The organism is Bradyrhizobium sp. IC4060 (assembly GCF_020193715.1).
In the GTDB taxonomy this organism is placed as follows: domain Bacteria; phylum Pseudomonadota; class Alphaproteobacteria; order Rhizobiales; family Xanthobacteraceae; genus Bradyrhizobium; species Bradyrhizobium yuanmingense.
Window position 1 is genome coordinate 171,185 of record NZ_JADYVJ010000004.1, and the last position, 56,658, is coordinate 227,842.

Sequence of the window (56,658 nt, forward strand, 5' to 3'; positions counted from 1 at the left end):
GCAGCATCGCGATCGCCTCGCGCAAGCCGTAGAGCAGATTGGTCGCGGGCGTATAGGGGAAGAAACCCTTGGCGTTGGGCTTGAGCATCTCCTCCCAGTCGAAATAGGAGCGCGGCATCTTGTTGGTTCTGGATGCTGCCAGCGCCTTGTCCGAGATCGCGTTGAAGCCGAGGCCGGGCGGCAGCATGAAACCCTTCTGCGAGCAGCTGACGCTGACATCGACCTTCCACTCGTCGTGGCGATAGTCGATCGAGCCGAGCGAGGAGATGGTGTCGACCATCAAGAGTGCCGGATGCGAGGCGCGGTCGATCGCGGCGCGGATCTCGGCGATGCGGCTGGTCGCGCCGGTCGAGGTCTCGTTGTGCACGACCATCACCGCCTTGATGGTGCGCGCGGCGTCTTCGGAGAGCCTGGCCTCGATCACCGTGGGATCGGCGCCGCGGCGCCAGTCACCCGGGACGAAATCGACCTCGATGCCGAAGCGGGCGGCCATCTGCCGCCACATCGTGGCGAAGTGACCGGTTTCGACCATCAGCACCTTGTCGCCCGGCGACAGCGTGTTGACGATCGCGGCTTCCCAGGCGCCGGTCCCCGACGAGGGGAAGATCACGATCGGCCCCCTGGTCTGGAAGATCTTCTGGCTGCCTTCGAGCACGGTGCGGCCGAGCTCGCCGAATTCGGCGCTGCGGTGGTCGATGACAGGCATGTCCATCGCGCGCAGGACACGCTCGGGAACCGGGCTCGGGCCCGGAATCTGCAGGAAATGGCGTCCCTGAGGCATGCAAAGCTCCCTTTCGGCAGGTTATGGCCGGTTCTGCCGGCTATTTTGCATTCATTTTTTGTCCCTTCAATCGAAATCTGGTATTCGATTGCGGACATCGACGCGACCAATCGGGCAAACTACCGTGCTGCAAATGAAATCCACGATTCCCGACACCGGGGTTCCGATCACCCCGTCCGCCGGCAATGGCGAGCGCCAGGAAAACCGTCACGAGGCCTCGTTGCATGGCGAGATCCTGCTGCGGCTGCGCGATTACGTGGTCGAGGGCAATATTCCTGAGGGCGCGCGCGTTCCCGAGCGGCAGCTCTGCGAGATGCTTGGCATCTCCCGCACGCCGTTGCGCGAGGCGCTCAAGGTGCTCGCCGCCGAGGGCCTGATCGAGCTACTGCCAAACCGCGGCGCACGGGTGCGCCAGCTCAGCCAGCGCGACCTCGAAGAACTGTTCGACGTCATGGCAGGCCTGGAAAGCCTAGCCGGGCGCCTCGCCTGCGAAGCCATAACGGATGCGGAAATCACGGCGATCGAGCAGCTGCACTACGAGATGTACGGCCATTACCTGCATCGCGACATGCACGGCTATTTCCAGGCCAACCAGCGCATCCACGAGAGCATCGTCGATGCCGCGCGCAACGATACGCTGAAGATTGCCTACGCCAATTTCGCCGGCCGGATCCGACGCGTCCGCTACTCCGCCAATTTCGCCCGCAAGCGGCAGCGCTGGGCGGAAGCCATGCGCGAGCACGAGGCCATCCTCGATGCGCTGCGCCGCCGCGCCGGGAGCGAGCTCAGCGACATCCTGTTCCAGCATCTGCGCAACAAACGGACGGCAGCGATCGAGCACCTGACCGAGCCCCAAGAGGGCGCGCCGGCATCGCCTTAAAGGCGCCAGGCTTGCTCATTTTGCATTCACAATATAGTCGGTCAGGAACCACAATGAATATCCCAGCAAGGCTGAGCCTCGCCGGGTCAGTCCGGGATCAGGGATGACGAACGCCTCCTCGCTCGAACGGCGCCTGCGGTCGGAATTGACCGGCGACGTGCTGTTCGACGGCTTCAGCCGCGGCCGCTACGCCACCGACGCCTCGTTCTACCAGATCATGCCGGCTGGCGTGGTGGTCCCGAAGACCATGGGCCAGGCCTTGCGGGCGCTGGCGATTGCGCGTGACGAGGGGCTGAAGGTCACCCCGCGCGGCGGCGGCACCTCGCAATGCGGCCAGACCGTCAATGACGGCCTCGTGATCGATCTATCCAAGCACCTCAACCAGATCCTGTCGCTCGATGTCGAAGGCCGCACCTGCGTAGTCGAGCCCGGCATCGTGCTCGACGACCTCAACCGTCAGCTCAAAAAGCACGGCCTGTGGTTTCCGGTTGACGTCTCCACGGCCTCCCGCGCCACCATCGGCGGCATGGCTGGCAACAATTCCTGCGGTGGCCGCTCGCTGCGCTACGGCACCATGCGCGACAACACGCTGTCGATGGAGGCATCGCTCGCCGACGGCACGCTGGGCCGTTTTGGCGAGGTCGCGCGCGATCTCTCCGACCTCGAGGCCGGCGACAGCACCCGCGCCCTGTTCCGCGACATGCTCGACCTCGGCACCCGCGAGGCCGACGAGATCGCCGCGCGCTTCCCAAAGGTGCAGCGCCGCGTCGGCGGCTACAATCTCGATGCGCTGGTGCCGCGCAACGCGCCGAACAACATGGCGCATCTGTTGGTCGGCTCCGAAGGCACCCTCGCCTTCACCACCAAGGTCGAGCTGAAGCTGTGGCCCGTGATCCGCAACAAGGCGCTCGGCGTCTGCCATTTCGGCAGCTTCTACGAGGCCATGGATGCGGCCCAGCACCTGGTCAAGCTCAAGCCGATTGCGGTCGAGCTGGTCGACCGCACCATGATCGCGCTCGGCCGCGACATTGCGATGTTCGCACCCGTCATCTCCGCGGCGATCAAGGGCGATCCGGATGCCGTGCTGGTGGTCGAATTCGCTGAAGAAGACCAGTCGGACAATCTGGTGCGCCTCAAGCAGCTCAGCGAGCTGATGGCGGATCTCGGCTTCGGCTGGAACAACGACACGCGCAAATGGGGTGGCGTGGTCGAGATCACCGAACCCGCGCTGCAGAGCGGCATCGCCGATTTCCGCGCCGCCGGCCTCAACGTCATGATGTCGATGAAGCAGGAGGGCAAGCCGGTTTCCTTCGTCGAGGACTGCGCGGTGCCGCTGCCGCACCTCGCCGACTACACCGCGCGGCTGAACGAAGTGTTCGCCAAGCACGGCACCAGCGGCACGATGTACGCGCACGCCTCCGAAGGCTGCCTGCATGTGCGCCCCGTTCTGAACCTGAAGCTGGAGAAGGACGTCAAGGCGATGCGCGCCATCGCCGAAGAGGCCTTCGCCCTGGTGCGCGAGTACAAGGGCTCGCATTCCGGCGAGCACGGCGACGGGCTGGTGCGCTCCGAATTCCACGAGGCCATGTTCGGCGAGCGCCTCGTCGCCGACTTCAGAGAGGTGAAGCAGCGCTTCGATCCTGCCGGCCTGCTCAATCCCGGCAAGATCGTCGATGCGCCCAGGATGGACGACCGCTCGCTGTTCCGCTTCAAGCCGGACTATCGGGTCGGCGAGCTGAAGACGAAGTTCGACTGGTCGGCTTATCCCGGCGCCGGCGGCGGTTTCCAGGGCGCGGTCGAGATGTGCAACAACAACGGCGCCTGCCGCAAGCTCGAGGGCGGCGTGATGTGCCCGTCCTATCGCGCCACGCGCGACGAGAAGGACGTTACCCGCGGCCGCGCCAATACGCTGCGGCTTGCGATCTCCGGCCAGCTCGGCCCAGATGCGCTCTCGTCCGACGAGATGATGGAGACGCTCGAACTCTGCGTCTCCTGCAAGGCCTGCCGCCATGAATGCCCGACCGGCGTCGACATGGCCAAGATGAAGATCGAGGTGCTCGCGGCGCGCGCCGCCAGCCGCGGCCTGACGCTGCGCGACCGGCTGGTTGGATATCTGCCGCGCTATGCCGGTCTTGCGTCGCGCTTGGCGCCGCTGGCGAATTTGCGCAACGGCAGCCCGCTGCTGCGAAGGCTGTTCGAGCGGTTTGCCGGCATCAGCGCGCGCCGGGCCCTCCCCGCCTTTCGCCGCGATGTGTTCGTGCCGCCGTCCGAAAGCGTCGGGCCTACGGACGGTCGCGAGGTCGTGCTGTTCACTGATACCTTCAACCGCATCTATGAGCGCGAGAATCTCGACGCCGCGCTGCGCGTGCTCACGGCCGGCGGCTATCGCGTGCATCTGCCAAAACTTGCGAGCGGCAACCGTCCGCTGTGCTGCGGCCGCACATTCCTGTCAGCCGGGCTCGTCGACGAAGCCAAGGTCGAGCTCGACCGGCTGGTCTCGGCTTTCGCGCCATACGCGGCGCGCGGCGTGCCGATCGTCGGCCTCGAGCCGAGCTGCCTCCTGACGCTGCGCGACGAGCTCGCTTCACTGCGCAAGGACGACGAAGCCAAGGCGGTGGGCGCCCACGCGCTGACCTTCGAGGAGTTTCTGGCGCGCGAGGCAGAGGCCGGAAGGCTGCAACTGCCGCTCGGCATCGTCGCGGACAAGGCCGTGGTGCACGGCCATTGCCATCAAAAATCCTTCGGCGCCTTCAAGCCTGTCGAGCAGGTGCTGCGCCTCATCCCAGGCCTTGAGGTTAAGACCATCGAGTCGAGCTGCTGCGGCATGGCCGGCGCCTTCGGCTATGGCGCGGACACGTATGATGCCTCGATCGAGATGGCCGAGCTGTCACTGCTGCCGGCCGTGCGGAAGGCTGACCGGAATACGCTCGTCGTCGCCGACGGCACCTCATGCCGGCACCAGATCCACGACGGCGCCCAGCGCGAAGCACTTCACGTCGCCCGCGTGCTGGCCATGAGCCTCGATCGCGCCAAATCCAACGCCACCTCTCCAGCTGCAAAGGAAACCAGCCATGGCTGATCTCACCCTCGACACCGCCCGAAAAATCCTCGAAGCCGCCTTCGCGAAAGCCGGCGAGCTCAAGCTGAAGCCGCTGGTCGTCACCATCCTGGACGCGCGCGGCGTGCTCAAGCTCGCGGCGGCGCAGGACGGAACCAGCCTGATGCGCGCCGAGATCGCGCATGGCAAGGCCTATGGCGCGCTCGCCATGGGCATGGGCTCGCGTGCTCTGTTCCAGCGCGCGCAGGAGCAGGCCTATTTCGTCGATGCCGTGAACACGATCGCGAAGGGCGCGCTGGTACCGGTCCCCGGCGGCGTGCTGATCATGGATGGCACCACCCTGCTCGGCGCGGTCGGCGTCTCCGGCGATACGTCCGACAATGACGAAGCCTGCGCGGTGGCGGGGATTCAGGCGGCGGGACTGAAGGCGAACGCGGGGTGAGATTGTCATTCCGGGGCGCGCCCCTTGGCGCGAGCCCGGAATCCATTTCTCCGCATCACTTGCTGCACGATGGATTCCGGGCTCGCGCTACGCGCGCCCCGGAATGACGGCGGAGGATGCGGCTACATTCTCGTTCGTGCCGCCCTGGGTCCCGGCTCTGCGCAGCGACGCCGACGCGTTGCGGCGCGTCCGAGATGCGAGAGCGGATCCCCTCACCTCCCCGTCCAGACCGGCTTCCGCTTCTCGCTGAACGCTTTCAACCCTTCCTTGGCGTCCTCGGTCATCGCGAGCAGTGCGATCTGGCTTTCGGTATAGGCGATGCTCTCGTCGAACGACATCGAGGCGATCGCGCGCATGGCGTATTTGCCGCGGCGGATCGCGGTCGGGGATTTGTCGACGATGCGGGCGATCAGCCAGTCAACCTTGGCATCTAACTCGGCGGCCGGCACGATGTAGTTGAGCAGGCCAGCGGCCTGCGCGGCCCTGGCGTCGAACGGCTCGCCCGTGAGCGCCCATTCGTTGACGAGACGGGGCGGAGCGATGCGCTGCAGCAGGCTCAGCACCTGCATCGGGAACACGCCGACCTTCACCTCCGGCAGGCCGAAGACGACGTGATCGGCCGCAACCGCCATGTCGGTCATGCACAGAAGGCCCATGCCGCCGGCCATGCAGACGCCACTGAGGCGCGCAATCGCCGGCTTCGTGGCGTTCTGTGACAAACGTAACAGATCGGCATAGTCGACATTTGGTTTGGAATGATCCATCGCGAAAGCCGCGCCGGAATTCTGCAAGTCGGCGCCCGCGCAGAACGCCTTGTCGCCCGCGCCCGTCAGCACGATGACGCGGACGTCCTTGTCCTCATGCGCGTCGCGATAGGCTCTTGTGATCCCGGCGATGACCTCGCCGTTCAGCGCGTTGCGTTTCTCCGGCCGGTTGATGGTGATCCAGAACGCCTGCCCGCGCTTCTCGGTGATGACGGCTGTGGTGTCGGTCATGACATGCTCGCTCGCTTGGTCCCGTTTTGCAGCCATTTGCGGCAGGACCGGCGGCGCGCGCAAGGGCAATCTGCAGGGTCGCCTCACCATAGCGTGTGGGCGCAACTTCGCTTCGCGATTGAACTGGGGCTTGCGCGCGCTATCCTGACCGGAGATTTGATCACCGATGAGCCATTTCATGCGCGCCGCATTGATGTTGTTGCTGGCAGGATTGGTCGTGCTGAGCGGCGGCGCCGCATGCCATGCGGCCGACGCCGCGAAGATCGCGCTGGTGATCGGCAACGCGAAATATCCCGACAATGAGTTCGTCCTGAGCGAGGTCGCCAACGATGCCCAGGACGTCGCCGAGGAATTGAAGCGCGGCGGCTTCGTCGTCGACAGGCAGAGCAATCTCACCGGCGATGCCATGCGGCAGGTGCTGGGCCGCTTCTACGACCGCATCGAGCGCGGCGCGGTGGCGCTGATCTTCTTCGACGGCTTTGCCATCCAGTCCAACCGTCAGACCTATCTGCTGCCGGTCGACGCCCAGATCTGGACCGAGCCGGACGTCTCGCGCGACGGCTTCGGCCTCGACGCCATCCTCGCCGAGATGAACACGCGCGGTGCCGCCATCAAGATCGCGCTGATCGACGCTTCCCGCCGCAACCCGTTCGAGCGGCGCTTCCGCCGCCATTCGGCCGGTCTGGCACCGGCGATCGCACCGAGCAATACGCTGGTGCTCTACTCCGCTGCGCTCGGCGCGGTCACGGCGACCGGCAAGACCGATCGCAGCCTCTTTGTCGCCGAGCTGCTGCGCGAAATGCGCGCGCCGAACATCAGCGCCGAGCAGGCCCTGACCAACACCAAGAATGGCGTCGTTGCCGCCACCAACCGCGAGCAAGTGCCCTGGCTGTCCTCCTCGCTGACGACGGAGTTCTCGTTCGCAAGCCCGGCGACGCGGCCGCGGGACGACGCGGCCAAGCCACAGGTGCAGACACCCGAGCCGCAAAAGCCGGTCTGCGAGGTACCGCAGGCGGAGCCCGCCCCGAATGCGGACGAACTGGCACGAGATCCCGTCATCGCCGATCTCAGCCGCAAGATCACCGCCAACGCCAACGATGTCACCTCGCGCTACAAACGCGGCCAGGTCTACGCGATCAAGCGCGCCTATGCGCTCGCGATACAGGATTTCGACGCGGTGCTCCGCCGCGCGCCCAAGGACGCGGAAGCCCTAAACAACCGCTGCTGGAGCCGGGCTGCGACGGGCGACCCGCAAGGCGCGCTGGTGGACTGCAATCTGGCGCTCCAGATCAACCCGGGCTTGAGCGATGCACTCGACAGCCGCGGGCTCGTCAACCTCAAGCTCGGGCGCAATGCCGAGGCAATCAAGGATTATACCGACGCGATCCAGCGCAACCCGCGCTCCTCGTCCTCGCTGTTCGGCCGCGGCATCGCTGCGCGCAGAAGCGGCGGCGACGGCGCCACCGATATCGCGCAGGCGAAGTCGATGAACCCGAACATTGCAAAGGAATTCGCGGGCTACGGCGTCACGGAGTGCACGCCTTGAGCTGAGGCCGCCTTCCTGATCCAGACTTTATTATCGTGGAACGCCGCGCCGCCGATCGGCGCGATCGTATCTGCGCCCGTCAACGTGTTGATGCCGCGGCCGCCGATATGGTTGCTGTTGGGATGAACGGATTCGGCGATCAGGACACCGCGCCGCACGCCCTCGAACAGCGTCGCGATCAGCGTGGTCTCGCCGCGGCCGTTGCCGAGCGTCACCGCATCGCCATCGGCGATGCCGAGCGCGGCGGCGTCGAGCGGGTGGATCATCACGCTGGCCCGGCCCTCACGCGCCTGCGAGGACGGCGTCTCGTTGAAAGTGGTGTTGAGGAAGCTGCGCGAGGGGCTGGTCGCAAGCCGGAACGGATGGGCCCGGTCGGCGTGCTCGATCACTGCCCAATGATCCGGCAGACCAGGCATCTTGTCGTAGTCGCCCATGGTGACGCCGAACGGCGGATGCGCCCAGTCGGCTTTGAAATGGAACTTGCCGTCGGCGTGGGCGAAGCCGTCGAGATAATGCGAGGTGCGGAAATCCGGCTGCAGGTCGCGCCAGATGTCGGCTTCAAGGCCGGCGATGTCGCCGTGATTGCTCAGCCTCAAGGTCGCGTCGATCAATTCGCGCGGGCTCATCTCGAAGCCCGGATGCCTGGCGCCCAGCCGCGGCGCCAGCGCCTGCAACACCTCGTGGTTGGAGCGGCATTCGCCCGGCGGGTCGATCAGCTTCGGACCGACCGAGATGTGCTGATGGCCGCCGCCGTAATAGAGGTCGTCATGCTCCATGAACATCGTCGCCGGCAGCACGATGTCGGCCATCTGCGCCGTCTCGGTCATGAACTGCTCGTGCACCACCACGAACAGATCCTCCCGCGCAAAGCCCTGCCGGACCAGGGCCTGCTCCGGCGCCACCGTCATCGGGTTGGTGTTCTGGATCAGCATCGCCTTGACCGGACCCTTGCCCTGCAGAGCTCCGGCATCGCCGGTGAGGATGCGTCCGATCTGCGACTGGTCGAGCGCGCGCGTCGACTTGTCGATCGCGTCGTGGCCTTCGATGATGGATTCGTTGAAGTGCCACAGCGCGTAGTTGTTGAAGAAGGCGCCGCCGCCTTCATACTGCCAAGCGCCGGTCACCGCGGGAATGCACAGCGCCGCATGCATCTGCGTCGCGCCGTTGCGCGAGCGGGTGAAGCCATAGCCGAGACGGAAGAAGGTCCGCTTGGTCTCGCCGACGGCCTTGGCGAAAGCCTCGATCTCCGACACCGGAACGCCGCAAATCGCCGAGGCCCATTCCGGCGTGCGCGACTTCAGATGCGCCTCGAGCTCGGCGGGGCAATCGGTATACTTGTCCATGTAGGCTCGGTCGGCGTAGCCGTCGCGGAACAGGACATGCATGACGCCGCAGGCGAAGGCGCCGTCGGTGCCGGGCCGCAGGATGATCCTGATGTCGGCCTGCTTCATGGTCTCGTTGTCATAGATGTCGACCGCCGCGATCTTCGCGCCGCGCTCCTTGCGGGCGCGCGAGGCGTGCGTCATCACGTTGACCTGAGTGTTGACGGGATTGGTGCCCCAGATCACGACGAGATCGGACAGCGCCATCTCGCGCGGGTCGACGCCGGCGATCTTGCCGGTGCCGATCGCAAAGCCGATGCGCGCGACGTTGGCACAGATGGTCTGATAGAAGCGCGAATATTTCTTCACATGCGTGAGACGGTTGAGCCCGTCGCGCATCACGAGCCCCATTGTCCCCGCGTAGTAATAGGGCCAGATCGATTCCGCACCGAACTCGCGCTCGGCCGCATTGAATCGGTGCCCGATCTCGTCCAGCGCCTCGTCCCAGGAGATCCGCGCGAACTGACCTGAACCCTTGGGGCCGGTGCGGCGCAGCGGATAGATCAGCCGCTCGGGATGATGGATGCGCTCGGCATAGCGGGCGACCTTGGCGCAGACGACGCCGGCGGTGTAGGTCTGCTTCTTCGAACCGCGGACGCGGCCGATGCTGCGGCCTTCGACCACCTCGACATCGAGGGCGCAGGCCGAGGGGCAATCATGCGGACAGGTCGAATGGCGGATCTCGATCTTCGCGTTGATCTTGGCGTGCTGGTTCATGTCCCAGTTCGTAACACCAAAATACCGGCCAGCCGAGCGCATTTATCCGGCAAGCCCCATGCGATTTGCTCAAGCCGCGCGTGCCGGAGCTTCCTGCTGCGGTTGCGAAGGAGGCCTGCCAGTGAGCCGCGCGACGTGCAAGCGCAACCCGAGCTACATCCTTTGCTATTTGTGCAACTGGGTGAGACCGGTCGGCGGGCCGTCGACGGCGGTCCAGCCGCCGTCGACGAACAGCGTGCTGCCGCTGACATAGCTTGCGGCATCCGAGGCGAGATAGGCGACGGCGGTCGCGACCTCGTCGGCGCTGCTCCAGCGGTTGAACACGGTGTGGCCGGCGTAGAGATTGTAGATGTCGGGGCGCTGCTTGAAAGGGCCGGTCAGCGCGGTCTCGGCGATGCTCGGGGCGATCGCATTGACGCGCACGCCGGCGTGCCCGACCTCGGAGGCAAAGCCCTTCACCAGCAGGCCGATCGCCGCCTTGGTCGAGCCGTAGATGCCGAGGCCGGGTTCGATGGTCACCGCGCGGATCGAGGAGCAGGCGATGATGCTGCCGCCCTTCTGCGCGACCATGATGCGGCCGAAGGCCTGGAAGAACCAGACCGTGCCCTTGACGTTGAGGTTGAGGACGCGGTCGAGATCCTCCTCGGTGTAGTCGAGGATGGTCTTACGGATGTTGAGGCCGGGCGTCGTCACGGCGATGTCGAGCCGCGGAAACTTCTGCATCACGGTTTGGGCCAGCGCATTGACATCCGCGGCGCTTGCGGCGTCGCAGCCGGCTGCTTCCGCCCAGCCGCCCTTGTCGCGAATACCGGCGGCGGTCGCCTCCGCTGCCTCGAGCGCGCGATCGGCGCAGACGACGCGGGCGCCGAGATCCGCAAGCGCTTCGGCCGACGATCTGCCGATGCCGGATGCGGCGCCGAGCACGAGCGCGGTCTTGCCGGTGAGATCGAAGAGCTTGCGATAGTCCGCCACTGACATTGTCTCCCTGGTGCTACTAGCCCTTGTAGCCCATCAAGAGGCGCGGCAGCCACAACGAGAATGCAGGGACGTAGGTCACGAACATCAGTGCTGCGATGAGCGCAGCATAGAACGGCAGGATGGTGCGCATCACCGCGCCGACCGAGATGCCGCCGATGGCGCAGCCGACGAATTGCGTCGTTCCGACCGGCGGCGTGTTGAGCCCGAGGGCGCAATTGATCAGCATCAGCATGCCGAACTGCACCGGGTCCATGCCCGCCTTCATCGCGATCGGCAGGAAGATCGGGGTGCAGATCAGGATCGTTGCCGCCATGTCCATGAACGTGCCGAGCACGAACAGGATGATGTTGATGAGCAGGAAGATCACCCAGGGCTGCGTCGACAACTTGTTCATCATCGCGCCGGCGAGATCCGCCACCTCGTAAAGTCCCATCAGGTACTGGAACATGGTGGAGACGCCGATCAGCAGCAGCACCACCCCGGTCGTCTTCACCGCCTTGGCGGCGGCGCGCAGGAAGTTGCCCCAGGTCATGGTGCGATAGATGAAGAAAGTCAGCAGGATCGAGTAGGTGACGGCGATGGCCGCCGATTCGGTTGCCGTGAAGACGCCGGACAGGATGCCGGCCAGGATGATGCCGACGATCAGAAGCCCCGGCAGCGCCGCCGCCAGCGAGCGGACCACCTCGGCCCAGCCTGGGAACTTGCCGGCGGGATAACCGCGCCTCACCGCGACCGCGTAGGCGGCAACCAGCATGCAGACCATCAGCACCAGCGCCGGCAGGAGACCGGCGGCAATCAGCGCGCCGATCGAGACCTTGCCGCCGGCCGCCAGCGCATAGATGATCATGTTGTGGCTGGTCGGCATCAGGGCTCCGACCAGCGAGGCATGGGTGGTGACGTTGACGGCGTAGTCGGTGTCGTATCCCTCCTTCTTCATCATCGGGATCATCACCGCGCCCATCGCCGACACGTCGGCCACGGGTGAGCCGGAGACGCCGCCGAACAGCGTGCACGCGACCACGTTCGACATGCCGAGCCCGCCGCGGATGTGCCCGACGAGATTCTTGGCGAGTTGCACGATCTTGTCGGCCACGCCGCCATGCAGCATCAGCTCACCGCTGAAGACGAAGAATGGAATGGCGAGGAAGGAGAAGATGTTCATCCCCGACATCATCTGCTGGAAGATGACGGCGACCGGCAGGCCTTCGTAGAGGATGGTGCAGATGGCCGACAGGCCGATCGCGAAGGCGACGGGGACGCCGAGGATCAGAAAGCCGAAGAAGGTGGCGCCGAGGATGATCAGTTCCATGAGGGGACGACCTCTTCGCCGCGCAGGAGAGCAATGATGTGCTCGATGGAAAACGAAACGATCAGGACGCCGGAGGCGAACAGCGGCACGTAGCGGATCACCTCGGGCAGACCGAGATTGGGGATCTTCACGGTGCCGACCGACGCGCCGAGGATCCAGCCGTTATAGGCCATTGCGAGGCCGAACCCGGCGACCAGAACGTGGATCACGATCTCGATCTTCTCCCGCGCGTGATCGGGGAGCATGACCAGCAGGCTGTCCATGCCGATATGCCCGGCATCGCGCACGCCGACGGCGGCGCCGATCAGCGTGACGTAGAGGATCAGGACCAGCGCCAAGTTCTCCGTCCAGGTCGGGCTGGAGTTGAGCACGTAACGTCCGAACACCTGGTAGAAGACGATGGCGACGATGACGAGCAGGCCTGTCACCGACAGGTACATGCCAAGGCGCGCGATGGGGGCATTGACCCGCGACAGCAAGCCGGTGGACGGGCGTGTTGCTACGGCCCCCTGCTCGTGACTTGCGACGTGTGGGTCTGTCATCCCGCGCCTCCTTACGGGATCCGGTGCCGCCTGGCGGCGACGCCGGACCCGGTTCCCGAATTGTCTTACTTCGTGTCCTGGATGCGCTTGACGAGGCTCTGCAGCTTCTCGTTCCCGGCGAACTTCTGGTAAACCGGCTTCATCGCATCGACGAACTCCGCCTTGTTGCCAATCGTGACCACCTGAACGCCGGCTGCCTCGACGGTCTTGCGGGCGGCCTGCTCGCGCGCGTCCCAGAGCTTGCGCATGACGGGCACCGATTCCTTGGCGGCCTTGCGAACCATCGCCTGGTCCTCCTTGCTCAGCGCGTCCCAGACCTTTTTCGAGATCACGAGAACTTCGGGCGCGAGGGAGTGCTCGGTGATGTTGTAGAACTTGGCGGCTTCGAAGTGCCGGGAGGATTCGTAGGACGGCCAGTTGTTCTCGGCAGCGTCGACGAGGCCGGTCTTGAGCGCGGTGTAGACCTCGCCATAGGGCATCGGCGTCGGGTTGGCCCCCAAGCTCTGGATCATGCCGACCCACAGGTCTGATTGCTGGACGCGGATCTTCAGGCCCTTCAGATCGGCCAGCGATTTGACCGGTCCCTTGACGGTATAGACCGAGCGCGCGCCGCTGTCGTAATAGGCAAGGCCGACCAGGCCCGCGGGCTCCATGGCTGCCAGGATCTCATCGCCGATCGGACCATCGAGGACGGTGCGCATGTGCTGCGTGTCCCTGAAGACGAAGGGCAGACACAACGCGATAGTCTCGGGCACGAAATTGTTCAGCGGCGATGCATTAATCCGCATCATGTCGAGCGCGCCGATCTTGAGTTGCTCGATCGTGTCCTTCTCCGAGCCTAGGGCGCCGTTCGGAAACACCTTCACGCCAAGCTTGCCGCCGCTCGCCGCCGCGAGTTGCTGGCCCATGAACTTGACCGCCTCGACGGTCGGATAATCGGCGGGGTGAACGTCAGCCGAGCGGAAATCGCGTGCAGTGGCCAGGGGTGCTGAGACCGCCAGTGCAACGGCTGTGATGATACCGGTGAGCGTCTTCATGTGGGCTTCCTCCTGGGTTGATTGAGATCGATTATATCGTTGTCGGCCCGGCTGCAGGCCGCCTTGGGTCGCTCCGCTTCAGGTGTGAAGTCAAGCGCCAATGTCGTCCCTAGGGCGGGCGGCATTCTCTGTCCAAGCCAAATCCGGCATCGATCGATGCAAGACTTGCATCGATCGATTTCTGGCGCAATTCGCACTATGGTGGGTATGGCGGCCTGGCTCGACGTCGCTAGCCCGTGACTTGACGCCTCCAATCGAGGCCCCGCGCGGTCGCCAGCATCGACGGTTAGGCCGACGGCGTCACTCGCCGCCGAGGCCACTCTCGGCGAGCTCGCGCAGCGCGTCCGTATCGAGCACGACGATGGCGCCGTGCTCGAGGCGGACCCAATTGCGGCCGGCCCAGGCGCGCAATTGCTTGTTGATGCTCTCGCGCGTCATCCCGACCATCTCGCTGATCTCTTGCTGCGTGATGGCGAGCGTGCCGCTGCCGGAATCCAGCTTGCGCTCTTCGGTGAGACCGAGCAGTGCACTGGCAAGCCGGCCCGGCAGATTCTGCAGGATCACCTGCTCGACCTGCTGACTGGTCCAGCGCAGACGCGCGCACAGCAGCTCGATGAACTTCATCGCCAGCGCCGGCTGGCTCTTCACGAACGGCAGGAAGTCCCGGCGATCGATGACGTAGAGCTCGCAATTGGTATTTGCGGTCGCATCCGCCGACCTGGGCGCGCCGTCGAGCACGGCGATCTCGCCGAAGATTTCTCCGGGGCCGATCAGATTGAGAATAGCGTTCCGCCCATCAGGCGATGAGGAGGAAATCTTGACTGTCCCCGCGATCACCGCGAACAGGCTGTTGCCGGGATCGCCCTTGGCGGCGATCGTCGCGCCACGCTTGACGGTGGTGTGCTTGGCGTAGCGGCAGAGTTGATCGAGCGCTTCCGGCTCCAGATCCGCGAAGATCGGGTGCTTGCGCAGGACCGATAGTTTGTTGCCCGCCGGTTGTCGGGGATCGCCGGTCTTGTCCTGAGGCACGCCGCGGGGCTCCTAAGACTACGAGGCACTGAGTTCCTGCGTAGTCAACGTTACCAGGCATTTCAACCGGAAAGCACGCGCGCGATTTGAGGCAAATGCCACGAAAAGGCCCGTAACGAGGAAGTCAGCAGCCAAAAGCTGCGGCGATGCGTCCTCTTCGACGCAGAGTTGCGGATTACGCAAACCGTGATTGCGTCGAAACGCTGCCGACGGGGGGCGCCCGCCCAGGCGAGCATCGGCCCTGGCGCGCCGGACTCGGACCTAAACCTGGACTTGGACTTGGACTTGGACCTGGACCTGGACTTGGACCTGGACCTGCAGAAGGCTTCAGTGCCTGGAATCCGGATCAAGCCGGCCCGCCCTGGTTTGCCGGTCAGCCCAGGCCAGAACTGCGGCGAACACCACAAAGATCGCGACGACGAAAACGGTCACGAGCAACGCGTCAGCAGGCATCATCCCCTCCCGGATTTGTGTCCGGCAGTATTTTGCGGAGCATGGCCGGCGTCATTGATCGGGATCAAATTCTGCCGAAGACGCCGTGGACGGGAGGTCAGGCTGCGGCCATGGCCTCGACACGGGCCGGATCGAGCAGGCTGATGCCGCCGTGAATGATCTCGATCACGCCGAGACGCTCAAGCTTGGTAAAAGTGCGGCTGACGGTCTCGATGGTCAGGCCGAGATAATCCGCGATGTCCTGACGGCTCATCGGAAGCGCGACCATGTCGGACGGACCGTTGAGCGCGACGAGCCGCTCGCGCCAGCCGAGCAGAAAGGTCGCGACCTTCTCGTCGGCCGAGCGGCGTCCGAGCAGGACCATATGGTCGCGCGCCTGGCTCAACTCGCGAATGGCCAGTTCGTTGATGCGCCTGAGCAATTGCGGCCGGTCTTCGATGAAACGGCCGAAAGGCCCTTTTGGGAATTGGCACACTTTCACCACGCCGATCGCATCGGCCGAAAAATTGTGCCGGCCGGACAGATTCATCCCGAGGAAGTCACCGGGCAAGGCAAAGCCGACGATCTGCCGCCGGCCGTCAGGCAGCAGCTTGTACAGCCGCATGACGCCTTCGAGGACGTTGTAGAACGAGGTCGTGATGTCCTCCTCGGAAAACACGGTCTCGCCCGAATCGAAATGGACGCGGCGGCCGAGATGCTCGAACTCCCGGAGTTCGGCTGCATCGAGCGACGAGCAGACCGCCGCTCCACGCACGGCACAATCGTCGCAATGATGTCCGTTCGGCTCACTCGTGACCACGGAAGGCCTCATCCATCGCTCCCCACGCCGGCCGCTCCCGACGTCAGGCCGAGTCCACCGCGCGGCTGCATTTTACTGCACCGTGCCGCAGCCGATTGACCCAGATCAAATTTGGCTGGCATCCCGCTCTTATTCTGCGTCCACGGTTCGACGGGATGATTCCATGCTGCAAAGAGCACTGCGTCACGGCCTGATTGGGCTGCTTCTGATCACGCCTGCGCTCGCGGCCCCGGCCGCCGAACAACGCGGCAAGGCTTTCGCCCGAGACAATTGCGCACGCTGTCACGCGATCGACCGCGCCTCCAAGAGCCCGCTGGAGATCGCGCCTCCGCTACGCACCCTGCATCGGCGCTATCCGATCAACAGCCTTGGCGAGGCGCTGGCCGAGGGGATCTCCACCGGACATGCCGACATGCCGGCCTTCGAACTCAGCCCGGACCAGATCCACGACCTGCTGTCCTACCTGAAGACGCTGGAATAGTCGCCCCTCACACCGCCTGCACGGTCCATCCGATCAGCTCCTTGGCGATGCGCGCGAAGGCGGCATCGAAGGCGGCGACTGAAGCGGCCGGTTCGACCTTGTCGAGCTTTTCGCTGGCCTCGATGAGGCGCGATGCGATCACCTTGCCATTCTTGTCGACGATCCGAGCCGACAGTCCGATCTCGGCCCGAGCCTCCCCATCCGTCGCGATCCGAAAGCGCCGGATGTCGAGCAGGAGCTGGTAGTCCGCCGGCCCGAGATCCGTCGTGCGCAGCGGGGCGTGGGCGATGTCGTAGTTCTCGAAACTGTCGATCAGGCGCGCCTGCACCAGTTTCGGAATGCTGTCAGCCCAGAGGAAGTCCGCAAAGCCCGGCCTGTCGCCGCTAGGCGCGAACAGCATGCGCTGGGTCTGCAGCATCGCCACCGCCGTCGGCTCGGGAATGGCCAGTGAGGCCGATAGCGTCTTGCCGGCCGGCCCGAGATTCTGCGGCGTGCGCAGGTCGTAGGTGACCTTCTGCGCGGGCGTGCCGCCGCCGGTCATCTTGTCGAGGCCTGCCAGGATGCCGTCGATCTTGCCGGTGTTGCGCGCGAGCCCGTCGGAGAAGGTCTTGAAATTGGCAATGGTGTCCTTCAGCGGGCCGGAATTGTCCTGAAGCACCGTGTCGACCCGCCGCAGCGCATCGCGCGCCGCCTGCGTCATGCTCTGGCCTGCACCGGCCTCCGCGATCAAGGTCGGCAGCTCGCCCGACTTGGCGACGATCACGCCCCCCTCCAATGTCACCACGGGAACGCCGGTCAGGCCCTGGAATTCGAGGCCGACCTTGGTGTCGGCACGCACCGGCGTCGCGGTGGCAACCGAGATCGTCGCATTGACGAAGCGCGGGTTATCAGGCGCGAGTCCGAGCTGGGTCACCTCTCCGACGCGAATGCCGTTGAACAGCACGCCGGCGCCGACCAGCAGGCCGGGCACCGGCCCCTGGAATTGCACGTGGTAGCTGGTGCGCGGCCCGATGCCGCCGGTGTTGTTCAGCCAATAGACGAAGCCGAACACCGCGACGATCGCGGCCAGCACGAAACTGCCGATCAGCACATAGGGAGCGCGGGTTTCCATCTCTCATCTCATCTCGTGTTGCAGCATCTGCGAGCGCTTACCGTGGAAATAGGCGCGCACCCAGGGATGCTCGGATTGCAGCAATTCGCGCATCGGGCCGATCGCCACGATCTTGCCGTCGGCGAGCGCGGCGACGCGGTCGCAGACCGTGGTCAGGCTCGCAAGGTCATGGGTCACCATGAACACGGTGAGCTCCAGGGTCTTTTGCAGCGTCTTGATCAGCGTGTCGAACTCGCCGGCGGCGATGGGGTCGAGGCCCGAGGTCGGCTCGTCCAGGAAAAGGATCGGCGGATCGAGCGCGAGCGCGCGCGCCAGCGCCACGCGCTTGGTCATGCCGCCGGACAGCTCCGCCGGATATTTGTCGGCGTCCTCGGCGCGCAGGCCGACCATCTCGAGCTTGGCGATCGCGATCTCGTCCATCAGCTCCAGCGACAGGACCAGATTTTCGCGCAAGGGAAACTGGACGTTCTGGCGCACCGTCAAGGAGGAGAACAGCGCGCCCTGCTGAAACAGGATGCCCCATGCCATCGCAGCGCCGCGGCCGTGGCTTCCGCCGGCTTGTCCCATGACCTCGATGGTCCCGCTCCGGCGCGGGATAAGGCCGATGATGGTCCGCATCAAGACCGACTTTCCGCCGCCGGATGCGCCCACCAGCCCGAGGATCTCGCCGCGGCGGACGTCGAGCGACAAATGGTCGAGCACGGTTTGACGGCCGAAGCCGACCACGAGGTCACGGACGCGGATCGCGAACTGGTCTTGCGATTCTTCCATTGTCACATTCCGATCGAGGCAAAGAAGATCGCGAACAGGCCGTCGAGCACGATCACCAGGAAGATCGATTTCACCACCGACGTCGTGGTCTGCCGCCCAAGCGACTCCGCGCTGCCCTTGACGCGCAATCCCTCGCTGCAGGCCACGATCCCGATCACCAGCGCCATGAACGGCGCCTTCAGAATGCCGACTTCGAAATGGGCGACGGAAATGGCCTCGTGCAGGCGCGCGATGTAGATCGCCGGCCCCATGTCGCCATAGAACTGCGCGACCAGCCCGCCGCCATAGAGCGCGGCGATCGATCCGATGAAAGTGAGGATGGGCAGCGCAACGACCAGGGCCGCAACGCGCGGCAGGATCAGGACGTCGACCGGATCGAGCCCCATGGTCGAGAGCGCGTCGATCTCCTCGCGCATCTTCATCGAGCCGAGCTCGGCCGTGTAGGCGCTCCCCGACCGTCCCGCGACCATGATGGCGACGATCAGCACGCCGAGCTCGCGCAGCACCAGGATGCCGACCATGTCGACCGTGTATGATTCCGCGCCGAATCTACGGAAGTGGAAGAAGCCCTGCTGCGCGATGATGGCGCCAATCAGGAAGGTGATCAGCGTGACGATGGGGATCGCCTGCCACCCGATGCGGTAGAGCTGATACACCAGAGAGGTCAGCCGCAGCGAACGCGGCCGGCGCAGCACGCCGATGACGGCCATGAACAAGGCGCCGAGCATCTGGAGGAAGATCGTGATGTCCTCCCGCGCCCCGACCGCGGACTTGCCGAGATCACCCAGCCGCGCCAGAACCGGATTGGGCGCGGCCGCCGGAGCCGGCGTGCGGCGGTTGACCTGGCGCACCTCGTCCATCAGCCCGCTGAAATGATCGGCGACGCCGACGAATTCGGCTGGCCTGCCTGACGAGGCGGCCCTGCGCGACAGCTTCTCCAGGACCCAGGCGCCGAGCGTATCGAGCGCGCTGATCCCCGACATGTCCAAGGATACGACGCGCGAACGATCGACGTCGGCCCCGACCGAGCGGGACAAGGTCTCGAGCGTCACCACGTTCGCGGCGGTCCAGGGCCCCTCGGGGCGCAATTTCAGCACGTCGCCGGACGGCGTCGCGTGCAGCAGCGGTTCGTGGTTCACGCTTTCCACCTCATCGGGACAATCGGTCCCCATTCAGCCGGCATTTCTAGGCCAGCATGTGGCGGCCGGATTGACCTGTCTCAAGACCCCGAACGGGCTCCGCCTCTTGACGCAAATCAAGCGCGATCGCACGGGCTGGTCTTAGGCTCGTTCGAATTTAATGAGGGCACCGAATCCATGCTCGACAGTGACAGGATGAGCGAGGAATTGCGCGCGCTGAAGGTCGACGTCACGCGCCTGTTGAGCACCGCCGGCGAGGAGATGTTCGAGAGCTCGAAAGCTCGCACCGAAGCGCTGGCCGATCAGATCAGGGCCGCACTCGCCGAGCTCGGCGAGACCGTCGAACAAGAGGGGGAGCTCCAGGGCCTCGTTGCGGAGCGTCCGGTCACTTCGCTCGCCTCCGCCTTCGCGCTGGGCGTGGTTGTTGGCTTCATGCTGAGGAGACACTAGGTGAATACCGAGAATGTCGTCAAACATCTGCGCGTGCTGTGGCGCACCGACAGGATCATCGCGGACATCAGGCTGCGCCACTTGCTGATCGGCCTCGGCCTGCGCGCCTTCGCGGCGCTGATCGCCGCGTTCGGGCTGCTGATGCTGGAGCTGTCGGCCTATTTCGCACTGGTGCAGATCTGGAGCGCGATTGCCGCGGCTGCCATCCTCGGTGCCGTCAATTTCGTCATTGCGGTCGCTCTCTTCCTGATCGCCGGCCGCGCTCCGTCGGGGCGTGACATCGAACTCGCCAACGAAATTCACGACACCTCCATCGAAGCCCTCCAGCTCGAGGCCCGTGCGCTCCAGGCCCAGGTGTCGGGCGCGGTGCACCACCCGCTGAGCACGATCGTGCCGGTGCTGCTGCCGCTGATCGCAATCATCATCAAGACTCTGCGGACGACGGCCAGGTCGTCCAATGATGCCAGTTCGGCCGAGGCGCAATCGTAGCCGACACGCTCAGAGCTTGAGCCTGACGTCGCAGATCTCAGGCTCGGCCGGGTCCGGCTTGACCTCGAAGCCGAGCTGCCGGCACATGTCGAGCATTACGGTATTCTCCTGCAGCACGTCGCCCGATATGGTCTTCAATCCTTCCGACCGCGCGTAGTCGATGATCAGCTGCATGAGGGCCCAGCCGAGTCCCCTGCCCTTGAGGTCGGACCGCAGCAGGATCGCGTATTCGCCGGTCTCGTAGATCGAGTCGGAATGGAGCCGGACCACGCCGACCATTTCGCCGCTGGCCTCCTCGAATGCGATGAAGGCCATCGCGCGCGCATAGTCGAGCTGGGTCAGGCGTGCGATGAATTCGTGGGTGAACTCCTTCATCGGGGCGAAGAAGCGCAGGCGAAGGTCGTGCGCCGTGACGTGACGCAGGAATTCGTGGATGGTCGGCTCGTCCTCGGGGCGCATGGGCCGCACGAAGATGCGCCAGTCCTCCTTGAGCTTGAGGCGGCGCTCCCATTGCGATGGATAGGCGCGAACGGCGAAATTGGCCGGGCCGGAGCCGGCGAACTTCCGCTGTGGCGGCCCGACCGCGACGCGGGCATCCACCGCGGTCACGCCGGTTTCGTCGGCCAGCAGCGGGTTGATGTCGAATTCGCGGATCTCGGGAATGTCGGCCGCCATCTGCGCCAGCTTGACCAGCACCATGGCGACGGCGTCGTGCTTCACCGCCGGCACGTCCCGATAGGCCTTCAGCAGCCGCGACACGCGCGTGCGGTCGATCAGATCGCGGGCCAGTTGCAGATCGAGCGGCGGCAGCGCCAGCGCCTTGTCGTTGATGATCTCCACCGCCGTGCCGCCGCGGCCGAAAACCACCACCGTGCCGAAGGTCGGATCGTCGGCAAGGCCGAGGATCAGCTCGCGCGCCTTTGCCTTGACGACCATGGCTTGGACGATGACGCCGCCGATGCGCGCCTCGGGCCGCAGCTTCCGCGCTCGCGCAAGAATGTCCGTCGCCGCCGCACGGACGGCCTCCGGCGACGTCAGATTGAGCACGACGCCGCCGACGTCGGATTTGTGGGTGATGTCGCGCGACATGATCTTCAGCACGACGGTGCCGCCTTGCGCGAAGATGTCCTTTGCATAGGCTACCGCCTGCTCGACATCGGCTGCCGCACAGGTCGGCACCATCGCGATATCGTAGGCTTCGAGCAGGTGCTTGATCTCGACGGGTTCGAGCCACTGGCGGCCATCCGCGATCGCGGCGGTGACGATCTCTCTCGCCCCCCTCGCATCCGGAACGAACGTGTCGGGCATCGCGGGAGGCACCTGGGTCAGCTCCTCCACCACCTCGCGGTGCCGGACCAGATGCATGAAGCCGCGCACGGCGTCGTCCTCGGTCGGATAGTTCGGCACGCCGGCGCTGGAGAGTGCCTGGATGATGTGCTGATCGGCCCCGACCCAGGCCGCCAGCACGGGCTTTGCCCATCGCCGGTGCTGCTCGCGATACTTAGCCACGAGCTCCGTCACGGTCTTGGCGATCTCGGCGGCCGATGCGATCGCGGTCTGCACATTGAGGACGAGGACTGCGTCGTTGTCGCGATCGGCCAGCAGTTCCTCCAGCGCCGCTGCGTAGCGCGCAGCATCGGCGTCGCCCACGATGTCGACGGGGTTTGCACCCGACCAAGTCGGCGGCAGCGCCGCATCGAGCTTCCTGTGCGCATCAGTCGAGATCGTCGCCGGAATACCGCCGAGCTCGACCAATCGATCGACGGCGAGGACGCCGATGCCGCCGCCATTGGTCAGGATGGCGAGACGCTTTCCGGTCGGCGATTCGACGCGGCCGAGTGTCTCGGCACAGTCGAACAGCTCGCGCAGGTCGGACACCCGCAGCACGCCCGCGCGGCGGAACGCCGCGTCATAGACGGCGTCGGCACCGGCGAGCGCCCCGGTATGCGTCGCAGCGGCCTTCGCACCCTGCGCCATGCGGCCGGACTTCACCACGACGACGGGCTTCACCCGCGCGGCCGCGCGCGCCGCCGACATGAACTTGCGCGCGTCCTTGATCGCCTCGATGTAGAGCAGGATCGCGCGGGTCTTGTGATCCATCGCGAAATGGTCGAGCAGATCGGCAATGTCAACGTCGATCTGATCGCCGATCGAGACGATGCCGGAGAAGCCGACGCCGCGCTGCGCAGCCCAATCCACCATGCCGGCGGCAATGGCGCCCGATTGCGAGATCAGCGCGAGGTTGCCGGACCCCGGCATGTGCGCAGCGAAACTGGCATTCAGGCTGACGCCCGGCATCATGATGCCGAGGCAATTCGGCCCGATCAGCCGCATGCCGTGTTTGCGGGCGGCAGCGCGGGTCGCCTCGTGCAGCGATCCCGGTCCCTGGCCGAGCCCGGCCGAGACGATCAGCGCACCCGCAGACCCGCGACGGCCGGCCTGCTCGACGATGCCCGGAATCTCGCCCGCGGGCGCGGTGACGACGACGAGCTCGGGCACGAAGTCCAGCCTGTCCAGGCTCTTCACCGCGGCGAGGCCGCCGATCTCGGCGTGGCGCGGATTGACGAGGCCAAACCGCCCCTTGAATCCCGCTTTCCGAATGTTTTCCAGGACCGCGCGTCCAACGGACGCCGGACGCGCGCTCGCGCCGACGAGCGCAACCGAGCGCGGCGACAGCAGGTTGTTCAGACGATAAGTCGACATGAAAACAAATGCGCCGCGCCAGCGGCGGTTCCGATGATTGGACGATCCGGCTGGAAGAAGACGCCTAGTGCGAGATCATAACCCAGCATGGTGGCTGGCCGATGACGGTCTTTGTCACACCGCCCCATACGATCTCGTTCAGGCGCAATGATGGTAGGCGCCCATCACGACGGCATCGATGCCATGGGAATTCGCCCAGCTTCCCAATACTTTGCCGGTCGAGCGGCCGCCCCCCTTCGTGGTTTCGAACGAGGCAAAGACGCCGTGTTCCCGCAAATGGTCGACGAGTGATGTTCCGGACTGGACGACCGCGTCCGTCTTGTCCTCCGCCACGGTCAGCACACGCACCGAACTGGCAGCCTGAAGGACAGGCAACGCATCGCCGACCGCGCGCGCGGCCCGTGCCGAATGATCCCAGGCAATCACGACGTTCTCGAACTCGGGCCGGAGCTCTTCGGCGCGATGTTCGGGACAGAGCAGAAGCGGCCGGCCGGATTCGAACAACAACGCCTCCACGATGGTCTCCGTTCGACTGTCATGCGGTTTCACGGGAACCAGCGTGAGGTCGCTGAAGCGGGCGTGCTCGGCCAGGATCGCTCCGATCTGATCCGCAGGCACCTTGCCCGACCGGCTCTGGGCGCGGACGTTGGCGCAGCAAGCCGCATCGGTGAAGGCATTCAGCAGCTGCTGCATGTCGCTCGCCTCGAGGCTGGCCTGCGCGAATTCGCGATCGTCAGGCAGCATCACCTTCGGTCGCTCGAAAACATCTTCCTCGAGCGCGAGCGCGGTGATCCTGGCGCCGAGATCGGCGGCGACAGAAACGCATTTCTCGATCGCAACCAGGGCTGGCCCGCGCGGCTGGCCGACAAGGGGCAGAAACACATCCTTGATGGGCATCGGAATTCTCCTGAGCCACCATGATAGGCGGGCTGTCGTCGAGACCGTTGATCCGCGTCAAGACCGGGGGAAACTCCGTCCGATCAGCCCGGGAAACAGGCGTTGACTGACGTCAAGGACTGGCCACTCGGCCGTTCTATGAATAGTTCAGTCGGAGCGGTTCGCCCCGGAGACAGACATGCGTGCGATGGTGTTGCCGGCCCCACGAGCGCGGCTCCGGATGGAGGAGCGGTCCGACCCGATGCCGGGCGAGGGTCAGATCCGGGTGAAAATCAGCGCCTGCGGTGTATGTCGGACCGATCTTCATCTCGTCGATGCCGAGCTGCCCGGCATCCGCTATCCGATCGTGCCTGGCCACGAGATCGTCGGCCGGGTCGACCTCATCGGTGCGAATGTGACGACACATGCGCATGGTGACCGGGTCGGCATTCCCTGGCTCGGCTTCACCTGCGGAAAATGCCGCTTCTGCCGCGAGGGTATGGAAAACCTCTGTGATGCACCGCTGTTCACCGGCTACACGCGCGACGGCGGCTACGCGACCCACACCATCGCCGACGCACGTTACGCTTTTCCGCTCGGCGAGTCCGGCAGCGACGTGGAGATTGCGCCCCTGCTGTGCGCGGGGTTGATCGGCTGGCGCTCGCTGGTCCTGGCCGGCCCCGCCGAGAGGCTCGGTCTCTATGGCTTCGGCGCGGCCGGCCACATCATTGCGCAAGTCGCGGCTTGGCAGGGACGCTCCGTCCATGCATTCACGCGGGCCGGCGATGCCGCTGCGCAAGATCTTGCCCGCCGTCTCGGCGCTGTCTGGGCGGGGTCATCGGACCAGGTGCCCGACGAGCCGCTCGACGCCGCGATCATCTACGCGCCAGCCGGCGAGCTGGTCCCGGCGGCGTTGCGCGCCGTGCGCAAAGGCGGTCGCGTCGTCTGCGCCGGCATCCACATGACCGACATTCCAAGCTTTCCGTATGATTTGCTGTGGCAGGAACGGCAGCTGGTCTCGGTCGCCAATCTGACCCGGCAGGATGGCCTCGATTTTCTCAAGGTCGCGCCGCAAGCCGGCGTGCGCACCGAGACGACGGCGTTTCCGCTCGATCAGGCCAATGAGGTCCTGACCATGCTGCGGAATGGCCAGATCCTCGGCGCGGCCGTGCTGACGCCCTGATGGTGCTTGCCATGTCCGCTTCGATGAAGGATGACACGGCGGCTCAGGAGCGCATCTTTCGGATGCTGACCGACCATCCCGGCGTGATGCGCATCGACACGCATGCCGCCTCGGTGTTCCTGGACGCAAAGCGTGCGCTGAAGATCAAGCGCGCCGTCCGGTTTCCCTTCCTCGACTATTCGACGCTCGAAAAGCGCAAGGCGGCCTGCGAGGAGGAGATCCGGATCAACCGGCCCCTGGCGCCGCAGATCTACCATGGCGTTGTGGCGATCACGGAAGAGCCGGATGGATCGGTGAAGGTCGAGGGCGCCGGCCGGCCGATCGAGTATGCGGTCGACATGTCGCGCTTCGACGAAAGCAGGACGTTGGATCATCTGGCCGAGGCGGGACCGCTGGACGCGAAGCTTGCCTCGGCCGCCGCTGACGCAATCGCGGCTTCGCATGCGGCGGCGACGCGCGCCGACGGAAAGGCATGGGTCTCCTCCATTCCGGGCCTGATCGACGGCAACACGAATGGTCTGCGGGCCGGCGGCCATGTCGGCGCAGACGAAATCGAGCAACTCGGCAAGGCTTCGCATGCGGCCTATCTGCGTATTCGTCCCCTCCTCGCAGAGCGCGGCCGCCGGGGCTTCGTGCGCCGCTGCCACGGCGATCTGCATCTGGCAAACATCGTTCTGATCGATGATCGACCGGTGCTGTTCGACGCGATCGAGTTCGACGCGCAGATGGCGACGGTCGACGTGCTCTACGATCTCGCATTCACGCTGATGGACCTGTTGCAGCACCACCAGCCGAGCGCGGCAAACATGGTGCTGAACCGCTATCTCACTGCGACTCCGGCCGACAATCTCGACGCGCTCTCGACCTTGCCGCTGTTCATGTCGATCCGGGCGGCGATCCGCGCCCAGGTGGCGCTGGCGCGACTGAAACCGCCGCACTCCGACGATCCCGGCATCGTCGACCAGGCACGGCGTTATTTCGACCTCGCCGGGACGCTGATCCGTCCTCCTGCTCCGCGTCTGATTGCGGTCGGCGGACTGTCCGGCACCGGAAAGACCGCCCTGGCGCACGCGCTCGCGCCGGTCGTGGCACCGGAGCCGGGCGCCGTCGTGCTGCGCAGCGATCTCGTCCGCAAGCAGATGTTCGGGGTCGAAGACACCCACCGCTTGCCGCCTTCAGCCTATACGCCGGAGGTCACGGCCTGCGCCTATGACACGCTGGTGCAGCAGGCCCGGCGGGTGCTGGCGCAGGGCCATTCGGCGATCGTCGACGGCGTATTCGCGCGCGAGGACGAACGCGATGCGATCGCCGCGCTGGCGCGCGAGTGCAACGTGACGTTGGACGGGCTGTTCCTCGTCGCAGACCTTGCAACCCGGCAAGCGCGCATCGGCAGCCGCCGAGGAGACGCATCGGACGCCACGCCGGAGGTTGCCGCGCTGCAAGAGCACTATAATATCGGCCATGTCGGCTGGGCGACCATCGATGCATCCGGGACACAGGAGCAGACGCTTCAGAACTGCCGGAACGTCATCGCTGAGGGGCAAACAAGGCAATCAGACTGATGCGGGCAAGGAAGTCGCGACCCACCACGCGCTCGATAGCGACTGGGGAAGCCAAGCCGGCGACGCGGCGCAATGCGCTGCCCGCCCGCCTCAGCCCCGGCATGGCCTGCGACACGGCCTTCCGCATCATCGCCCGCCGACACCTCGGCGCGGTGATCGCTCAGCACGACGGCACCTGCCGCGGCGATCCGGATGCGCTGCACCAGATCCGGATCGCACTGACTCATCTGCGGACTGCCATCCGCTTCTTTTCACCGATGGTCGACGATGCGCTGCGACCGGAAGTCTGGGCCGAACTGAAATGGCTGAACAGTCAGCTCGGCATGGTGCGGGACCTCGACGTGGCCATCGAGCGGATCGTCGCAGAGAGTAGCGACGAGCTCGCCGTGGTCGCCGAGCTTCAGCGCTGGGACGAGAAACGCGCGGAGAGCCATCGGCTGCTGGCGCGTGCGCTGCAATCGGCGCGGTATCGCCGCCTGGTCGAGCAAACCTCGACGTGGATCGAAAGCGGCCCCTGGTCGACCCGCCGCAGCAAGGAAGCGATCCGGTTGCGCCGCTGCACCCTCGCCGACCATGCGACGGAGCGGCTGACCGAGTGGGAGACGACGCTGCTCAAGAAGGCCCGTAAGCTGAAGAAGCTCGATGTCGAGAGACGTCACAAGCTGCGGCTCCTCAACAAACGGATGACCTACTCGGTCGAGTCGCTTGCGGATCTGTTCGCCGATGGGGTGGCGACGAAACAGAAGTCCATCCTCAAGCAATTGCGCAAGGCACAACGCTCGCTCGGTCAATTGAACGACGATGCGCGCGGACAGGCACTGGCGGCCTCGTTGAATGGCGCCGCAATCGATGCCAGCCGTCGCTTCCTCAACCGCAAACGCGAGAAGAAGTTGTTGCGGAAGGCGTCAACGGCCTATCGCAAATTGGACAAGGCCAAACCGTTCCGCTCCTCGGATCTCACGCCGAGATCGGAGCCGGAGGCTTAGGTGTGGACGTAGTCCCCCGGCGCATCCGGCAGGCCGAGGGCGTCGCCAAGTCCGATCTGCGGCGGATCGCAGGGCGCGCCGGAACGTGCCGCCAGCCAAGTGGTCCATTCCGGCCACCATGAGCCCTCGAGGCGCGGGGCCAGCTTCAGCCATTCATCCGCACCGATATAGGGCGCATCGGCAGCCTTGGTCAGCACCTGATAAAAGTGGCCCTCCTCCTGCGGAGGCGCCACGACACCGGCATTGTGACCGCCGCTGGTCAACAGGAACGTTACGTCGGCATCGACCTGATAATGGATCTTGTAGACGGATCGCCAGGGCGCCACGTGATCGGCGAGCGTGCCGACCACGAACATCGGTGTGTGAATGTCGGACAGCGAGACGCTCCGGCATTCGACCCGATAGCGACCTTCCGCCAGATCGTCGTTCAGGAACAGCTTACGCAGATACTCCGAGTGCATGCGATAGGGTAGCCGCGTGGCGTCGGCATTCCAGGCCATCAGGTCGCTCGGTGGCGAGCCGTCGCCCATCAGATAATCACGCGAGAGCCGCGACCAGATCAGCTCGTTGGAGCGCAGGAGCTGGAACGCGCCCGCCATCTGTGTCGTGTCGAGATAACCGCGCTGCCACATCATGTCTTCGAGGAAGGCAACCTGGCTCTCGTTGATGAAGAGCGTCAGTTCGCCGGCCTCCGTGAAATCGGTTTGTGCGGCGAGAAGCGTGACGGTGCCGAGACGGCTATCGCCGTCCCGCGCCATGGCCGCCGCGGCAATCGACAGCAACGTCCCGCCAAGGCAATAGCCGAGCGCATGGATCTTCCGGCCCGGCACGATCTGCCCGATCATGTCCAGCGCGGCCATCACGCCCAGCTTGCGGTAGTCGTCGAAGGCAACATCCCGATCGTTCGCATCCGGATTGCGCCAGGAGATCGCGAAGACGGTGAAGCCCTGAGCGGTCAGGTATTTGACCAGGGAATTCTGCGGCGACAGATCGAGGATGTAGTACTTCATGATCCAGGCCGGCACGATCAGAATCGGCTCCGGCCGCACCTGCGCAGTCGTCGGATGGTACTGGATCAGCTCGATCAGGCTGTTGCGGTAGACGACCTTGCCGGGCGAAGCCGCCACCGTCTTGCCAACGACGAACTGATCCTCGCCGGCCAGCTTCGAGCCGGAGAGCAGGCGCATCAGGTCGCTGCACCAGTTCTGCCAGCCGAACACGAAGTTCTCCCCGCCGCTTTGGAACGCTTTTTCCAGCACCTGCGGATTGGTGGCGGCGAAGTTCGAGGGCGCCAGCATGTCGAGCATCTGGCGCATCGAGAACTCGACGATGCCCTCATTTGCGTGCGACACGCCGCGTATGCCGGTCGTGGCATCGTGCCACCAGCGCTCGGTGAGCAGAAACGCCTGCGCAAGCAGATTGAACGGCGCGGCTTCCCATTGCCGGTCCTTGAAGCGGCGATCCCGCGCCTGCGGCCGAATGACGGACCATGGTTCCTGCGATGTCGCGTGAGCGGCAGCTTCCAGGAAGCGGCCTGAGTCGCGGAAGATATTGCGGAAGAGCTCCATCTGGTGCTGAGGCGCCGCCGCAAGATGCGCGCCCCAGTCGAGCCAGGCGAGCGACAAGGCAACAGGCGAGATTCCGCCCGTGAACCGCGCCAGCATGGCATGAAACGCGCGATCGAGTGGATACGAATCCGTTGTTTGCGGGCAAGTGCATTCAGCCGGCGTGCCTGCGACCCTTTCGGAAATCCCGGCAGCCGGCCTGATAGCGGGAGCTTGCAGCGGCGCTTCGGCCCGCGGGAAGATCTTCACGACGCTCATGGCTCATTGTTCCTGCGGGCTTCTGTTCTACGCCTGCGGCAGGATATGGCGACGCTTCCAGTGCGCGTTGAGCTGCATCAAATCGCGGCACGGATCAAAATCGGTCAATCAAGGCAAGCTTTCTCCGCTTGACCTGAGTCAAACCGCACCCCGATGGATTCACTAGGCTTTGTCCATTGAAATTGACATGCCAGCGGAGTTTGTCCATGCGCGCCCACCAGATCATGACCCGGTCGGTCATCTCGGTCACCCCCGACACCAGCATCGTCGAGGCGGCCAATATCATGCTGAAGCGACATGTGAGCGGCCTCACGGTGGTCGACGCTACCGGCAAGCTGGTCGGCGTGGTGTCGGAGGGAGATTTCATCCGCCGCAGCGAGATCGGCATCGGGCGCAAGCGCGGGCGCTGGCTGCGGTTCATCCTCGGTCCGGGCAAATCCGCCAGCGACTTCGTCCATGAGCACGGCCGCAAGGTCTCGGAAGTGATGACCGACCTGCCCGTGACCATCACCGAGGATATGGCGCTTGCGGAGATCGTCGATCTCATGGAGCGGAACAACGTGAAGCGGCTGCCGGTGGTGCGCGGCGACAAGGTCGTCGGAATCGTGTCCCGCGCCAACCTGTTACAGGCCGTGGCCGGGCTCGCCCGCGAAGTGCCGGATCCGACCGCGGACGACGACCACATTCGCAGCCGCGTCATCGACACCATGGAGAAGAACGACTGGTGCCCGTTCGGGCTGAACGTCATCGTGCGCGACGGTATCGTTCATCTCAGCGGCGTCATCACCGAAGAGCGCGCTCGACAGGCCGCGATCGTCGCCGCAGAGAACGTCGAGGGCGTGAAGAAGGTGCACGATCATCTCTGCTGGGTCGACACCATATCCGGCGTCTATCTCAACTCGCCCGAAGACGACGAGCTCGCCAAAGCGAGCTGATCGCCGCGGAGTTCAGCTCGGAATGACGGCGGTGGCTTCGATCTCGACGCGCGCCGCCTTCTCGACGAGGCGGACGACCTGAACCAAGGCCATCGCTGGATAGTGCGTTCCGAAGACGTCGCGGTAGATCCTGCCGAGCTCCTTCAGATTGGCCAGGTACTCGTCCATGTCGACGACGTACCAGGTCAGGCGCACGAGGTGCTCGGGCCGGGCACCGGCCTCGGCCAGGATCGCTGCGATGTTGTCCAGGGTCTGGCGCACCTGCGCGACGAAGCCGTCGGCGAGACGCTCCTCGGCGTCCCAGCCGATCACCCCGCCGGTGACGACGATGCGTCCTTCGGCAGCCATGCCGTTGGCATAGCCCTTCGGCAGCGGCCAGCCTGACGGCTGCAGGATCTGCGCCTTGGTGCGCGTTCCATCCTCGGCTGCGGTCGGCAGGACCGCGAGTTGCGGGCTTTTCGGCGTCGTCACAGACAATTCTCTATCCTTCTCTCATTCCGCGGCGACGCCTGAGGACGTCACTGCAGCCTGCGCCAGCTGCCGCAGGGCAAAGCGCTTCAGCTTGCCGGTCTCGGTCTTCGGCAATTGCGCGACGAACTCGATGGCGCGCGGATATTTATACGGCGCGATCTCGCGTTTGACGTGCTCTTGCAACTCGGCCACCAGCTGAGCGTCAGGGGTCACGCCGGGCGCGGCAACGACATAGGCTTTGACGATCATGCCCCGCGCCTCGTCGGGCGCACCGACCACACCGCACTCGGCGACCGCCGGATGCGTGAGCAGTGCCGCTTCGACGTCAGTTCCTGCGATGTTGTAGCCAGCCGACACGATCATGTCGTCGGAGCGCGACTGGTACCAGAAATAGCCGTCGCTATCCATCAAATAGGTGTCGCCGGTGATGTTCCAGCCGTTCTGGACGTATTTCCGCTGCCGCTCGTCGGCCAGATAGCGGCAGCCGGTCGGCCCGCGCACGGCGAGAAAGCCCATCGTTCCGGGCGGCACGTCGCGGCCCTCGTCATCGACGATCTTGGCTTCATAGCCCGGCACGGGCTTGCCGGTGGCGCCGGGGCGGATCTCGTCCTCGGTCGCGCTGATGAAGATGTGCAGCATCTCGGTCGAGCCGATGCCGTCCATCAGCTTGATCCCGGTCGCCTTAAGCCAGGCATCGAATGTCGGCTTGGGAAGGGTCTCGCCCGCAGAGACGCATTTGCGGAGCGAAGAAATGTCGCGGCCTGCGAGCTTGCCAAGCATGGCGCGGTATGCGGTCGGCGCCGTGAAGCAGACCGTGGTCTTGTACTGCTCGATCGCATTCAGAATGTCGTCCGGCGTCGTCTTCTCCAGCACAACGAAGGAGGCGCCGATATGCATCGGAAACAGCACGCCGCCGAAGCCGAAGGTGAAGGCGAGCGGCGCCGAGCCGATAAAGCGATCGTTTTGCTCGGCGCGCAGAATGTTGCGCGCATAGCCGTCACAGACCGCGAGCATGTCGCGATGGAAATGCATGGTGCCCTTGGGATCGCCGGTCGTGCCCGAGGTGAAGGCGATCAGGCAGATGTCGTCGGCGGCGGTATCGACCGCCTCGAACTCCGGGCTGACATCGGCGATCAACGCTTCCAGCGAATCCGCCGCGCCATTGCCCCAATAGACGACCCGCTCGAGACCGGGCGCAGCAGCTTTCGCCTTCTCCATCTCCTCGGCGAGCTTTCCGTCGCACAGCGCCAGCGGGATCTCCGCCTTCTGGATCGGATAGGACAGCTCCTTGGCGCGCAACAGCGGCATCGTCGCCACGCAGATTCCACCGGCCTTGATCACCGCGAGATAGGTCGCAACCATCATCGGATTGTTGGCCGAGCGCAGCAGCACACGCCCGCCGGTGACGAGGCCGAGCTTGCCAACCAGCACATTGGCGATGCGGTTCACCAGCGCCTGCAGCTCGCGATAGGTGTAGCTGACGGCCGGGCTGATGACGCAAGGGGCATCGCCATGGCCCTGCTCGACCCAGCGATCGAGGAAATAGCTGACGCAGTTCAGTCGCGGCGGATAGTTCAGCTCCGGCCGCGTGAAGATGAATTCGGGCCAGAGCTCGCGCGGCGGCAGATGTTGCCGCGCGAACGTATCGACATGGGCCGTCGCGGCGCTGCCGTCAGACGAGCCCGTCCCTTGAATCTTGGCGGCGTTGGCCATCGCACGCTCCTTTCAGCATGGATTGCACCCGGCAGCACGATCTGGAAAACATTTTAGGCTTAAAGCAATTCGGCGCAATAGGGGATTTTGGGCATCCCGTGCTTTTTCATGCGGCAAAGGGTGTCGGGCTGTCGCGCCCGCAGGCTACGGCCGGCGGCGGGCGGCCGATTTCTGCGCGGACGCCTTGGTCTTGGCGAGGAGGCGCATCAATTCGCGCACATCCTTCGGGGAGAGATCGGCGAACAGATCGGCGATCCAGGTCTCGTGCTCGGCGGCCATCCTGCGGAACTCGGCACGCCCGAGCTTGGTCAGCCGGATCACCTGGACGCGGCGATCGGTGTCTGAGGTCCGCCGGTCGAGATGGCCTGATTCCACCAGGCGCTCCACGAGCCCGGTCACATTGCCGTTCGAGACCATCATGCGCTTGGAGACATCTGACAGGGTCATGCCGTCAGGCGCCTTGTCGAGCTGTGCCATCAGGTCGAAACGCGGCAACGTGACGTCGAACCGCTGCCGCAGCCGGCCGCGCACCTCGCCCTCGATCAGCGTCGTGCACGTCAAGAGCCGCAGCCACAGCCGAAGCTCTTCGGCGTGGTCCTCCGGTGTTTCGACAACCTTGGTCTCGGAATCGAGCATGTCGATGCAGTCACTCACGGCCGGCCATGGCGCGGGCACGGATTCCCCAACGTTTTGAGCTTCAAATAAATCCGCGTCGGCCGCAAGTCCAAAGCTGCAACAATCGACCGCACGCCAGTTTCTTTAAGCTTCAAATAATTGGCGCGCAGCTTGCATGCATCGCTGCTCGCAGGATGCGACGCCCCGCGCTCGGCTTGCCGGGACCGCCGTCATCGGCATAAGCTTTGGATTGAAGTACGTGGCTTGCAGCGCAAGCCAATCGTCACGAGGGACAGATCATGAAGACGAAAATGACCTTGGCCGCAGCTGCGATGCTACTCGGCACCGTGGTGACCCCTGCCCTCGCCCAGGAAAAAATCAAGCTGGGTGTGATGGTGACCCTATCGGGGCCCGCCGCAGCGCTGGGCCAGCAGGTTCGCGACGGCTTCGCGCTCGCCGTGAAGGATCTCGGCAGCAAGATGGGTGGCCGCGATGTCGAGGTCGTCGTCGTCGACGATGAGCTGAAGCCGGATGCTGCGGTGACCAAGGTGAAGGGCCTTCTGGAACGTGAGAAGGTCGACTTCGTGGTCGGGCCGATCTTCTCTAACATCCTGCAGGCCATCCACCGGCCCATCACGGAGTCGAAAACCTTCCTGATCAGCCCCAATGCCGGTCCGTCGACCTTCGCCGGCAAGGATTGCAACCCGTTCTTCTATGTGACCTCGTATCAGAACGATCAGGTGCACGAGATCCTCGGCAAGGTCGCGCAGGACCGCGGCTACAAGCGGATGTACCTGATGGTGCCGAACTATCAGGCTGGCAAGGATTCGGTGGCGGGCTTCAAGCTGGACTACAAGGGCGAGATCGTCGAAGAGTCCTACATGCCGCTGAACACGTTGGATTTCCAGCCGGAGCTCTCCAAGATTTCCTCGCAGAAGCCCGATGCACTGTTCACATTCATGCCGGGCGGCCTCGGCGTCAATCTCGTCAAGCAGTACCGGCAGGCCGGGCTCGCCGATACTATTCCGGTGCTCTCGGCCTTCACGGTCGATGAATCGACCCTGCCGGCACAGCAGGATGCGGCGGTGGGCATGTTCGGTGGCGCGAACTGGGCGCCCAATCTCGACAATCCCCAGAACAAGAAGTTCGTTGCCGCCTATGAGGCCGCGTACAACAGCGTTCCCGGCACCTACGCCTTCCAGGCCTATGATGCCGCGATGCTGATCGACAGCGCAGTCAAGGCCGTGAAGGGCAATCTCTCCAACAAGGAGGCCGTTGGCGCCGCGTTGAAGAAGGCCGACTTCACCTCGCTGCGCGGGGCCTTCAAGTTCAACAACAACAATTATCCGATCCAGGATTTCTACCTGACCAAGGTCGCCAAGCGTCCGGACGGCAAGTTCCAGACCGAGATCGTGCAGAAGGTCTTCGAAAATTACGGCGACCGCTATGCCAAGGACTGCAAGGCGTCGAACTGAGCATGATCCGGACCCGAAGGGCCGCACTAGCGCAAAGTGCGCAGCGGATTTCCGATGAAGATCATGCTCTGACAATAGCCGCGCAGCGCGCTACGGGAGGACTGCAATGAAGAGCGAAATCACCGGCATCACGCGGGCCAATGAAGGAATCCAGGGCATTTCCTGGAACATCCTCGGCCAGACCTACGTGCCGAAGAGCTACGCGGAGAACAGCTTCTCCTGGCACGCGACGCTACCGCCGGGCACCTTCGTGCCGCCGCACATTCACCCCGACCAGGATGAGTATCTCTATATGCTGGAGGGCAAGCTCGATTTCATGCTGGGCAATTCGGAGGCGCAGGCCAGTGCAGGCGACCTGATCCGCCTCGGCATGGGCGTGCCGCACGGCATCTTCAACAAGTCGGAGCAGACCGCCAAGGTGCTGTTCTGGGTCTCGCCGAGCCGCAAGCTGTTCGACCTGTTCTGGGGTCTCCACAACATGAAGGAGCAGAAGCCCGAGGACGTCGTGGCGATGGCCGCCGAGTTCAACATCCACTTCCTGCCGCCGCCGCCCGGCGGCTAGCAGCCTGTCTTAAGCGCGCACCGCCGCGAGTCCCGGCACCGCGGCGAAGCCTGCCTTGGTGGCATAGCCACGCACGATGGCCTCGCGCTGGGAATAGCTCAGAACGTTGTCGACATTGTCGAAACCGTCGGGCGCGAGCTGCTCGACGGCGTCGATGACGCCCTCCGGCCCGCCGCGCCGGTTGGAGCGGACGATCTCGGCCGTCATCGGCAGACGCTTCTTCTCGTATTCGAGCAAGGCCTGACGCGGGTGTTCGGCGCGCACCAGCACATCCGCAAGACAGCGCGCGTCGAGAATAGCCTGCGAGGCGCCGTTCGACCCCACCGGATACATGGGATGCGCAGCGTCGCCGAGCAGCGTGACCCGACCCGATGACCAATAGGGCAAGGGATCGCGGTCGCAGGTCGGATATTCGTAGAATTCGGGCGTTGCCGAGATCAGGCTCTTCACGTCGATATAGGGCACCGAGAAGCGTGCCACGTGCGGCATCAGCTCCTCGCGGCGGCCCGGCCGCGACCAGTCTTCCTTCCGCGGCGGCGGCGCGTTGCCCTCGCCCACCTTCACCAGCACCGCCCAATTGGTCAGGCGGCTCGCCGGGCTCGATCCTTCCGCGATCGGATAGATCACCACCTTGGCATTGAGACCGCCGGCCACGATCATCGATTTTCCGGTGAGAAACAGCGGCCAGTCGCGCGCACCGCGCCACAGCATGAGGCCGTTCCAGCACGGCGGCCCTTCGTTCGGAAACAGCGTCTCGCGGACGCGAGAGTGAATGCCGTCGGCGCCGATCAGGATATCGCCGCGCGCGGTGTGGACATGGGTGCCGGCGCGATCGAAGAAGTAAGCAGTGACGCCGCCCTCGTCCTGCGTGAAGGCGCCGAGCCGGCAGCCGGTGTGGATCGCCTCGCGGCCCAACCGCTCCTCAACGGCGCGATGGATAACGCCCTGAAGGCGGCCGCGATGGATCGAGAATTGCGGCACGTCGTGGCCGGCGTCGATGCCGCGAGCTTCGCGCCAGACCTCCTGGCCATGGCGGTTGAGATAGTAGAGCTGATCGGTGCGGATCGCGACCTCGTCGAGCTTCTGCAACAGGCCGAGGCCGGCCAGCTCGCGCATGGCATGCGGCAGCGTGTTGATGCCGACGCCTAGCTCGCGAATGGTGTCGGCCTGCTCGAAGATCTCGCAATCCAGGCCGCGCGAGCGGAACATCAAAGCCGTCGTGAGACCACCGATACCGCCACCGACGATAATCGCCTTCATCGCCCTAACTCCACTCGAACCGCAGGCAATGGGTTAACGTCGCACGGGCGGTCACTCCGCCGCAAGCGGCTTTGTCACCTCCGCCTTGAGCTCGGCCCGTGTCTTGGGCTTAGCCTTAATTATCAGCTCCTCGAGATCCTGCCGGTCGCGGAACCCGAATACATGCGCATCGGCGACATCACCGCGCGATTGGCGAACTTCATCTCACGCAGGCGGCAATCAAATTATTTTAAGCCTAAAATAATCTCCCGCAAGTCCCCCTATTCGCTGGATTGGCTGCAGATAATTGCGACCGGCTCAGTCGCCCCTGAAGACCGGTTTGACCTTGTTGGCGAAAGCCTCGAAGGCGCGCTCGAAATCCGCCGTTGTCATGCACAGGGCTTGAGCCACGGCCTCCGCCTCGATCGCCTCCTCCACCGACATCGCCCATTCCATGGCCAGCATCCGCTTGGTCATGGTGTTGGCGAAGGTCGGGCCTTCCGCGACCTGCTTGGCCAGAACCTGCGCCTGGGGCAGCACCTGCTCTGGCGTGACGATGCGGCTGAAGAAGCCCCAGCGCTCGCCCTCTTCCGCCGTCATGAACCGGCCGGTGTAGAGCAGCTCGGAGGCGCGGGACTGCCCGATGATCCGCGGCAGGATGGCGCAAGCGCCCATGTCGCAGCCGGCCAACCCCACCTTGTTGAACAGGAACGCCACCTTGGCCCCGCTCGCCGCAAGGCGCATATCAGACGCCATCGCGATGATCGCTCCGGCCCCGGCACAGATACCTTCGACCGCGGCTACGATCGGCTGCGGACAGGCCCGCATCGCCTTGACGAGGTCGCCGGTCATGCGCGTGAAGGCGGTCAGACCCTTGGTGTCCATCTTCACCAGCGGGCCGATGATCTCGAACACGTCGCCGCCGGACGAGAAATTGCCGCCGGCACCCGTCACGACGATGGACTTGACCGCGTCGTCGAAGGCGCAGGCGCGGAAGAAGTCGGTCAGTTCCCGATAGCTCTCGAACGTCAGCGGATTCTTTCGTTCGGGACGGTTGAGCGTGACCGTCGCAACGCCGTCGACCGCGGCGAGCAGGAAATGCTGCGGTGAGTAATCCGCAAGCGGCACGGTAACGGGATTGGCTGGTCTGCTCATGGGATCTCCTTGGCTTTCTTTTTCCGCGCCTGCCAGGCAGGCTAGACTTCGCCACCGGCCACTGCGATCGCCTGTCCGGTGATCGAGCTCGCGCCCTCCCCGCACAGCCAGAGAACCGCGTCTGCGACCTCCTGAGGCGTAACCAGGCGCCCTTGCGGATTGTGCTTCGCGAGCTCGGCAATTGCCTGCTCGCGGGTCCGGCCCGTCTTCTTCACGATGTTGTCGATGCTCCCGGCGACGAGGTCGGTGTCGGTGAAGCCGGGACACACCGCGTTCACGGTGACGTTGCTTCCGGCCATCTCGAGAGCAAGGGAACGCGCGAGGCCGATGACGGCGTGCTTGGCCGCTGCATATGCGCTGACATAGGCGTAGCCCTTGAGGCCTGCGGTGGACGCTACCGCGACGATGCGGCCGTAGGGACGATCCTTCATGCCCGGCAGCACGGCCTGGACGGCATGCACGACGCCCATGAAATTGACATCCATCATCCGGCTGAAGAGCGCGCTGTCCGATTTCGCGAACGGCGCCGATTCAGCGCTGCCCGCGTTGGCAATCAGGATGTCGATCGGCTTGCGCGCACTTGCCCCGGCGATCGCGGCTTTCAGAGACGTTTCGTTCGAGACATCAGCGACAGCCGCAAAGTGCGCGGCGCCTGCATTGACCGCCTCGTCGAGAACCGCCGCGTTCCGGCCAAGCACGGTCACGGTCGCACCGGCGCCGACGAGAGCGGACGCGATCGCGCGGCCGATGCCGCGCCCGCCTCCGGTGACCAGCGCGTGCGGCGAATGCGGCAATCCGGACATGCGCTGGCTCCCTCGGATATCGTGACCAGTGTTCGATATATTTTAACCTTCAAGTTTTTGCAACGAAAGCGGCGCTTGGTCGGGGAATGATGCAGCATGAGCGACGGCCCGAAAATTGCTTTAAGTATAAAATTATCGCTTTCCATCCTCGAAAGGCCTGTTAGCATCGAGGGGCCCAGCAGAAGGATGTCGCGTGTCGCAGCCTGTGCCAATGATAACAAAGGACGGACGCTTCGCCTACGAAGCCGCGGGCGATCCGGGCGCGATACCGCTGATCTTCCTGCACGGCATCGGCGGCGCGGCGCGGGCCTGGCGGGGGCAGCTTGCGACATTTGGCGACCGCTTCCGCGCGATCGCATGGGACATGCCCGGTTATGGAGGATCGGCGCCGCTTGCGAGCGTCAGTATCGCTGCCCTGGCGGAGGCGCTGCAGCAATTCATCGCGCAACTCGGCGTCAGCAGGCCCGTTCTGGTCGGCCATTCCATCGGCGGCATGATCGTTCAGAAGTGGCTGGTTCAGTCCCCCAAGCTGGCACGCGCAGTCGTGCTGGCGCAGACCAGCCCTGCGTTCGGAAAGGCGGACGGCGACTGGCAGAAATCATTCATCGCAGCGCGACTGGGACCGCTCGATCGCGGCGAGACGATGAAGTCGCTGGCCCCCTCCTTGGTGAAGGAGCTCGTCGGCGACGATCCCGATCCGAATGGGATGGAGGTCGCCCGCGAATGCATGGGGAGCGTGCCCGAAGCGAGCTATCGTGCCATGATGCTGGCCCTCATCGGCTTCGATCAGCGCAGCACGCTCGGAAATATCTCTGTTCCCACGCTGTTGCTGTCCGGCTCAAAGGACAACAACGCGCCCGCGCCGATGATGGCAAAGACGGCGACCTATATCCCGGGGGCCGAATATGTCGAGCTGCCTGGCGTCGGCCATCTCGCCAATCTCGAACGCCCCGAGGCCTTCGACGAAGCTCTCGGCCGGTTCCTGAACTCTCTCGCGACCAAAGCCTAAGGTAACTGCGCGATGACCATGCAAGTCAGCAAGACGATTGGCGCGACCAACAAGGTCGCGCTGGATGCGCCGATCTTCGATCCTGTCGCATTCAGCCTGAGCGACGAGCAGGCCGGCATCATCACCCGCGCGAGAGAGATCGGCCAGACCGTCTTTGCCGGTCGCGCCGCCACTTACGATCGCGAGGCGACCTTCCCGACCGAAAATTACTGCGATTTGCATCGCGTCGGCCTGCTCGGCATTGCCGTGCCAAAGAAGCACGGCGGCCTCGGCGCGAATTACCAGACCTATGCCCTGGCGGCGGCCGAGATCGGCCGCTATTGCGGCGCCACCGCGCTGACCTGGAACATGCATGTCTGCTCGACCCTGTGGTCGGGTCCGCTCGCCGACGATCTGGACATGGACGCGGACACCCGTGCCGAGCACGAGCGGCGGCGCGCGGTGCACTACAAGCGCATCGTCGAGGATGGAGCGATCTACTCGCAGCCCTTTTCCGAAGGTGGAGCTGCCGCTGCCGGCGGGGTCGCATTCGGCACTGAAGCAAGGCCGGTTAAAGGGGGCTGGATCGTCAACGGCAAGAAGATCTTTGCCTCGCTTTCGGGCCACGCCGACTATTACGGCGTGCTTTGCACCGAGATGGAGCAAGGCGAGAAGGCGTCGCGCCGCAACACGCTTTACCTGGCGATATCAGCCAAATCAGAAGGCGTCTCGGTCGTCGGCGACTGGGACCCGCTGGGCATGCGCGGCACGGTTTCGCGGACGCTGCTGTTCAAGGATGTGTTGGTTCCGGAAGATTCGGCGCTGATGCCGCGCGGCGTGTATTTCCAGGCAGCTCAGCGCTGGCCGCACATGTTCCTGACGCTGTCGCCGACCTATATGGGCCTGGCGCAAGCCGCCTACGACTTCACCGTGCGTTACTTGCGCGGCGAGGTCCCGGGCATGCCGTCGGTCAAGCGGCGGATGTACCCGACCAAGCAGATCGCGGTGGCGCAGATGCAGATCAAGCTGGAGCAGATTAAGGCAATCTGGTTCCAGGCCGTGACCGAGGCGCGCGCCAATCCGAGCAAGGAGCAAGTGCTGCGCGCCTATGCCGCGCAATATTCCGTGATGGAGGGCGCCAATGAGCTCGCCGCGCTCGCGATCCGCACCTGCGGCGGTCAGGCCATGCTTCGCTCGCTGCCGCTGGAGCGAATCTATCGTGACAGCCGCTGCGGCTCGCTGATGCTGCCCTGGACCGCCGAGCTCTGCCTCGACCGGATCGGGCGCGAAGCGCTGTACGAGGCCGGTGAAACGGACGACTGACCGTGGACCTCTGTAGCCTGATCGACCGCAACGCGGCGTTCGCGCCAGACAAGACGGCCATTGCCTTCGAAGGGACGCGGCTGAGTTATGCGGCATTCGCCGCACGGATCGAACGGACCGCGACTGCCTTGAAGGGGGAGCTCGGCGTCGGCCGCGGCGATCGCGTCGCGATTCTAAGCCTGAACAGGCCGGATTATCTGGTTCTGCTTTACGCCTGTGCGCGGCTCGGCGCGATGCTGGTGCCGCTGAACTGGCGACTGGCCGTCGCCGAGCAGCTGTTCATTCTCAGTGATGCCGGCGCCAAGGTCCTGGTCCTCGAGCAGGCGTTTTCCGGAGTGCTTGCCGAGCTGGGGCAGACCGCGGCAGGGACATCCGTAGTCGGCCTCGACTTCACGCCTCCTCGCGGCACGACATTCGAAGATTTGCTGGCCCGCGGTGACGGCACGAGCCGAAATCCACACACCGACCTCTCCAGCCCGCTGCTCATCGTCTACACGTCGGGCACGACGGGACGGCCAAAGGGCGCGGTGCTGCGCCAGGAGGCGCTGTTCTGGAACGGTGTCATGAGCCAGCACATGCACAACATGACGTCCGACGACCACGTGCTGACCGTGCTGCCGTTCTTCCACGTCGGTGGCCTCAACATCCAGACTACGCCCGCGCTCCAATTGGGCGCGACGGTCACGGTGCATGCGCGCTTCACGCCGGACGCCACGCTTGCGGCTATCGAACGGGAACGGCCGACACTCACGGTGATGGTTCCTGCGATCCTTCAGGCGGTGAGCGAGCATGCTGCCTGGGCGACCGCTGATCTTTCCTCACTCAAGGCCGTCGCCACCGGCTCGACCATCGTACCGCCGCACCTGATCGAGCGCTTCGTCGCGCGCGACGTCCCGGTGCTTCAGGTCTATGGCTCGACCGAAACCTGCCCGATCGCCGTCTACACGCGGCTTGGCGGCGATCCTTCGCGTGCGGGATCGACCGGCCTTGCCGGCCTGTGCTGCGAGGCAAAAGTGATCGACCAGGCCGGCGAAGAACTGCCCGCGGGCACGCCAGGCGAAATCGCGGTGCGCGGTCCCAACGTGTTCTTCGAATATTGGGGAAACGACGCCGCAACGCGCGAGGCGCTGCAAGACGGCTGGTATCGCACCGGTGATATCGGCCTGTGCGATGCCGACGGCTATTTCTGGGTCCGCGACCGCAAGAAGAACATGATCATTTCAGGCGGAGAAAACGTCTACCCGGCCGAGGTCGAGCGCGTCCTGCTCGAACACCCCGACGTCAGCGAATGCGCCGTGATCGGCCGGCCGGACCCGCGCTGGGACGAGGTGCCGGTCGCCTATGTCATTGCGAGATCCGGCTGCCGGCTCGAGGCGGACGAATTGAGGGCGCATCTTCAGGCGCAACTCGCGCGCTACAAAATTCCGCGCGAGATCGTCTTCGTCACCGACCTGCCGCGGACGGCGCTGGGCAAGGTCCAGCATTTCCTGCTGAAGCAGCTTGATGCGCAGTCACGGGCGCAAGGAGAAGCATCTTGAAGATCGCAGTTCTGGGTGGGGGAAACGGCTCTTTCGCGGCCGCGGGCGATTTTGCGCTGTCGGGGCACGAGGTGCGGCTCTGGCGCCGCGATGCCGATCAGGTCGCAGCGCATCGCGCCGCCGGCTCGCGCATCCTGGTCAAGGATCACAACGGCCGTCATGACGTGAAGCTGGCGCTGGTCACGACCGACATCGCGGACGCCGTCGAAGGCACGGAGCTGATCCTGTGCCCCGCGCCCGCCTTCGCGCAATCAAATATCGCTCGCCTGCTCGCGCCGCATTTGCGGGACGGTCAGGTCGTCTTTCTGCCGCCAGCGACGTTCGGCTCGATGATCTTCGCCCAGGCGGCCCGAGATGCCGGCAACAATGCCAAGGCCAGCTTTGCCGAAACGGGCACGCTTCCGTGGCTGACCCGCAAGCACGGACCGTTCGAGGTCGCGATCACCATCCGCGCCAAGCGGCTCCCGGTCGGCGTGTTCCCGCTCGAGCAGGCGCCCCACGCCCTCGCAGTGATCGGGCGCGCTTTCCCAGACGCGATCGAGACATGCGGAGACGCGCTGTCGGGCGCCCTGATGAACGCAGGTCCGATCATTCACCCGCCGTTGATCGTGATGAACGCAGGGCCGATCGAACATTTCGAGCGCTGGGACATTCACAAGGAAGGTACGCAAGCCGCGATCCGCCGGGTCACTGACGCGCTCGACGCAGAACGCATCGCGGTGCGCGAGGCACTCGGCTACGGCGCGCCACATTTCCCGCTGGCTCACCATTACGCGAAGGAAGGCGAGATCTGGATGTATGGCCGCGGCTCGCACGACCGGTTGACCGATTCCGGTGATTGGCGCGAGCGGATCGTGCTGACAGAGCACCGTTACATGCGCGAGGATCTGCGGCTTGGGCTGTCGCTGCTGGTGTCCGTCGCGGGCCTCGCTGGCGTGGACACACCGCTGGCCAAAGCGTTTCTGTCAATCGGCGGCGCGGTCTGCGGCGAAGATTTTGCGCGAGGTGGCCGAACGCTCCAGACGCTGGGACTCGGCGAGCTCAGCAAGGCTGAATTGCAGACGCTGCTCCGCAATGGATTCTGATCAATGACCAGTCGCATCAATATCGCCTGTCTCGGCGCTGGCCGCATGGGCCGGGGCATTGCCGTTGCCTTCGCGTATGCAGGGCACAGGGTCACGATGATCGATATTAAGGCGCGTTCCGCGGAGGACTTCACCAAGCTGGAAACGGACGCGCTTGGCGAAGTCAGGAAGACCTTCGCCAGCCTGTCAAAACTGGGTCTGCTGACCGACGCGGATGTCGATCCGCTGATCGCGCGGGTCTCGGTAGTGCCGGCGAGCCGGAGCGGCGCAGCGTTGGCCGAAGCCGGAATGATCTTCGAAGGCGTTCCTGAGGTGGTCGAGCTCAAGCGCGAGGTGCTGGGGGCGGCGTCAAAGCAGGTCGGCCCTGAAACGATCATCGCGTCGACGACCTCGACCATCCTCGTCGACGATCTCTCGGGCGCGATCGTGAACCCGCGCCGCTTTCTAAACGTGCACTGGCTCAATCCGGCCTATCTCATCCCGCTGGTCGAGGTTTCGCCCGGCAAGGCGACAGACCCGGCCGTCATCGACGAGGTCAAGACGCTGCTCGAAGGCATCGGGAAGGTGCCGGTGGTCTGCGCCGCCACACCGGGTTTCATCGTCCCGCGCATCCAGGCGCTGGCAATGAACGAGGCCGCGCGCATGGTCGAGGAAGGCGTCGCCAGCGCCGAAGAGATCGACAAGGCGATCCGTTACGGCTTCGGCTTCCGCTATGCCGTGCTCGGGCTGCTCGAATTCATCGATTGGGGCGGCGGCGATATCCTATACTACGCCAGCCGTTACCTCGAAGGCGCGCTTGGTAGCGACCGCTATCGCGCGCCGGAGGTCATTTCCCGCAACATGCATGAAGGCCGGATCGGCCTGCGCACGGGCGCCGGCTTCCTGGATTACTCCGGGATGGACGTCGATGCTTATCGCGTGAAGCGGTTGCAGGCCATGGTCGACCTGCTCCGGCACTTCGACCTCGCCCGGCCGCCCGTGCTCGATCGCGGCTACCCGAAGACGTCCTGAAGCACGCCTTCGCGGACGACCGCAACGCCGTCGAGCTCGATCGTCGTTCCCATCATCGGCAGGTCGAAATGTCCGGCCGTGTAGCGCCCTGCAAATTCATTCGCACCGGTCGAGAACAGGAAATTGCCGGAAACGGCCCGAATCTCTGTGCCGTTGGTGTCGCGCTGGTCATACATGGATAGTGCCTCATAGCGCGCACCGGGATTCATGCCGAAGCCGACATGCGACACGGCATAGGCTTCGCGATCGCCCCAGGCGGCCAGATAAGCGCGCATCATCGCGGCATCCGTGCCCTCGCCTTCGAGTTCCACGACATAGTCGTCCTTCAGAGTCATCTTCACCGGCGAGGTCAGGTAGCGCTTGAAGGTCAGGTTGATGTCGCCGGGCGCCATCACCAGGGTGCCGTTGATGGTCCCGCTCTTGGGAAAGCTGACGACGATGCCGCCGGGCCAATGCGCGAGCGTGCCGGGCTTGTCGGTCCAGCCCCACACACCGACCGTCGACGCTCCGACCATATCGACATCGAGCGCCGTGCCGGCCTTCGAGGAGACACGCATGCGCTTCGTTCCGCGCAGCATTTTGGCCGCCGCACGAACACGCTTTTCGAGCGCGGAATCCGGCACCATGCGCTCCAGCGCTTCGGGATGCTCGTTGGAGATCACCAGGATCCGCGCGCCGGCTTTGAGAATCTCCGGCGTCTCCACCGCATGCATCAGTCCTTCGATGGTGCAATCCACGACGAAGCCGGCCTGCTGAAGCGCCGTGATCACTGGACCAAGCTTTTGGATCGCCTCGCTCGCCCCGGTGGAGCGGACCGGAACGATATGCCGGTTACGTGGCGTCGGCATCACCACATGAAACGGCCGCGCGCCCATCCGCAGCAGGGCCAGCTCCGCGAGATGGACGTTCAACGCGCGTGACTGGGTCTCCGATAGGATCGCCGCGGTATCGCCGGCCTTGACGGCGCATCGCTCAAAGATCTCGCAAAACGCATCGATCCATTTTGCCTCGATACGATCAGCCAGCATGGTTCTCTCCCGGTCTTCAGGATTCTTGTTAGTTACGCTTCGGGGAAGCCCCGGAGCAAGTACGAGCGCACGGCTCCCAGCAGGCCGTTCAAGATCAAGCCCAGCAGCGAGATCGTGATCAGCGGCACGAACATGTCCACGGCCTGGAAGGTTCTGGCCGCAGTCACGAGCGCGTGCCCCAATCCGTCCGTCGACGTGATCATTTCGGCCAGAAACACCACGATGCAGGAAATGACAAGGCCAATCCGGCACCCGGTCAGGATCGACGGCATCGCTGCCGGCAGCACTACCTTGAAGAGGATTTCGTAGCGTGACGATCCCGCAGCCATAGCCGACCAGATCAGCTTCTGCTCGACGGTCGAGGCACCGTAATAGGTCGACAGCAGGATCGGGAAAAGAGCGTCGGCAGCCACTAATGTGATCTTCGATCCGTGGCCAAATCCGAGCAGCAGCAGCAAGGCCGGATAGAGCGCGACCTTGGGCAAAGGCGCCAATACGCGCACGATGGGCCGAACCACGGCGTTGATCGCCGGATTGGCGGCGGCGGCAATGCCGATGCTGACACCGAGCACGACAGCAATCGCGAAGCCGGCAAACAGCCTGATCAGGGTCGCCGCGATCTCGTGCTGGAACGTCGAGGTTACGAGTTGCTGGAGCAGCCGGCCGAAGACGTAGCCAGGCGGCGGCAGCAGAACTGCCGGCGCGAAGCCGAAAGATACCAAGCCTTGCCACAGCGCGATCACCAGTGCGATCGGAGCAATTCCAAGAACGAAATTAGGGGCGAGAAGCCGCGACATCATGAGAAGCTCAGCGGCATGTCGAACTGCGGCTCGGACCAGCGCACGAGCCTAGCACGAACCTTCTCGAAAATCGCGTCGAGGCAGATTCCCATCGCGCCAACGATGATGATCATCGCAAAGACGGTTTCGTATTGGCCCATGTCGAGCGCGTTGAACAGGATGTTTCCGGCGCCGGACTGACGGGCAATCATCTCACTGGTGATCATCGTGATCAGCGCCAACACCAATCCTGTACGACACCCCGTCAGAATTTCCGGCAGCGCCGCCGGCAGCACGATACGCACCAAGCGTTGCACCGGCGAGAGCCCCATCGCAGCGCCCGACCACAGCATCTTCTCTTCGACCGCCTTGGCGCCTTCGAAGCTGTGATAAATCACGGGCAGGCTGACGCCGAGGAAGATCACGAGCGTCTTCGTGATGTCGCCGACGCCGAGCCAGAGCATGATGATCGGCATCAAGGCCGCCTTCGGCACCGGATAGATCACCATCAGCAGCGGATTGAAGAAGGCCGCAATCGCGGCGCTACGTCCCATCAACAGGCCAAGCGGAATCGACACGAGCACGGCCGCGCCAAATCCCATCGCCATGCGCCGGAGCGAGGCCAGAATATTGATCAGGGATTCCCTGTCGCCAAGGATGTCCGGAATCGCTCTCATCGCTCCGATCGCGGTCGGAAAACTGTCATTCTTCAGCGCCAGTGACGCGACCTGCCACACCACCAGCAATCCGATGCAGGCGAGCACCGGGGCAGCGCGCTTGGTCATGCCGGCCGCCGACATCACGCGGGCGCTCCGGCTTCGTCGCTCTCGTCGAACATGCGCTCGATGTCGACGACGTACTTCTGGTAACGCGGATCGAGCAACAGCTCGTTGCGGCGGCGCGGCCGCGGCAGGTCGATGTCGATGACCTGCCGGATTCGCCCGGGCGATTTCGACATCATGACGACCTTGTCCGAGAGGAAGACGGCTTCGTCGACCGAATGGGTGACGAAAAGCACCGTCTTGCGGTCACGCTCCCAGATGTTCAGAAGATCGTTCTGCAGGCGCGTCCTCGTGTGCGCGTCGAGTGCCCCGAACGGCTCGTCCATCAGCAGCACTTCGGGATGGTAGGCAAGCGTCCGCGCCAGCGCCACGCGCTGCTTCATGCCGCCCGACAGCTCCTTGGGATAGAAGTTCTCGTAGCCCTTGAGGCCGACCATCTCGATCAGGGCCCGGCTCTGCGCTTCGGCCTCGGTGCCGCGAATTCCTTGCTGACGCGGCCCATACATCACGTTGCCGAGCACAGTCTTCCAGGGAAAGAGCGCAAATTCCTGGAATACCGGTCCGCGATCCGGACCGGGCCCCGTGATCGCCTGTCCCTTCATCTTCGCCGCGCCGCTGGTTGGACTGACGAAGCCGCCGACAATGTAGAGCAGTGTCGACTTGCCGCAGCCGGACGGACCAAGGATGGAGACGAAAGCTCCTTCCTCGATCGTCAGCGAAATGTCCGAAAGCGCAACGTGATTCTTGCGTGCCGAGGATTTAAAGACCTGCGACACGCGGTCGATCTCGATGATTGCGGAAGCCGGGTCTTGTTGCGTCACCGGTCTCACCCATTCGCTCGATCTCGCAGATACTACCGTCATCCCGCCTTCCGTCCCACTCGCACGAGGATTCAGCGGCATCAGCTTAGCAAGAAGCCTGCCAGACAGGCTGTCACTTTCGCGCCCGTGCGGTGCGTCATTCGAACCACGGCCATTCTGCCGGGCCTTCATGCGTCACGGCTCCGCCCGGCGCCTGCCCAACCAGCCGGGCATATTTTGCCAGCGCACCTGCGCGGTGGCGAGGCGGGCGCGGCTTCCAATCGCGTCGCCGTGCGGCAAGCTCCTGTTCCTCGAGCAGGACATCCATCCGTCGATTTGCGGCATCAATCCGGATTCTGTCACCATTCCGGACGAGCGCCAGCGGACCGCCAACAAATGCCTCGGGGGACACGTAGCCGATGCACATCCCGCGGGTCGCGCCGGAGAACCGGCCATCGGTGATCAGCGCCACTTTTTCACCCATGCCCTGCCCGTAGATCAGTGCGGTGACGCCAAGCATCTCACGCATGCCAGGTCCGCCGACTGGCCCTTCATTGCGGATCACGAGAACCTCGCCCGCCTTGTAACTGCGGTCACGAACGGCTGCGACGCAGGCTTCTTCATCCTCGAAAACACGCGCGACGCCTTCGAAGAATTGGCTCTTCAAGCCCGCCACCTTGATCACCGCCCCATCGGGACAGAGGTTACCCTTCAGCACCGCGACACCACCGTCAGGCATGATCGGCGCGCGAGCCGTGTACACAACCTCCCCGTCGGGTGCGTTGGCCACACCGTACTCTTCGGCAAGTGTGCGGCCGGTGATTGACAAGCAGCCGCCATCGATATGACCGCTCTGGATCAGCTCGCGAATGATGACCGCAGCGCCGCCGATATCGTAGACATCCTTCGCCGTATACTTGCCTCCGGGGCGCAGATTGCCGATCAACGGCGTCCTGGCAAAGACCTCCCCCACGTCATCGATGCTGAATGCAATTCCGGCCTCATTCGCGATCGCCGGCAGGTGCAGCGCGGCGTTGGTCGAGCCGCCCGTCGCTGCCACGATCGCCGCTCCGTTCTCCAGGGATTTCCGCGTCACGATGTCGCGCGGCAGCGGCCCGCCGTGGTTCAGCATCTCCATGATCAGTCGGCCGGCGCGTCGCGAAATCTGCGCACGCTCGGAATAGACACCGGGCACCATCGAGACGTTGGGAATGGTCAGCCCCATCGCCTCCGATACCATGCCCATGGTGTTCGCGGTGAACTGGCCGGCGCACGCACCGATCGTCGGCAGGCAGGCGCGCTCGATGCGCTCGAGCGTGGCGCCGTCGATCTCGCCAGTCATGAAGCTGCCGACAGCCTCATAGGAATCGAGCACCGTCAGCGTACGTCCATCCACGCGCCCGGGCAGCGAGCTGCCGCCATAGATGAAGATGGATGGCACGTTGCAGCGGACCATTCCCATCATCACGCCAGGAAGGGTCTTGTCGCACCCGCCGTATCCGATCAGCGCATCGTAGGCCAACCCATGGACCACGGCTTCGATCGAGTCGGCGATCAGCTCACGCGAGAACAGGGAGAACTTCATCCCCTCATGATTCATGCTGATGCCGTCGGACACCGAAACAGTCGAGAACTCACGCGGTGTACCGCCGGCCTCCTCGATCCCGGTCTTGGCTGCAGCTACCTGGAAGTCGTGGGTCATGTTGCAGGGCGTCTGCTCACCCTTCATGCTGACGATGCCCACCATCGGCTTCGCAATCGCAGCGTCGTCGAGCCCCATGGCGCGCATGAATGCACGATGCGGCGCTCGGTCGAGGCCGTCTGTGGTGACTCGGGATCGCAACTTCTTCATATATGCATCTTCTTCGTGCAGCGTCCCGGATGGTCCGGAACGCCACGATGTTGGTTCGGTAATTCGCCCCGCTTCTATTGCAGCGGCGCGACAATCGACGGATGCTTGAACTGTGCGACATCCAGCTTCGGCAGCATTCCTGTTTCTGCATAGATATCCAGCATCTTCTGGATCGCCGGGAAGTTCGGCGCAGCACCCGGATCGCGGCCGAAATCATTGTCCTTGAGCAAGTAGGTCTCAAGCACCGGGATGGGGGCTTTCAGCACTTCATTGACGACCTTGAGAGTCTCCTCGCGGTTCGCGAGTGCCTTCTTCATGCCCGAGGTAATATCGCGGACATAGGCCTTGACCAACTCAGGGTTCTTGTCGACGAAATCGGCACGGCAGGCTTCCAGGATGTGCACGATGTTCGGCATGGCCTGGGAGAGCGAGAACAGCTTCCTTGTGCCGCCCTTTGCCTCCGCGCGTGCAGCAAACGGCTGGTTCATATTGACCGCGTCGACGCGGCCTTGGCGCAGCGCGTCCTCGGAGACGGCAAAGCCGACCTCGACCAGCTTGATGTCCTTGGCCGGATCGACGCCATTCTGCTTCAAGAGCAGATTGAACGGCCCTTGCGTACCGCCACCGATCACGGAAATGCCGACGGTCTTGCCCTTGAGATCCGCGATTGACTTGATGGGCGAGTCATCCTTGACGGCCCAGTAAACCGAGAAGCCGCCGGGCATCTCGAAAACGTGTTGCGCCACGATATAGGCCTTAAGATTGCCGCCGACGACACCGTTGGAGAGCGAGAGCGGCGCCTGCGTCGCGCAGTCCAGTGCACCGGCCGCCAGGGCCTGCGTCATCGGCGCGGTGCCCTGGAATTGGGTCCATTCGATGTTGTAGGCCTTGCCGAGATTGGGGAATTCGGCCGGCCTGCGCATCATCCAGTACTTGGACTCCTCCGCAGGGATGGTCCAGCCGACGCGGATCGTCTGCTGCCCCCATGACGGGCTTGCGCCCGCGCTCACGGCGGCTGCCGCCCCCAAAGCCAGGATCCACTTCGAAACGGTTCGCATCGTTCCACTCCGCTGCTCCGGCGCCGACTGGCGCCCCAACCCGACCGCCTCAAATGTTTCATGGTTCAAACAATCAGGCAAGCCATGCGAGGTGGGCGGTCTTGCCGGCAGATGCGCAATGTATGGTAAAGCGGCGTCTGCGACAGAAGGAGGCAACCTATGGCTGACGACAGCAAGAACGGCACCGAGAAGCTCGGCTATCTCGGCCTGGGACTCATGGGAACGCCGATGACCCGACGCCTGCTGAAGGCCGGCTATCAGGTCGCCGTCTGGAATCGCTCGGAGGGGAAGGTGGCGCCGCTGGTCGAGGCCGGCGCCAGGCGTGTGGACACGCCGCGTGATCTCCTGGCGAGCTCGGATATCGTCTTCATGTGCGTAACGGATGCGGCGGCGGTGGAGGAGGTGATCTTCGGGCCCGAAGGTCTGGCAGCAGCCCCTGGCGCGGGCACGCTTGTGGTCGACTTCTCGTCTATCCATCCAGACGCAGCGCGCGACCTCGCAACGCGATTGAAGAACGCGAACGGTGCGGGCTGGATCGATGCGCCGGTGTCCGGGGGCACGAAGGGCGCCGAGGAAGGCACGCTCGCCATCATGGCAGGCGGAGAAGCTGGCGACATCGAGAGGGTGCGGCCCTATGTGCTGGCCATGGCACGCAGGTTCACGCACATGGGCCCGGTCGGCGCCGGCCAGACCACAAAGCTGTGCAACCAGGTGATCGTCGGATGCGCGATGGCCGTGCTCGCGGAAGCAACCCGCCTTGCCTTGAACGCCGGAATTGACGCCAACCGATTGCCCGAAGCGCTCGCAGGCGGCTTTGCGGATTCCATCCCGCTCCAGCTGTTCGTGCCGCGAATGGTCAACGGCATTCACAGCCCGCCGCTCGGCCACATCGCCACGATGCTCAAGGATCTCGATACGGTCGCTGATGTTGCACAGGCAACCTCGACGCCAGTGCCGATGGCCGCGCTTGCCGGACAGCTTTTCAGGCTGGCGAAGGCCGCGCGAGGTGCGGATGCGGACGCGCTGGAGATCTACAAGCTTTCGGCGGCAGAGCGCAAAGCGCTCTAGGGGCGCATTACCGCCCGTTCTTGCGCTCATCGTCGGCCATGAAGCGACCGAACGCTCCTCGCGCAAAGAGCAGCGGCTCTTTCGCATTGTAGGTATATGCCTCGACCGCGCCGAGAAAGATCACATGGTCACCGCCATAATAGCGATTCACGGAGCGGCATTGAAAGTTGGCGACGCTCTCGGCGAGCACTGGAGCGTTGCCAAGGCCGGGGGTCCAGTCGACGCCGGTGAACTTGTCATCCGACGATTTTGCGAATTTGTTCGCAAGCGCTTGTTGTGAAGCGCCGAGAACGTTGACGCTGAAATGGCTGGCGTTCTGGAAGATGGTCAGGCTCGAGGAATAGACGACGAGGCTCCACAGAACCAGCGGCGGATTCAGCGAGACCGAGGCGAAGGAATTGCACGTCAGTCCGTACGGCTTGCCGTCGGGCGCTGCCGCTGTGATGATCGTGACGCCCGTTGCATAAGTTCCGAGCGCGTTGCGAAAGTCGCGAGGATCAATCTGCGAGCTGTCGCTCGCGAACTCATTGGCGGGATCCGGCGCGCGAGGCTGCTTCGGCAGGTCATTCATCGGCCGACCTCACAGCGTGAGATTCTCGGAGGGCAGGCCGAGGGCCACCCGTCCGTAGTTGGTCCCGGCCGCATCGAAGTTGAACGCGAGATGTGAGTTGATCGCGTGCGCATCGCGGAACTGCCGCTGTAACACGCCGCTCGTGAACAGCCCGCGCGCGCCGCTCGCGGCAAACAGCATCGAGACCGCGTCCGTGCACAAGTTCACGGAAAAGGATCCGTCGCGGCGATATCTGGTCTTGGTCGCCATGTCAGGAATATGGCCGCGCCGTGCGGCTTCCATGGCATCGAGACAGGCCGACCGCATGATCAGGCGCGCAGCGTCGATCTTGGCCGAGGCCTCCGCGATCTTGATCTGCGTGCTTTGAAAATCGCTCAGCTTGGCGCGGTTGTACGTCGAAATACGATGACGCGCGACCTCCGTATAGTCGTCGAGGCACGCCTGTGCATTCCCCAGCGCGACACCGGAGAGGACGTAAGGAAATAGCGAGAAGACAGGCAGCGTGTACAGAGGATTCGGATTGACCGCGCTTCCCGGCGTGGGGCCACCTGAGAGGTTCCCTACGGCGACCGTCATATGGTCAGCCACGAAGGCATCCCTGACCTCGACGTCGCACGACCCCGTCCCGCGCAATCCGGCGACGTTCCAAGTGTCCAGCACCTTGTAATCGCCGCTCGGCAGCAGAAAGATTCGATACTCGATGCCGTCGGCATCGTCGTCGGAATAGACCACGCTCGCAAGCATATTCCATTCGCAGGAGGCAACGCCCGAGGAGAATGGCCAACTGCCATGCAACTGGTATCCGCCCTTGACCCGCGTGGCGCGTCCGGCGGGGAAAATGAACGAGGACGCGATCAAAGTATCCGGATTGCGGCCCCAGACCAGATCCTGCGCCTTCGGCTGGAACATGCCGAGCATCCAGTGATGGCTCGCCAGATTGGCGAGATTCCAGGCAACCGACGCATCCGCCTGCCCGAGCAGCTCAGCGCAATCGACGAGGGCGACATAGTCGAGCTCAGCGCCACCAATCCGAGCCGGCTGCAGCATCCGGAACAGGCCGGCCTCATGAAGATCCGTCTCGGTTTCCGAGGGCAGATGCCGCAGCTCCTCCGTCCTTGCCGCCCGCTCACGCAGTTGCGGAAGAAGGCTCCGGGCCTTCGCGATCATGGCCGCATAGACCTCACCGCCGGCTTGCAGGCCTGCGGGCTGGGTCTTGCTCGGCTCCTGGCCAGGCGCCATTCGTGTCCCTCGCTTTCATACATTTATGCGGCGGGACCTTCGCCAAATCAAGCCGAGCCAGTGCCTCAAGTCGACCTTGGAGGCTTGACCGGGCCAAAGGCGCCCTTCTCGACAAAATCAGCGATCCGACGTTCGTTGTAGCCGAGCGTATCGTGCAGGATCTGCTTGGTATGCTCGCCCAAAAGAGGTGCCGCGACGGGGTCGACCGCGGCTGTCAGGCTCATCGTAATCGGTGGCTCGATGTTGGGCACCCACTCGGCTGTCGGATGCGGAATCCGGTTCAAACGATGGCGCTCGCGAGCCTCGGGGGCGTTGAAGCCCTCCTCGACCGTCCGGAGATAGCCGACGGGGATATTTGCCAGCTTCATCTTCGCCATCCAGTTTTCGAGCGTATCACTGGCGAAGACTTCGGCAATGGCTGCCCGCAGGAGCTCCTTGTTCTCCGAGCGGGCTTTGCGCGTCGCAAACCGCGGATCGGTGATGAGATCGGGCCGATTCAGCACCTCGACCACAAGCCTGCGGTAGAGCCGGTCGTTGGCGCAGGCCATGTAGAGCGGCCCATCTGAGGCCTCGTAGACGCCGACGGTGGGAGACCCGCTCGGCGAATTGCCGAACCGGCCGGGGTTTTCGCCGTTGATGAGATAGGCCATGCCGTAGAAACCGGTCATTCCCATTGCGACGTCGAACAGGGCAACTTCGACATGCTGCCCCCGGCCGAGCCGCTCCCGCGCGAGCAGCGCCAGCAGGATGGCATTGCAGGCGGACATCCCCGTCGCCATGTCGACAATTGGCGGGCCGGTGCGAACCGCCGGGCCGTCGGCAAATCCATTAAGCGACATGAAGCCGCTTTCCGCCTGGGTGATCGGATCGAAGCCTGGCCGGGAGGCAAACGGTCCGCTGCGTCCGTAGGCGGAGATCGAGCAATAGACCAGCCGCGGGTTGAGCGGCGCGACCGATTCATAGTCGAGCCCGAACTTCTTCATGACCCCGCTCGAAAAATTCTCCACGACCACATCTGCCTTGCGGATCAGATCCAGCGCGATCTCGCGCGCCTCCGGCACGGCAAGATCGAGCGCGATGCCGCGCTTGTTGCGATTCAGGCTGAGAAAGGCGGCGCTCTCGCCTCCAATCTCCGCGTGCTCATAGGCGCGCGTGTCGTCGCCGCCATCGGGATTCTCGATCTTGATGACGTGTGCACCGTAGTCGGCGAGCGTCTGGGTGCAGGCCGGGCCAGCGACCACACGCGTGAAATCAACGACCAATAGGCCATCCAGCGCGGTCGGGCCTCCCATCCCATGCGAGGCACGTACCGGCAATTGAGGCTTGGTGGGCATCGATCGCGCTCTCCCTTACATCGGCTTATGGCCGCCGAATTTCCTGCAAGAGCAAACTTAAAGCCCGGCGCCGCCGACTTCGCAAGTCCCACGCCGGCATCGCTTCAATACGCCAAAAGGACCCGGCAGCCCCTAGGCTGCCGGGTCCTCGGACGTTCCAGGCGCGTACTGGCCATTAGATAGACGGCGCGTTCCGTGCGGCGGCAAACCTGCTCAGTGCAGCCACTTCCGCCAATAGAGCGTATGCGCCCAAGCCCAAGGGGTCTCGGGCTCGAACAGCCGATAGCCCGACTGAATGAAGTTGTTCGCCGATACCGGGTTATCCGTCGTATCAGAGACGATGCTGTCCCATCCGATACGCCGTCCCCTCGCCTCGACCACACGCATCAATCTGCGTTGAAGGCCGCGTCCCCAATGCCGTTGCAACACGCCGACTCTGGAGAAATAGCCGCCATTTCGAACGTGCGTCGAGGGCACAATTCCGGCGAAGGCGACTGCTTCCTCGTCGTGATAAGCTAGCCACCACGCGCCAAGGTCGAACGTGGGCATCGCCGCGGCATCGAAGAACGTGAGCCGATGCAGATCAGATAGGGTTTCAGCAACGTCATCATCGGACGCATCGACGATACGAATTCTGTACATGAGCCACTCATTGCGCAGCAGATCTTGATCGGACGCGCGGCGACGTCACCGGCGCCATGAAGGCTCATTTGCCCAGGACCACCTTGACACCAAGCCAGACGGCACCCATCAGGCCAGTGGCAATCACTGTGATGACTGCCTTGAAGGTGTAGCTCTGGGCCTGCTCCACGCTCTTTCGCCACCTCCGCAAGTGCTGAAAATCGGCTCGCATCTCGCTGCCGACCCACTGCACGATCCAGATGGTGAAAGCATCCGCCGCGGCGCCGGCGCCTCCGATGTCGATGAAGGCACGCAGCGGCAGCAGCGGGTCCGCGGCAACTTTCCCGATCCGCCCCTGCGCACGCGCTTCCGAGAGCAGCGAGGCAAAATAAGCACCCTCGAAGGCGCGTGCATACTCGCCTTCCCAGATGTGGTCGTAGCGCTCCGGATAGAGTTTCTGGTCGAGCAACCGCTCCTCCTCGAGCACATCCGGAAACCACGGATTGTCGCGCCAATTGGCTTTCACCACCACGGCACCATCCGGCCGACGCCCGCGCAGAAAATCGTCGATCGCATCGCTCTTGCGACGCGGATTCCAGCTCGCCCAGAGCTCGGAATCCTTGGCGCGGATCGTCGGCCGCAGCAGCGCGAGGCTGCGTGCGCTTAGGGATTGCGCCTCGTCAATCCATGCGATGCGAAACCCCTCCAGGGATTTGATCGAGTCGGCCGTGTGATCCTGAAGCCCGCGGAAGATGATGAGCCCGTCGCCGGGCGTCTCGATCTTGTCGCTGAACAATTTGAAGCCGTGCCCGAGCCCGAGGCTTGCGATCTTGCCTTCGATCAAGCGCTTCGACGATTGCGCCAGCGTGCGCTGCGCCTCGCGGATGCAGACCGCGAGCGTGCCGCGCTCGGCCTGGCAGGTCTCGACGAGAAGTTCGCCGAAGAAATGCGATTTGCCCGAGCCGCGTCCGCCGTAAACGCCCTTGTAGCGCGCAGGCTTGAGCAGCGGCTCGAAGATTTTAGCGGTCGGAATTTTCAGGATGGACAATGGCTGCGCTCGCTCGCCCTAGGCAGGCCGGTGCGCCTGCGCC

General features: G+C 64.3%; 51 protein-coding genes and 2 pseudogenes (2 of these 53 only partly in view). 19 read left to right on the forward strand and 34 right to left on the reverse strand.

Annotated elements, in window-relative coordinates; translation table 11 throughout:
• Window positions 1–781, reverse strand: the 5' portion of a protein-coding gene (locus tag I6F16_RS16775) for an alanine--glyoxylate aminotransferase family protein (RefSeq protein ID WP_225173874.1). The gene continues 422 nt to the left of window position 1, outside the view; only the first 781 of its 1,203 coding nucleotides appear in the window; the start codon lies at window positions 779–781; its stop codon lies off the left edge, out of view.
• Between the two features lie 133 nt (window positions 782–914).
• Between I6F16_RS16775 and I6F16_RS16780 the strand changes: the two genes are divergently transcribed.
• The 3 genes from I6F16_RS16780 to I6F16_RS16790 all read left to right on the forward strand — a co-directional run bounded on the left by I6F16_RS16780 (window position 915) and on the right by I6F16_RS16790 (window position 5,161).
• Window positions 915–1,661, forward strand: coding sequence for a GntR family transcriptional regulator (locus I6F16_RS16780; RefSeq protein WP_225111928.1), 747 nt, complete (start codon window positions 915–917; stop codon window positions 1,659–1,661).
• Between the two features lie 103 nt (window positions 1,662–1,764).
• Complete coding sequence (locus I6F16_RS16785; protein WP_225111929.1) at window positions 1,765–4,740, forward strand: FAD-binding and (Fe-S)-binding domain-containing protein; 2,976 nt, start codon at window positions 1,765–1,767, stop codon at window positions 4,738–4,740.
• Complete coding sequence (locus I6F16_RS16790) at window positions 4,733–5,161, forward strand: heme-binding protein (protein WP_109143030.1); 429 nt, start codon at window positions 4,733–4,735, stop codon at window positions 5,159–5,161. Before I6F16_RS16785 ends, I6F16_RS16790 begins: the two co-directional genes overlap by 8 nt.
• Window positions 5,162–5,373: 212 nt before the next feature.
• Here I6F16_RS16790 and I6F16_RS16795 read toward each other — a convergent pair whose 3' ends face one another.
• On the reverse strand, window positions 5,374–6,156 hold the full coding sequence (locus I6F16_RS16795) for an enoyl-CoA hydratase/isomerase family protein (protein WP_036007523.1): 783 nt from the start codon (window positions 6,154–6,156) through the stop codon (window positions 5,374–5,376).
• A gap of 166 nt (window positions 6,157–6,322) precedes the next feature.
• Between I6F16_RS16795 and I6F16_RS16800 the strand changes: the two genes are divergently transcribed.
• Window positions 6,323–7,702 carry a caspase family protein gene (locus tag I6F16_RS16800; RefSeq protein ID WP_225111930.1) on the forward strand — a complete coding sequence of 460 codons (1,380 nt, stop codon included), beginning with the start codon at window positions 6,323–6,325 and terminating at the stop codon, window positions 7,700–7,702.
• Here I6F16_RS16800 and I6F16_RS16805 read toward each other — a convergent pair.
• From I6F16_RS16805 to I6F16_RS16835, 8 genes are all read right to left on the reverse strand, one after another.
• Complete coding sequence (locus I6F16_RS16805) at window positions 7,675–9,801, reverse strand: molybdopterin oxidoreductase family protein (protein ID WP_225111931.1); 2,127 nt, start codon at window positions 9,799–9,801, stop codon at window positions 7,675–7,677. The genes I6F16_RS16800 and I6F16_RS16805 overlap by 28 nt on opposite strands.
• A 165-nt stretch (window positions 9,802–9,966) precedes the next feature.
• Window positions 9,967–10,773, reverse strand: a complete 807-nt coding sequence (locus tag I6F16_RS16810) for an SDR family oxidoreductase (RefSeq protein ID WP_225111932.1) — start codon at window positions 10,771–10,773, stop codon at window positions 9,967–9,969.
• Window positions 10,774–10,795: 22 nt separating this feature from the next.
• A complete protein-coding gene (locus tag I6F16_RS16815) occupies window positions 10,796–12,088 on the reverse strand; it encodes a TRAP transporter large permease (protein WP_036043893.1) in 1,293 nt (430 codons plus the stop codon).
• On the reverse strand, window positions 12,079–12,630 hold the full coding sequence (locus I6F16_RS16820; protein WP_036029012.1) for a TRAP transporter small permease: 552 nt from the start codon (window positions 12,628–12,630) through the stop codon (window positions 12,079–12,081). Before I6F16_RS16820 ends, I6F16_RS16815 begins: the two co-directional genes overlap by 10 nt.
• 65 nt (window positions 12,631–12,695) lie before the next feature.
• Complete coding sequence (locus I6F16_RS16825) at window positions 12,696–13,667, reverse strand: TRAP transporter substrate-binding protein (protein ID WP_036043896.1); 972 nt, start codon at window positions 13,665–13,667, stop codon at window positions 12,696–12,698.
• 300 nt (window positions 13,668–13,967) lie between these two features.
• Window positions 13,968–14,696, reverse strand: coding sequence for a Crp/Fnr family transcriptional regulator (locus I6F16_RS16830; protein ID WP_036007486.1), 729 nt, complete (start codon window positions 14,694–14,696; stop codon window positions 13,968–13,970).
• Window positions 14,697–15,023: 327 nt separating this feature from the next.
• Entirely contained in the window at window positions 15,024–15,149 is a 126-nt protein-coding gene (locus tag I6F16_RS37995; protein WP_275970715.1) for a hypothetical protein, read from the reverse strand.
• 97 nt (window positions 15,150–15,246) lie between these two features.
• Window positions 15,247–15,960 carry a helix-turn-helix domain-containing protein gene (locus I6F16_RS16835; RefSeq protein ID WP_225111933.1) on the reverse strand — a complete coding sequence of 238 codons (714 nt, stop codon included), beginning with the start codon at window positions 15,958–15,960 and terminating at the stop codon, window positions 15,247–15,249.
• 151 nt (window positions 15,961–16,111) lie between these two features.
• On the opposite strand from I6F16_RS16835, the gene I6F16_RS16840 reads away from it, so the two are divergent.
• Entirely contained in the window at window positions 16,112–16,429 is a 318-nt protein-coding gene (locus tag I6F16_RS16840; RefSeq protein ID WP_225111934.1) for a cytochrome c, read from the forward strand.
• A gap of 7 nt (window positions 16,430–16,436) precedes the next feature.
• Here I6F16_RS16840 and I6F16_RS16845 read toward each other — a convergent pair whose 3' ends face one another.
• Genes I6F16_RS16845 through I6F16_RS16855 form a run of 3 tightly spaced genes read right to left on the reverse strand, consistent with a single transcriptional unit; the run spans window position 16,437 to window position 19,450 of the window.
• Window positions 16,437–17,540, reverse strand: a complete 1,104-nt coding sequence (locus I6F16_RS16845) for an MlaD family protein (protein WP_109143025.1) — start codon at window positions 17,538–17,540, stop codon at window positions 16,437–16,439.
• A 3-nt stretch (window positions 17,541–17,543) separates the two neighbouring features.
• Window positions 17,544–18,311, reverse strand: a complete 768-nt coding sequence (locus I6F16_RS16850) for an ATP-binding cassette domain-containing protein (RefSeq protein ID WP_225111935.1) — start codon at window positions 18,309–18,311, stop codon at window positions 17,544–17,546.
• A gap of 2 nt (window positions 18,312–18,313) precedes the next feature.
• A complete protein-coding gene (locus I6F16_RS16855; RefSeq protein ID WP_225111936.1) occupies window positions 18,314–19,450 on the reverse strand; it encodes an ABC transporter permease in 1,137 nt (378 codons plus the stop codon).
• Window positions 19,451–19,627: 177 nt separating this feature from the next.
• Here I6F16_RS16855 and I6F16_RS16860 point away from each other — a divergent pair, with 177 nt between their 5' ends.
• Both I6F16_RS16860 and I6F16_RS16865 read left to right on the forward strand, forming a co-directional pair.
• Complete coding sequence (locus I6F16_RS16860) at window positions 19,628–19,900, forward strand: hypothetical protein (protein WP_225173875.1); 273 nt, start codon at window positions 19,628–19,630, stop codon at window positions 19,898–19,900.
• Window positions 19,901–20,389: a phage holin family protein gene (locus tag I6F16_RS16865; protein WP_225111938.1), complete on the forward strand. Its 489-nt coding sequence runs from the start codon at window positions 19,901–19,903 to the stop codon at window positions 20,387–20,389.
• A gap of 9 nt (window positions 20,390–20,398) precedes the next feature.
• On the opposite strand, the gene I6F16_RS16870 is transcribed toward I6F16_RS16865, so the two are convergent.
• Both I6F16_RS16870 and I6F16_RS16875 read right to left on the reverse strand, forming a co-directional pair.
• Window positions 20,399–23,092, reverse strand: a complete 2,694-nt coding sequence (locus I6F16_RS16870) for a bifunctional acetate--CoA ligase family protein/GNAT family N-acetyltransferase (RefSeq protein WP_225111939.1) — start codon at window positions 23,090–23,092, stop codon at window positions 20,399–20,401.
• Between the two features lie 64 nt (window positions 23,093–23,156).
• Window positions 23,157–23,989, reverse strand: a pseudogene (locus I6F16_RS16875) (universal stress protein).
• A 178-nt stretch (window positions 23,990–24,167) separates the two neighbouring features.
• On the opposite strand from I6F16_RS16875, the gene I6F16_RS16880 reads away from it, so the two are divergent.
• The 3 genes from I6F16_RS16880 to I6F16_RS16890 are packed head-to-tail and all read left to right on the forward strand — an operon-like array spanning window position 24,168 to window position 27,699.
• Window positions 24,168–25,151 (forward strand): zinc-dependent alcohol dehydrogenase family protein, encoded by a 984-nt coding sequence (locus tag I6F16_RS16880; protein WP_225111941.1) that lies wholly within the window; start codon window positions 24,168–24,170, stop codon window positions 25,149–25,151.
• A gap of 23 nt (window positions 25,152–25,174) precedes the next feature.
• Window positions 25,175–26,713 carry a bifunctional aminoglycoside phosphotransferase/ATP-binding protein gene (locus tag I6F16_RS16885; RefSeq protein ID WP_225112034.1) on the forward strand — a complete coding sequence of 513 codons (1,539 nt, stop codon included), beginning with the start codon at window positions 25,175–25,177 and terminating at the stop codon, window positions 26,711–26,713.
• A complete protein-coding gene (locus I6F16_RS16890; protein WP_225111942.1) occupies window positions 26,713–27,699 on the forward strand; it encodes a CHAD domain-containing protein in 987 nt (328 codons plus the stop codon). The genes I6F16_RS16885 and I6F16_RS16890 overlap by 1 nt, the downstream gene beginning before the upstream one ends.
• On the opposite strand, the gene I6F16_RS16895 is transcribed toward I6F16_RS16890, so the two are convergent.
• Complete coding sequence (locus tag I6F16_RS16895) at window positions 27,696–29,522, reverse strand: alpha/beta fold hydrolase (protein WP_225111943.1); 1,827 nt, start codon at window positions 29,520–29,522, stop codon at window positions 27,696–27,698. The genes I6F16_RS16890 and I6F16_RS16895 overlap by 4 nt on opposite strands.
• Before the next feature lie 206 nt (window positions 29,523–29,728).
• Here I6F16_RS16895 and I6F16_RS16900 point away from each other — a divergent pair, with 206 nt between their 5' ends.
• Complete coding sequence (locus I6F16_RS16900; RefSeq protein WP_225173876.1) at window positions 29,729–30,457, forward strand: CBS domain-containing protein; 729 nt, start codon at window positions 29,729–29,731, stop codon at window positions 30,455–30,457.
• A 12-nt stretch (window positions 30,458–30,469) separates the two neighbouring features.
• Here the strand turns inward: I6F16_RS16900 and I6F16_RS16905 are convergent, their stop codons facing one another.
• The 3 genes from I6F16_RS16905 to I6F16_RS16915 all read right to left on the reverse strand — a co-directional run bounded on the left by I6F16_RS16905 (window position 30,470) and on the right by I6F16_RS16915 (window position 33,277).
• Window positions 30,470–30,934 carry a RidA family protein gene (locus I6F16_RS16905; protein ID WP_192893131.1) on the reverse strand — a complete coding sequence of 155 codons (465 nt, stop codon included), beginning with the start codon at window positions 30,932–30,934 and terminating at the stop codon, window positions 30,470–30,472.
• A gap of 15 nt (window positions 30,935–30,949) precedes the next feature.
• Window positions 30,950–32,641 (reverse strand): benzoate-CoA ligase family protein, encoded by a 1,692-nt coding sequence (locus I6F16_RS16910; RefSeq protein WP_225173877.1) that lies wholly within the window; start codon window positions 32,639–32,641, stop codon window positions 30,950–30,952.
• 144 nt (window positions 32,642–32,785) lie between these two features.
• Window positions 32,786–33,277, reverse strand: coding sequence for a MarR family transcriptional regulator (locus I6F16_RS16915; protein WP_036007554.1), 492 nt, complete (start codon window positions 33,275–33,277; stop codon window positions 32,786–32,788).
• Between the two features lie 278 nt (window positions 33,278–33,555).
• On the opposite strand from I6F16_RS16915, the gene I6F16_RS16920 reads away from it, so the two are divergent.
• Both I6F16_RS16920 and I6F16_RS16925 read left to right on the forward strand, forming a co-directional pair.
• Entirely contained in the window at window positions 33,556–34,731 is a 1,176-nt protein-coding gene (locus tag I6F16_RS16920) for an ABC transporter substrate-binding protein (protein WP_225111945.1), read from the forward strand.
• 106 nt (window positions 34,732–34,837) lie between these two features.
• On the forward strand, window positions 34,838–35,293 hold the full coding sequence (locus tag I6F16_RS16925) for a cupin domain-containing protein (protein WP_036007559.1): 456 nt from the start codon (window positions 34,838–34,840) through the stop codon (window positions 35,291–35,293).
• Between the two features lie 9 nt (window positions 35,294–35,302).
• Here I6F16_RS16925 and I6F16_RS16930 read toward each other — a convergent pair whose 3' ends face one another.
• From I6F16_RS16930 to I6F16_RS16940, 3 genes are all read right to left on the reverse strand, one after another.
• Window positions 35,303–36,553: a flavin-dependent oxidoreductase gene (locus I6F16_RS16930; RefSeq protein WP_036007562.1), complete on the reverse strand. Its 1,251-nt coding sequence runs from the start codon at window positions 36,551–36,553 to the stop codon at window positions 35,303–35,305.
• A gap of 297 nt (window positions 36,554–36,850) precedes the next feature.
• A complete protein-coding gene (locus tag I6F16_RS16935; protein WP_036007565.1) occupies window positions 36,851–37,687 on the reverse strand; it encodes an enoyl-CoA hydratase family protein in 837 nt (278 codons plus the stop codon).
• A 41-nt stretch (window positions 37,688–37,728) separates the two neighbouring features.
• Window positions 37,729–38,490 (reverse strand): SDR family oxidoreductase, encoded by a 762-nt coding sequence (locus I6F16_RS16940; RefSeq protein ID WP_225173878.1) that lies wholly within the window; start codon window positions 38,488–38,490, stop codon window positions 37,729–37,731.
• A 211-nt stretch (window positions 38,491–38,701) separates the two neighbouring features.
• On the opposite strand from I6F16_RS16940, the gene I6F16_RS16945 reads away from it, so the two are divergent.
• Genes I6F16_RS16945 through I6F16_RS16965 form a run of 5 tightly spaced genes read left to right on the forward strand, consistent with a single transcriptional unit; the run spans window position 38,702 to window position 44,435 of the window.
• Window positions 38,702–39,499, forward strand: a complete 798-nt coding sequence (locus tag I6F16_RS16945; protein ID WP_057028668.1) for an alpha/beta fold hydrolase — start codon at window positions 38,702–38,704, stop codon at window positions 39,497–39,499.
• Between the two features lie 12 nt (window positions 39,500–39,511).
• Window positions 39,512–40,801 carry an acyl-CoA dehydrogenase family protein gene (locus I6F16_RS16950; protein ID WP_225111947.1) on the forward strand — a complete coding sequence of 430 codons (1,290 nt, stop codon included), beginning with the start codon at window positions 39,512–39,514 and terminating at the stop codon, window positions 40,799–40,801.
• A gap of 2 nt (window positions 40,802–40,803) precedes the next feature.
• Window positions 40,804–42,339 (forward strand): long-chain fatty acid--CoA ligase, encoded by a 1,536-nt coding sequence (locus tag I6F16_RS16955; protein WP_225111948.1) that lies wholly within the window; start codon window positions 40,804–40,806, stop codon window positions 42,337–42,339.
• A complete protein-coding gene (locus I6F16_RS16960) occupies window positions 42,336–43,424 on the forward strand; it encodes an NAD/NADP-dependent octopine/nopaline dehydrogenase family protein (RefSeq protein WP_225111949.1) in 1,089 nt (362 codons plus the stop codon). The genes I6F16_RS16955 and I6F16_RS16960 overlap by 4 nt, the downstream gene beginning before the upstream one ends.
• A 3-nt stretch (window positions 43,425–43,427) precedes the next feature.
• Window positions 43,428–44,435, forward strand: a complete 1,008-nt coding sequence (locus I6F16_RS16965) for a 3-hydroxybutyryl-CoA dehydrogenase (protein WP_225111950.1) — start codon at window positions 43,428–43,430, stop codon at window positions 44,433–44,435.
• On the opposite strand, the gene I6F16_RS16970 is transcribed toward I6F16_RS16965, so the two are convergent.
• The 6 genes from I6F16_RS16970 to I6F16_RS16995 all read right to left on the reverse strand — a co-directional run bounded on the left by I6F16_RS16970 (window position 44,417) and on the right by I6F16_RS16995 (window position 50,734).
• A complete protein-coding gene (locus I6F16_RS16970) occupies window positions 44,417–45,463 on the reverse strand; it encodes a peptidase M29 (protein ID WP_036028939.1) in 1,047 nt (348 codons plus the stop codon). The genes I6F16_RS16965 and I6F16_RS16970 overlap by 19 nt on opposite strands.
• Before the next feature lie 32 nt (window positions 45,464–45,495).
• On the reverse strand, window positions 45,496–46,263 hold the full coding sequence (locus I6F16_RS16975) for an ABC transporter permease subunit (protein ID WP_225111951.1): 768 nt from the start codon (window positions 46,261–46,263) through the stop codon (window positions 45,496–45,498).
• Entirely contained in the window at window positions 46,260–47,045 is a 786-nt protein-coding gene (locus I6F16_RS16980; RefSeq protein ID WP_036028933.1) for an ABC transporter permease, read from the reverse strand. Before I6F16_RS16980 ends, I6F16_RS16975 begins: the two co-directional genes overlap by 4 nt.
• Entirely contained in the window at window positions 47,042–47,887 is an 846-nt protein-coding gene (locus tag I6F16_RS16985; RefSeq protein ID WP_225111952.1) for an ABC transporter ATP-binding protein, read from the reverse strand. Before I6F16_RS16985 ends, I6F16_RS16980 begins: the two co-directional genes overlap by 4 nt.
• A 94-nt stretch (window positions 47,888–47,981) precedes the next feature.
• Complete coding sequence (gene ilvD / locus I6F16_RS16990; protein WP_036028926.1) at window positions 47,982–49,676, reverse strand: dihydroxy-acid dehydratase; 1,695 nt, start codon at window positions 49,674–49,676, stop codon at window positions 47,982–47,984.
• A gap of 74 nt (window positions 49,677–49,750) precedes the next feature.
• On the reverse strand, window positions 49,751–50,734 hold the full coding sequence (locus tag I6F16_RS16995) for an ABC transporter substrate-binding protein (RefSeq protein ID WP_225111953.1): 984 nt from the start codon (window positions 50,732–50,734) through the stop codon (window positions 49,751–49,753).
• Between the two features lie 159 nt (window positions 50,735–50,893).
• On the opposite strand from I6F16_RS16995, the gene I6F16_RS17000 reads away from it, so the two are divergent.
• Window positions 50,894–51,802, forward strand: a complete 909-nt coding sequence (locus I6F16_RS17000; protein WP_225111954.1) for an NAD(P)-dependent oxidoreductase — start codon at window positions 50,894–50,896, stop codon at window positions 51,800–51,802.
• Window positions 51,803–51,809: 7 nt separating this feature from the next.
• On the opposite strand, the gene I6F16_RS17005 is transcribed toward I6F16_RS17000, so the two are convergent.
• The 6 genes and pseudogenes from I6F16_RS17005 to I6F16_RS17030 form a co-directional block, all read right to left on the reverse strand.
• Complete coding sequence (locus I6F16_RS17005; protein ID WP_036007598.1) at window positions 51,810–52,373, reverse strand: flavin reductase family protein; 564 nt, start codon at window positions 52,371–52,373, stop codon at window positions 51,810–51,812.
• 9 nt (window positions 52,374–52,382) lie between these two features.
• Window positions 52,383–53,612 carry an acyl-CoA dehydrogenase family protein gene (locus I6F16_RS17010; RefSeq protein ID WP_225111955.1) on the reverse strand — a complete coding sequence of 410 codons (1,230 nt, stop codon included), beginning with the start codon at window positions 53,610–53,612 and terminating at the stop codon, window positions 52,383–52,385.
• Between the two features lie 65 nt (window positions 53,613–53,677).
• Entirely contained in the window at window positions 53,678–54,946 is a 1,269-nt protein-coding gene (locus I6F16_RS17015; protein WP_225111956.1) for a CoA transferase, read from the reverse strand.
• 213 nt (window positions 54,947–55,159) lie between these two features.
• Window positions 55,160–55,588, reverse strand: coding sequence for a GNAT family N-acetyltransferase (locus I6F16_RS17020; RefSeq protein WP_225173879.1), 429 nt, complete (start codon window positions 55,586–55,588; stop codon window positions 55,160–55,162).
• 406 nt (window positions 55,589–55,994) lie between these two features.
• Window positions 55,995–56,615, reverse strand: a pseudogene (locus tag I6F16_RS38195) (phage terminase large subunit); the annotation flags it as partial.
• Window positions 56,603–56,658 carry the 3' end of a M23 family metallopeptidase gene (locus I6F16_RS17030; protein WP_225111958.1) on the reverse strand. 793 nt of this gene lie beyond the right edge of the window, so only the last 56 of its 849 coding nucleotides appear in the window; its start codon lies off the right edge, out of view — the gene reads right to left on this strand; its stop codon occupies window positions 56,603–56,605. The pseudogene I6F16_RS38195 and the gene I6F16_RS17030, both read right to left, overlap by 13 nt.

Bases quoted from the DNA above. Each gene is read 5' to 3' on its own strand.
- I6F16_RS16780 (WP_225111928.1), top strand. From the start codon at position 915: ATGAAATCCACGATTCCCGACACCGGGGTTCCGATCACCCCGTCCGCC.
- I6F16_RS16785 (WP_225111929.1), top strand. From the start codon at position 1,765: ATGACGAACGCCTCCTCGCTCGAACGGCGCCTGCGGTCGGAATTGACC.
- I6F16_RS16790 (WP_109143030.1), top strand. From the start codon at position 4,733: ATGGCTGATCTCACCCTCGACACCGCCCGAAAAATCCTCGAAGCCGCC.
- I6F16_RS16795 (WP_036007523.1), bottom strand. From the start codon at position 6,156: ATGACCGACACCACAGCCGTCATCACCGAGAAGCGCGGGCAGGCGTTC.
- I6F16_RS16800 (WP_225111930.1), top strand. From the start codon at position 6,323: ATGAGCCATTTCATGCGCGCCGCATTGATGTTGTTGCTGGCAGGATTG.
- I6F16_RS16805 (WP_225111931.1), bottom strand. From the start codon at position 9,801: ATGAACCAGCACGCCAAGATCAACGCGAAGATCGAGATCCGCCATTCG.
- I6F16_RS16815 (WP_036043893.1), bottom strand. From the start codon at position 12,088: ATGGAACTGATCATCCTCGGCGCCACCTTCTTCGGCTTTCTGATCCTC.
- I6F16_RS16820 (WP_036029012.1), bottom strand. From the start codon at position 12,630: ATGACAGACCCACACGTCGCAAGTCACGAGCAGGGGGCCGTAGCAACA.
- I6F16_RS16825 (WP_036043896.1), bottom strand. From the start codon at position 13,667: ATGAAGACGCTCACCGGTATCATCACAGCCGTTGCACTGGCGGTCTCA.
- I6F16_RS37995 (WP_275970715.1), bottom strand. From the start codon at position 15,149: ATGCCTGCTGACGCGTTGCTCGTGACCGTTTTCGTCGTCGCGATCTTT.
- I6F16_RS16835 (WP_225111933.1), bottom strand. From the start codon at position 15,960: ATGAGGCCTTCCGTGGTCACGAGTGAGCCGAACGGACATCATTGCGAC.
- I6F16_RS16840 (WP_225111934.1), top strand. From the start codon at position 16,112: ATGCTGCAAAGAGCACTGCGTCACGGCCTGATTGGGCTGCTTCTGATC.
- I6F16_RS16845 (WP_109143025.1), bottom strand. From the start codon at position 17,540: ATGGAAACCCGCGCTCCCTATGTGCTGATCGGCAGTTTCGTGCTGGCC.
- I6F16_RS16850 (WP_225111935.1), bottom strand. From the start codon at position 18,311: ATGGAAGAATCGCAAGACCAGTTCGCGATCCGCGTCCGTGACCTCGTG.
- I6F16_RS16860 (WP_225173875.1), top strand. From the start codon at position 19,628: ATGCTCGACAGTGACAGGATGAGCGAGGAATTGCGCGCGCTGAAGGTC.
- I6F16_RS16870 (WP_225111939.1), bottom strand. From the start codon at position 23,092: ATGTCGACTTATCGTCTGAACAACCTGCTGTCGCCGCGCTCGGTTGCG.
- I6F16_RS16880 (WP_225111941.1), top strand. From the start codon at position 24,168: ATGCGTGCGATGGTGTTGCCGGCCCCACGAGCGCGGCTCCGGATGGAG.
- I6F16_RS16885 (WP_225112034.1), top strand. From the start codon at position 25,175: ATGAAGGATGACACGGCGGCTCAGGAGCGCATCTTTCGGATGCTGACC.
- I6F16_RS16890 (WP_225111942.1), top strand. From the start codon at position 26,713: ATGCGGGCAAGGAAGTCGCGACCCACCACGCGCTCGATAGCGACTGGG.
- I6F16_RS16895 (WP_225111943.1), bottom strand. From the start codon at position 29,522: ATGAGCGTCGTGAAGATCTTCCCGCGGGCCGAAGCGCCGCTGCAAGCT.
- I6F16_RS16900 (WP_225173876.1), top strand. From the start codon at position 29,729: ATGCGCGCCCACCAGATCATGACCCGGTCGGTCATCTCGGTCACCCCC.
- I6F16_RS16910 (WP_225173877.1), bottom strand. From the start codon at position 32,641: ATGGCCAACGCCGCCAAGATTCAAGGGACGGGCTCGTCTGACGGCAGC.
- I6F16_RS16915 (WP_036007554.1), bottom strand. From the start codon at position 33,277: ATGCTCGATTCCGAGACCAAGGTTGTCGAAACACCGGAGGACCACGCC.
- I6F16_RS16920 (WP_225111945.1), top strand. From the start codon at position 33,556: ATGAAGACGAAAATGACCTTGGCCGCAGCTGCGATGCTACTCGGCACC.
- I6F16_RS16925 (WP_036007559.1), top strand. From the start codon at position 34,838: ATGAAGAGCGAAATCACCGGCATCACGCGGGCCAATGAAGGAATCCAG.
- I6F16_RS16930 (WP_036007562.1), bottom strand. From the start codon at position 36,553: ATGAAGGCGATTATCGTCGGTGGCGGTATCGGTGGTCTCACGACGGCT.
- I6F16_RS16935 (WP_036007565.1), bottom strand. From the start codon at position 37,687: ATGAGCAGACCAGCCAATCCCGTTACCGTGCCGCTTGCGGATTACTCA.
- I6F16_RS16940 (WP_225173878.1), bottom strand. From the start codon at position 38,490: ATGTCCGGATTGCCGCATTCGCCGCACGCGCTGGTCACCGGAGGCGGG.
- I6F16_RS16945 (WP_057028668.1), top strand. From the start codon at position 38,702: ATGATAACAAAGGACGGACGCTTCGCCTACGAAGCCGCGGGCGATCCG.
- I6F16_RS16950 (WP_225111947.1), top strand. From the start codon at position 39,512: ATGACCATGCAAGTCAGCAAGACGATTGGCGCGACCAACAAGGTCGCG.
- I6F16_RS16965 (WP_225111950.1), top strand. From the start codon at position 43,428: ATGACCAGTCGCATCAATATCGCCTGTCTCGGCGCTGGCCGCATGGGC.
- I6F16_RS16970 (WP_036028939.1), bottom strand. From the start codon at position 45,463: ATGCTGGCTGATCGTATCGAGGCAAAATGGATCGATGCGTTTTGCGAG.
- I6F16_RS16975 (WP_225111951.1), bottom strand. From the start codon at position 46,263: ATGATGTCGCGGCTTCTCGCCCCTAATTTCGTTCTTGGAATTGCTCCG.
- I6F16_RS16985 (WP_225111952.1), bottom strand. From the start codon at position 47,887: ATGACGGTAGTATCTGCGAGATCGAGCGAATGGGTGAGACCGGTGACG.
- ilvD (WP_036028926.1), bottom strand. From the start codon at position 49,676: ATGAAGAAGTTGCGATCCCGAGTCACCACAGACGGCCTCGACCGAGCG.
- I6F16_RS16995 (WP_225111953.1), bottom strand. From the start codon at position 50,734: ATGCGAACCGTTTCGAAGTGGATCCTGGCTTTGGGGGCGGCAGCCGCC.
- I6F16_RS17000 (WP_225111954.1), top strand. From the start codon at position 50,894: ATGGCTGACGACAGCAAGAACGGCACCGAGAAGCTCGGCTATCTCGGC.
- I6F16_RS17005 (WP_036007598.1), bottom strand. From the start codon at position 52,373: ATGAATGACCTGCCGAAGCAGCCTCGCGCGCCGGATCCCGCCAATGAG.
- I6F16_RS17010 (WP_225111955.1), bottom strand. From the start codon at position 53,612: ATGGCGCCTGGCCAGGAGCCGAGCAAGACCCAGCCCGCAGGCCTGCAA.
- I6F16_RS17015 (WP_225111956.1), bottom strand. From the start codon at position 54,946: ATGCCCACCAAGCCTCAATTGCCGGTACGTGCCTCGCATGGGATGGGA.
- I6F16_RS17020 (WP_225173879.1), bottom strand. From the start codon at position 55,588: ATGTACAGAATTCGTATCGTCGATGCGTCCGATGATGACGTTGCTGAA.